The 57,671-nt window shown below is 45.5% G+C and carries 50 protein-coding genes (1 of these 50 running past the window's edge); 17 read left to right on the top strand and 33 right to left on the bottom strand.

Features of this window, described 5'->3' with window-relative positions; translation table 11 throughout:
- From Nant_RS08885 to Nant_RS08850, 8 genes are all read right to left on the bottom strand, one after another.
- Nucleotides 1–477, bottom strand: partial view of an FAD:protein FMN transferase gene (locus Nant_RS08885; RefSeq protein WP_054341290.1) — the 5' end (the start) only. 558 nt of this gene lie to the left of the window's left edge; only the first 477 of its 1,035 coding nucleotides appear in the window; it begins with the start codon at nucleotides 475–477; its stop codon lies beyond the left edge, outside the window.
- 6 nt (nucleotides 478–483) lie between these two features.
- A complete protein-coding gene (nqrF, locus tag Nant_RS08880) occupies nucleotides 484–1,713 on the bottom strand; it encodes an NADH:ubiquinone reductase (Na(+)-transporting) subunit F (protein WP_054341289.1) in 1,230 nt (409 codons plus the stop codon).
- A 39-nt stretch (nucleotides 1,714–1,752) separates the two neighbouring features.
- Entirely contained in the window at nucleotides 1,753–2,361 is a 609-nt protein-coding gene (nqrE, locus tag Nant_RS08875) for an NADH:ubiquinone reductase (Na(+)-transporting) subunit E (protein ID WP_054341288.1), read from the bottom strand.
- The gene (locus tag Nant_RS08870) at nucleotides 2,361–3,020 is read right to left on the bottom strand and encodes an NADH:ubiquinone reductase (Na(+)-transporting) subunit D (protein WP_054341287.1); all 660 of its coding nucleotides are present in this window, start codon (nucleotides 3,018–3,020) and stop codon (nucleotides 2,361–2,363) included. The genes nqrE and Nant_RS08870 overlap by 1 nt, the downstream gene beginning before the upstream one ends.
- Nucleotides 3,021–3,023: 3 nt before the next feature.
- A complete protein-coding gene (locus Nant_RS08865) occupies nucleotides 3,024–3,803 on the bottom strand; it encodes a Na(+)-translocating NADH-quinone reductase subunit C (protein WP_054341286.1) in 780 nt (259 codons plus the stop codon).
- A complete protein-coding gene (locus tag Nant_RS08860; protein ID WP_054341285.1) occupies nucleotides 3,793–5,001 on the bottom strand; it encodes an NADH:ubiquinone reductase (Na(+)-transporting) subunit B in 1,209 nt (402 codons plus the stop codon). The genes Nant_RS08865 and Nant_RS08860 overlap by 11 nt, the downstream gene beginning before the upstream one ends.
- Nucleotides 5,002–5,013: 12 nt before the next feature.
- Nucleotides 5,014–6,357 carry a Na(+)-translocating NADH-quinone reductase subunit A gene (locus tag Nant_RS08855; protein WP_054341284.1) on the bottom strand — a complete coding sequence of 448 codons (1,344 nt, stop codon included), beginning with the start codon at nucleotides 6,355–6,357 and terminating at the stop codon, nucleotides 5,014–5,016.
- A gap of 321 nt (nucleotides 6,358–6,678) precedes the next feature.
- Nucleotides 6,679–8,121: a glyceraldehyde-3-phosphate dehydrogenase gene (locus tag Nant_RS08850; protein WP_054341283.1), complete on the bottom strand. Its 1,443-nt coding sequence runs from the start codon at nucleotides 8,119–8,121 to the stop codon at nucleotides 6,679–6,681.
- A 179-nt stretch (nucleotides 8,122–8,300) separates the two neighbouring features.
- On the opposite strand from Nant_RS08850, the gene mfd reads away from it, so the two are divergent.
- Both mfd and Nant_RS08840 read left to right on the top strand, forming a co-directional pair.
- On the top strand, nucleotides 8,301–11,753 hold the full coding sequence (mfd, locus tag Nant_RS08845) for a transcription-repair coupling factor (protein ID WP_054341282.1): 3,453 nt from the start codon (nucleotides 8,301–8,303) through the stop codon (nucleotides 11,751–11,753).
- A complete protein-coding gene (locus Nant_RS08840) occupies nucleotides 11,750–12,316 on the top strand; it encodes a CsiV family protein (RefSeq protein ID WP_054341281.1) in 567 nt (188 codons plus the stop codon). Before mfd ends, Nant_RS08840 begins: the two co-directional genes overlap by 4 nt.
- A gap of 155 nt (nucleotides 12,317–12,471) precedes the next feature.
- Here the strand turns inward: Nant_RS08840 and acnA are convergent, their stop codons facing one another.
- The 9 genes from acnA to sohB form a co-directional block, all read right to left on the bottom strand.
- On the bottom strand, nucleotides 12,472–15,183 hold the full coding sequence (gene acnA / locus Nant_RS08835; protein ID WP_054341280.1) for an aconitate hydratase AcnA: 2,712 nt from the start codon (nucleotides 15,181–15,183) through the stop codon (nucleotides 12,472–12,474).
- A gap of 67 nt (nucleotides 15,184–15,250) precedes the next feature.
- On the bottom strand, nucleotides 15,251–16,930 hold the full coding sequence (gene ilvD, locus Nant_RS08830) for a dihydroxy-acid dehydratase (RefSeq protein WP_054341357.1): 1,680 nt from the start codon (nucleotides 16,928–16,930) through the stop codon (nucleotides 15,251–15,253).
- Between the two features lie 63 nt (nucleotides 16,931–16,993).
- Nucleotides 16,994–17,884, bottom strand: coding sequence for a homocysteine S-methyltransferase family protein (locus tag Nant_RS08825; protein ID WP_054341279.1), 891 nt, complete (start codon nucleotides 17,882–17,884; stop codon nucleotides 16,994–16,996).
- A 73-nt stretch (nucleotides 17,885–17,957) separates the two neighbouring features.
- Nucleotides 17,958–19,442, bottom strand: a complete 1,485-nt coding sequence (locus Nant_RS08820; protein ID WP_054341278.1) for a bifunctional 2-methylcitrate dehydratase/aconitate hydratase — start codon at nucleotides 19,440–19,442, stop codon at nucleotides 17,958–17,960.
- A gap of 401 nt (nucleotides 19,443–19,843) precedes the next feature.
- Nucleotides 19,844–20,977 (bottom strand): mechanosensitive ion channel family protein, encoded by a 1,134-nt coding sequence (locus Nant_RS08815; protein ID WP_082400156.1) that lies wholly within the window; start codon nucleotides 20,975–20,977, stop codon nucleotides 19,844–19,846.
- 6 nt (nucleotides 20,978–20,983) lie between these two features.
- Nucleotides 20,984–21,985: a beta-N-acetylhexosaminidase gene (nagZ, locus tag Nant_RS08810; RefSeq protein WP_054341277.1), complete on the bottom strand. Its 1,002-nt coding sequence runs from the start codon at nucleotides 21,983–21,985 to the stop codon at nucleotides 20,984–20,986.
- Entirely contained in the window at nucleotides 21,985–22,461 is a 477-nt protein-coding gene (locus Nant_RS08805; protein WP_054341276.1) for a L,D-transpeptidase, read from the bottom strand. The genes nagZ and Nant_RS08805 overlap by 1 nt, the downstream gene beginning before the upstream one ends.
- 49 nt (nucleotides 22,462–22,510) lie before the next feature.
- On the bottom strand, nucleotides 22,511–23,170 hold the full coding sequence (locus Nant_RS08800) for a TetR/AcrR family transcriptional regulator (RefSeq protein ID WP_054341275.1): 660 nt from the start codon (nucleotides 23,168–23,170) through the stop codon (nucleotides 22,511–22,513).
- A 54-nt stretch (nucleotides 23,171–23,224) separates the two neighbouring features.
- Nucleotides 23,225–24,295 carry a protease SohB gene (gene sohB / locus Nant_RS08795; RefSeq protein WP_054341274.1) on the bottom strand — a complete coding sequence of 357 codons (1,071 nt, stop codon included), beginning with the start codon at nucleotides 24,293–24,295 and terminating at the stop codon, nucleotides 23,225–23,227.
- A gap of 108 nt (nucleotides 24,296–24,403) precedes the next feature.
- Here sohB and Nant_RS08790 point away from each other — a divergent pair, with 108 nt between their 5' ends.
- A complete protein-coding gene (locus Nant_RS08790) occupies nucleotides 24,404–24,739 on the top strand; it encodes an SCP2 sterol-binding domain-containing protein (protein WP_143773530.1) in 336 nt (111 codons plus the stop codon).
- 3 nt (nucleotides 24,740–24,742) lie between these two features.
- Here Nant_RS08790 and nudC read toward each other — a convergent pair whose 3' ends face one another.
- Nucleotides 24,743–25,504 carry an NAD(+) diphosphatase gene (gene nudC / locus Nant_RS08785; protein ID WP_238377099.1) on the bottom strand — a complete coding sequence of 254 codons (762 nt, stop codon included), beginning with the start codon at nucleotides 25,502–25,504 and terminating at the stop codon, nucleotides 24,743–24,745.
- A gap of 240 nt (nucleotides 25,505–25,744) precedes the next feature.
- Between nudC and nhaB the strand changes: the two genes are divergently transcribed.
- Nucleotides 25,745–27,250, top strand: a complete 1,506-nt coding sequence (nhaB, locus tag Nant_RS08780; RefSeq protein ID WP_054341272.1) for a sodium/proton antiporter NhaB — start codon at nucleotides 25,745–25,747, stop codon at nucleotides 27,248–27,250.
- A gap of 67 nt (nucleotides 27,251–27,317) precedes the next feature.
- Here nhaB and dnaQ read toward each other — a convergent pair whose 3' ends face one another.
- From dnaQ to Nant_RS08765, 3 genes are read right to left on the bottom strand one after another with little or no spacing between them, the layout of a single operon-like run.
- The gene (dnaQ, locus tag Nant_RS08775; protein ID WP_054341271.1) at nucleotides 27,318–28,037 is read right to left on the bottom strand and encodes a DNA polymerase III subunit epsilon; all 720 of its coding nucleotides are present in this window, start codon (nucleotides 28,035–28,037) and stop codon (nucleotides 27,318–27,320) included.
- A 5-nt stretch (nucleotides 28,038–28,042) separates the two neighbouring features.
- On the bottom strand, nucleotides 28,043–28,486 hold the full coding sequence (gene rnhA, locus Nant_RS08770; RefSeq protein WP_054341270.1) for a ribonuclease HI: 444 nt from the start codon (nucleotides 28,484–28,486) through the stop codon (nucleotides 28,043–28,045).
- Nucleotides 28,473–29,249: a class I SAM-dependent methyltransferase gene (locus tag Nant_RS08765; RefSeq protein WP_054341269.1), complete on the bottom strand. Its 777-nt coding sequence runs from the start codon at nucleotides 29,247–29,249 to the stop codon at nucleotides 28,473–28,475. Before Nant_RS08765 ends, rnhA begins: the two co-directional genes overlap by 14 nt.
- Nucleotides 29,250–29,493: 244 nt before the next feature.
- On the opposite strand from Nant_RS08765, the gene gloB reads away from it, so the two are divergent.
- The 7 genes from gloB to Nant_RS08730 all read left to right on the top strand — a co-directional run bounded on the left by gloB (nucleotide 29,494) and on the right by Nant_RS08730 (nucleotide 37,916).
- Nucleotides 29,494–30,267, top strand: coding sequence for a hydroxyacylglutathione hydrolase (gene gloB / locus Nant_RS08760; RefSeq protein WP_054341268.1), 774 nt, complete (start codon nucleotides 29,494–29,496; stop codon nucleotides 30,265–30,267).
- Nucleotides 30,268–30,339: 72 nt separating this feature from the next.
- Nucleotides 30,340–31,941 (top strand): LysM peptidoglycan-binding domain-containing protein, encoded by a 1,602-nt coding sequence (locus tag Nant_RS08755; RefSeq protein ID WP_054341267.1) that lies wholly within the window; start codon nucleotides 30,340–30,342, stop codon nucleotides 31,939–31,941.
- Between the two features lie 24 nt (nucleotides 31,942–31,965).
- Complete coding sequence (locus Nant_RS08750; RefSeq protein ID WP_054341266.1) at nucleotides 31,966–32,217, top strand: hypothetical protein; 252 nt, start codon at nucleotides 31,966–31,968, stop codon at nucleotides 32,215–32,217.
- A 113-nt stretch (nucleotides 32,218–32,330) separates the two neighbouring features.
- Entirely contained in the window at nucleotides 32,331–34,127 is a 1,797-nt protein-coding gene (locus Nant_RS08745) for an extracellular solute-binding protein (RefSeq protein WP_054341265.1), read from the top strand.
- On the top strand, nucleotides 34,127–35,212 hold the full coding sequence (locus Nant_RS08740; protein ID WP_054341264.1) for a microcin C ABC transporter permease YejB: 1,086 nt from the start codon (nucleotides 34,127–34,129) through the stop codon (nucleotides 35,210–35,212). Before Nant_RS08745 ends, Nant_RS08740 begins: the two co-directional genes overlap by 1 nt.
- Before the next feature lie 26 nt (nucleotides 35,213–35,238).
- On the top strand, nucleotides 35,239–36,285 hold the full coding sequence (locus Nant_RS08735) for an ABC transporter permease (protein ID WP_179078927.1): 1,047 nt from the start codon (nucleotides 35,239–35,241) through the stop codon (nucleotides 36,283–36,285).
- Nucleotides 36,282–37,916, top strand: a complete 1,635-nt coding sequence (locus tag Nant_RS08730; protein ID WP_054341263.1) for an ABC transporter ATP-binding protein — start codon at nucleotides 36,282–36,284, stop codon at nucleotides 37,914–37,916. Before Nant_RS08735 ends, Nant_RS08730 begins: the two co-directional genes overlap by 4 nt.
- A gap of 103 nt (nucleotides 37,917–38,019) precedes the next feature.
- Here Nant_RS08730 and Nant_RS08725 read toward each other — a convergent pair whose 3' ends face one another.
- The gene (locus tag Nant_RS08725) at nucleotides 38,020–38,976 is read right to left on the bottom strand and encodes a PEP-CTERM sorting domain-containing protein (RefSeq protein ID WP_054341262.1); all 957 of its coding nucleotides are present in this window, start codon (nucleotides 38,974–38,976) and stop codon (nucleotides 38,020–38,022) included.
- 817 nt (nucleotides 38,977–39,793) lie between these two features.
- The gene (locus Nant_RS08720) at nucleotides 39,794–40,480 is read right to left on the bottom strand and encodes a PEP-CTERM sorting domain-containing protein (protein WP_054341261.1); all 687 of its coding nucleotides are present in this window, start codon (nucleotides 40,478–40,480) and stop codon (nucleotides 39,794–39,796) included.
- A gap of 962 nt (nucleotides 40,481–41,442) precedes the next feature.
- On the opposite strand from Nant_RS08720, the gene Nant_RS08715 reads away from it, so the two are divergent.
- Both Nant_RS08715 and Nant_RS21525 read left to right on the top strand, forming a co-directional pair.
- Nucleotides 41,443–42,129, top strand: coding sequence for a PEP-CTERM sorting domain-containing protein (locus tag Nant_RS08715; RefSeq protein ID WP_054341260.1), 687 nt, complete (start codon nucleotides 41,443–41,445; stop codon nucleotides 42,127–42,129).
- A 399-nt stretch (nucleotides 42,130–42,528) separates the two neighbouring features.
- On the top strand, nucleotides 42,529–43,041 hold the full coding sequence (locus Nant_RS21525) for a PEP-CTERM sorting domain-containing protein (RefSeq protein WP_202904973.1): 513 nt from the start codon (nucleotides 42,529–42,531) through the stop codon (nucleotides 43,039–43,041).
- A 486-nt stretch (nucleotides 43,042–43,527) separates the two neighbouring features.
- Here the strand turns inward: Nant_RS21525 and oadA are convergent, their stop codons facing one another.
- Entirely contained in the window at nucleotides 43,528–45,345 is a 1,818-nt protein-coding gene (gene oadA / locus Nant_RS08705) for a sodium-extruding oxaloacetate decarboxylase subunit alpha (RefSeq protein ID WP_054341258.1), read from the bottom strand.
- Between the two features lie 22 nt (nucleotides 45,346–45,367).
- Nucleotides 45,368–46,783 (bottom strand): acetyl-CoA carboxylase biotin carboxylase subunit, encoded by a 1,416-nt coding sequence (locus tag Nant_RS08700; protein ID WP_054341353.1) that lies wholly within the window; start codon nucleotides 46,781–46,783, stop codon nucleotides 45,368–45,370.
- Nucleotides 46,784–47,002: 219 nt separating this feature from the next.
- Here Nant_RS08700 and Nant_RS08695 point away from each other — a divergent pair, with 219 nt between their 5' ends.
- Complete coding sequence (locus Nant_RS08695; protein WP_054341257.1) at nucleotides 47,003–47,953, top strand: LysR family transcriptional regulator; 951 nt, start codon at nucleotides 47,003–47,005, stop codon at nucleotides 47,951–47,953.
- Nucleotides 47,954–48,007: 54 nt separating this feature from the next.
- Here the strand turns inward: Nant_RS08695 and Nant_RS08690 are convergent, their stop codons facing one another.
- From Nant_RS08690 to Nant_RS08670, 5 genes are all read right to left on the bottom strand, one after another.
- Entirely contained in the window at nucleotides 48,008–48,667 is a 660-nt protein-coding gene (locus Nant_RS08690; protein WP_054341256.1) for a trimeric intracellular cation channel family protein, read from the bottom strand.
- A 1-nt stretch (nucleotide 48,668) separates the two neighbouring features.
- Nucleotides 48,669–49,184, bottom strand: a complete 516-nt coding sequence (gene ruvC, locus Nant_RS08685; protein ID WP_054341255.1) for a crossover junction endodeoxyribonuclease RuvC — start codon at nucleotides 49,182–49,184, stop codon at nucleotides 48,669–48,671.
- 142 nt (nucleotides 49,185–49,326) lie between these two features.
- Nucleotides 49,327–50,067, bottom strand: coding sequence for a YebC/PmpR family DNA-binding transcriptional regulator (locus tag Nant_RS08680; RefSeq protein WP_054341254.1), 741 nt, complete (start codon nucleotides 50,065–50,067; stop codon nucleotides 49,327–49,329).
- Between the two features lie 105 nt (nucleotides 50,068–50,172).
- On the bottom strand, nucleotides 50,173–51,936 hold the full coding sequence (aspS, locus tag Nant_RS08675; RefSeq protein WP_054341253.1) for an aspartate--tRNA ligase: 1,764 nt from the start codon (nucleotides 51,934–51,936) through the stop codon (nucleotides 50,173–50,175).
- A gap of 128 nt (nucleotides 51,937–52,064) precedes the next feature.
- Nucleotides 52,065–52,514, bottom strand: coding sequence for an HIT family protein (locus Nant_RS08670; protein WP_054341252.1), 450 nt, complete (start codon nucleotides 52,512–52,514; stop codon nucleotides 52,065–52,067).
- 101 nt (nucleotides 52,515–52,615) lie between these two features.
- Here Nant_RS08670 and Nant_RS08665 point away from each other — a divergent pair, with 101 nt between their 5' ends.
- Nucleotides 52,616–53,746, top strand: a complete 1,131-nt coding sequence (locus tag Nant_RS08665; protein WP_054341251.1) for a GNAT family N-acetyltransferase — start codon at nucleotides 52,616–52,618, stop codon at nucleotides 53,744–53,746.
- Between the two features lie 185 nt (nucleotides 53,747–53,931).
- Here Nant_RS08665 and Nant_RS08660 read toward each other — a convergent pair whose 3' ends face one another.
- Nucleotides 53,932–54,546: a flavin reductase family protein gene (locus tag Nant_RS08660; RefSeq protein ID WP_054341250.1), complete on the bottom strand. Its 615-nt coding sequence runs from the start codon at nucleotides 54,544–54,546 to the stop codon at nucleotides 53,932–53,934.
- Between the two features lie 243 nt (nucleotides 54,547–54,789).
- Here Nant_RS08660 and Nant_RS08655 point away from each other — a divergent pair, with 243 nt between their 5' ends.
- Nucleotides 54,790–55,065 (top strand): hypothetical protein, encoded by a 276-nt coding sequence (locus Nant_RS08655; protein ID WP_054341249.1) that lies wholly within the window; start codon nucleotides 54,790–54,792, stop codon nucleotides 55,063–55,065.
- A 317-nt stretch (nucleotides 55,066–55,382) separates the two neighbouring features.
- Here Nant_RS08655 and Nant_RS08650 read toward each other — a convergent pair whose 3' ends face one another.
- Nucleotides 55,383–56,312 carry an electron transfer flavoprotein subunit alpha/FixB family protein gene (locus tag Nant_RS08650; RefSeq protein WP_054341248.1) on the bottom strand — a complete coding sequence of 310 codons (930 nt, stop codon included), beginning with the start codon at nucleotides 56,310–56,312 and terminating at the stop codon, nucleotides 55,383–55,385.
- Entirely contained in the window at nucleotides 56,312–57,061 is a 750-nt protein-coding gene (locus Nant_RS08645) for an electron transfer flavoprotein subunit beta/FixA family protein (protein ID WP_054341247.1), read from the bottom strand. The genes Nant_RS08650 and Nant_RS08645 overlap by 1 nt, the downstream gene beginning before the upstream one ends.
- Nucleotides 57,062–57,319: 258 nt before the next feature.
- Between Nant_RS08645 and Nant_RS08640 the strand changes: the two genes are divergently transcribed.
- Nucleotides 57,320–57,671, top strand: a 352-nt coding sequence (locus Nant_RS08640) for an NAD(P)/FAD-dependent oxidoreductase (protein ID WP_202904981.1), incomplete at its 3' end; no start/stop codon positions are given.

Here is a 57,671-nt window from a genome sequence, read left to right as displayed (position 1 = left end):
TTTTTGAAAACCAATACGTTGTTGAAGTAATAAGATTTCGTCATCTTTGGGTGCTTTTATAACGCGCCCATCGGGGCCAAACCCCCACAGATTAACCAAAGGCCCAACGGTGACATCAAATGCCCCTGCCGTTTTCTGACTAATATCCTGGGCAAGACTGAGTACAAAAAACAATGCTTCACTGGCGTCAACCTCACCACCTGCCGGTAATTTATTAAACAGCGATAACTCAGAATCAGGTATATAAGTCGACATAGACTGATTAACATCAAGCAACGCCTGATGCACCTCATCTTCTAACGCCGCAACACGCCCGGTATTCTGGTCCACCCACTTTACGGTGAAGCTAGTCCCCATTGTCATCCCGCTAAAAGAGACAATACCGCTATCTTGCTTTTGCTCACTACAAGCCGACAAAAACAAAATGGCCAGCAGCAATGCTGCCGGCCATTTAGGGATACGAAAAATAGCATCCATCAGTGTCTAACCACCAAAGTCATCTAAGAAGATATTATCCTGCTCTACACCCAGATCCAGCAGCATCTGAACAACAGCGGCATTCATCATGGGCGGCCCACACATGTAATATTCACAATCTTCAGGCGCTTCATGATCCTTAAGATAATTCTCTAATAACACGTTATGAATAAAGCCCGTCTTACCCTCCCAGTGATCATCCGGTTGCGGATCAGACAAGGCTAAGTGCCACTGGAAGTTTTCATTCTCAGCCTGCAGCTGATCATATTCTTCATTGTAGAAACACTCACGCAGTGACCGTGCACCGTACCAGAAAGAGATCTTACGTTTTGATTTCAGTCGTTTAAGCTGATCAAATATATGCGAACGCATCGGCGCCATGCCCGCACCGCCACCGATAAAGACCATTTCATTGTCAGTATCTTTAGCAAAGAACTCACCAAACGGACCATATACTGTGATTTTATCACCAGGTTTTAAACTGAACACATAAGAAGACATTATTCCCGGAGGAAGCGTATCTTTTCCAGGTGGTGGCGAAGCTATACGGATATTGAATTTAACAATACCTTCTTCTTCAGGGTAGTTCGCCATAGAATAGGCACGGATAACAGGCTCAGTCACCTTAGAAACATACTTCCATTGGTTAAACTTATCCCAGTCACCGCGATATTCCTCATCAATATCGAAGTCTTTATAATAAACTTCGTGAGCAGGTGCTTCCAACTGCACATAACCACCCGCACGGAAGTCTACATTTTGTCCTTCAGGCAAACGTAGCGTCAACTCTTTGATGAAAGTAGCAACGTTAGGGTTAGACTCAACCGTACATTCCCATTTTTTAACACCAAAAATTTCTTCCTCAAGCTCAATTTTCATGTCCTGCTTTACAGCAACCTGACATGATAAACGCCAGCCATCTTTGGCTTCACGCATAGTGAAATGTGATTCTTCTGTTGGCAGCATAGCGCCACCGCCTTCAAGAACCTGACATTTACACTGAGCACAGGTACCACCACCACCACACGCCGACGGAACAAAAATGCCAACATTGGATAATGTTTGCAGTAATTTTCCACCTGCCGCCACAGTGATAGATTTTTCCGGATCATTATTAATGTTAATAACGACATCACCGGAACTTACTAACTTTGAACGCGCTGCCAGAATTACCGCCACTAGTGCAAGCACTACGACGGTAAACATGACAACACCGAGAACGATTTCAGCATTCATGGGCTTACTCCATCCTTTTGTTGAACATGCCTAGCAGAATTACAGCTGAACACCAGAGAAAGACATGAAACCCAGAGACATCAAACCGACAGTAATGAAGGTAATGCCCAGGCCACGCAATCCATCTGGAACGTCGCTGTATCTCAATTTTTCACGAATACCGGCTAACGCAGCAATCGCTAACGCCCAACCAACACCCGCACCCACACCATATACAATACTTTCACCAAAATTATAATCGCGCTCTACCATAAAGAGAGCGGCACCCATAATGGCGCAGTTAACGGTAATTAGTGGCAGAAAGACGCCCAGCGCGCTATAGAGCGCAGGGAAAAACTTATCCAGTACCATTTCAAGGATCTGAACGATCGCCGCGATCACGCCTATATAGGAGATATAACCCAGGAAGCTAAGATCCACTTCAGGATAACCCGCCCATGCCAGCGCGCCTTCACGCAACAGACCATTGTATAGCAAGTTATTAAGCGGTGTTGTTATCGCCAACACCACGATAACCGCAATACCCAGACCAATCGCCGTACTGACTTTCTTAGAGATTGCCAGGAATGTACACATCCCCAGGAAAAAAGCTAATGCCATGTTCTCAACGAAAATAGCCCGAATCGCTAAGCTGATATATTGTTCCATCACACAGCCCCTCTTTTGCTATTAGGCGCCATTATGAACTCAGGTGCTTCCACTTGTTTCTTATCAATCGTACGCAGAATCCAGATGAATCCACCGATGATAAAGAAAGCACTTGGCGGTAGTAGGAACAAGCCATTGGCCTGATACCAGCCACCATTGGTCGCTAATGGCAAAATTTCTATTCCAAACAGGCTTCCAGAACCGAACAATTCGCGAATGAAACCAACAAACATCAGCACTGCACCATAGCCCAGACCATTACCGATACCGTCCATGAAGGAAATCCCTGGCGGGTTCTTCATAGCAAAAGCTTCAGCACGCCCCATAACGATACAGTTCGTGATAATAAGACCCACGAAAACCGACAACTGTTTAGAAACATCATAGGCAACTGCTTTCAAAATCTGATCCACAACAATTACCAAGGACGCGATAATAATCATCTGACAGATAATACGAATGCTGCTCGGCATATGATTACGAATCATAGAAATAAACATATTTGAGAAGGCAGTAACAACAGTTACCGCCAACGCCATTACGAACGCCGTATTCAGATTAGTGGTAACCGCCAATGCAGAACATATACCCAGAATTTGCAAAGCAATTGGGTTATTTCTGACAATGGGACTTAACAAAACGTCTTTAGTTTCAGACATAATTTAAACCTCCCCTGCTTTCAGATTAGCCAGGAACGGTGCATAACCATTCTTGCCCATCCAGAATTGAACCAGGTTGGTCACGCCCTTACTGGTCAGGCTTGCACCTGACAGGCCATCAATCTGGTACTCAGCATTGGCGGCGGCGGGATCAACCTTACCTTTAATCAAGGCTATTTTAGGGTCTGAAAAATCACCATCATAAACTTTCTTACCCGGCCAAAGCGCTTTCCATGAAGGATTGTCAACTTCACCGCCTAAACCCGGCGTCTCAGCATGAGAATAAAAACCCAAACCTACCACGGTATTCAAATCACCCTCTATCGCTAAAAAGCCGTAAAGAGTTGACCACAGACCATAACCATGAATTGGCAGAATAACAGTTTTGACCTCACCTTCTTTCTCAACAAGGTAAACCGTCTGATATTGTGACTGACGCTTGATAGAGGCGATGTCTACGCCTCTGCTGAGCGCTTTAGACAGTTCAGGATCTCTGGACGCCTTACGCACATCAAAGGTGGCAGGATCTACCGCTTCTGAAAATTTGCCGGTTTCCAGATCGATCACTTTACTGGTGATCGTCGCAAAGAGTTCATTGACTGTTTTAGACGGATCCAATAAACCCGCCGCTGCTAGAATATTGGTTCTTCTATCCAGCTCTTTGTTGGCGAGTTGCTGCGGCTTCAACAGTACCGCAGCAGCAGATACGATCACAGAACAGACTACGCAGAGCAGTACTGTCACGGTAATCGTTTTACCGATAGTATCGTTTTTAGCTGACATTACGTGACATCCTCCGCTTAATGTTCGCCTGAATAACAAAGTTATCAATCAGGGGCGCGAACAAGTTACCGAACAAAATCGCCAACATCATACCTTCAGGAAACGCGGGGTTAACGACACGAATTAACACCACCATGATTCCAATCAGCGCACCGAAATACAACTTACCCGTATTCGTCATTGATGCGGAAACAGGGTCTGTAGCCATAAAGAACATACCGAAGGCAAAACCACCCAACACCAGATGCCAATAAAACGGCATGGCGAACAACGGGTTAGTATCGGAACCGATAATATTCAGTAAAATAGTCATGCCGACCATGCCGCCAAATACACCAGCAACGATTCGCCACGAGGCCACTTTCGCGACCAGCAAAACAGCCCCCCCCAGCATAATCGCCAGCGTTGATGTTTCACCAACAGAGCCCTGAAGCTGGCCTAAGAAAGCATCCATCCAGGTGACATTATTCGCTAGAATATTATCAACACCGCCTGCTGCGGCCAACCCTAGGGGCGTCGCACCAGAAAAGCCATCAACGGCTGTCCAGATTGCATCACCCGACATTTGAGCGGGATATGCGAAAAACAAGAAGGCTCGACCAGCCAATGCAGGGTTCAGGAAATTTTTTCCTGTGCCACCAAACACCTCTTTACCGATGACTACCCCGAAGCTAATACCTAAAGCAACCTGCCACAAAGGCACAGACGGAGGCAAAATCAACGCGAACAGAATAGAAGTAACAAAGAAGCCTTCGTTAACTTCATGACCACGTTTCATCGCGAACAGGACTTCCCAGAAGCCGCCCACAACAAAAGTTACCGCATAGATAGGTAGCCAATACACAGCACCATGGATCATATTATCCCAGATACTGCTTGCATCGAAGCCTGTTAATGCGCCTGCAATTGCACCGCGCCAGCCTTCAGCTTCGGTCAGGCCCATACCAGCCATAGCCGTATTTGCCTGATAGCCGACATTATACAAACCCGCAAATATTGCCGGGAACGTACAAAGCCAAACCAGAATCATGATACGTTTAAGGTCAACACCATCGCGCACATGCGATGCTGTTTTAGTAACAGATCCCGGTGTATAGAAAATGGTATCGGCTGCTTCAAACAACGCATACCAACTTTCGTACTTACCGCCTTTATGGAAATGCGGCTCCATTTTATCAAGTATATTTCTGATACTCATTCGTTGCCTCTCTTAGGCTTCTTTCTCTATGCGCGTCAGATTGTCGCGAAGGATTGGACCGTATTCATACTTACCAGGGCAAGCAAAAGTACAAAGTGCCAGATCTTCTTCGTCGAGCTCCAGGCATCCTAACTGCATAGCAGTTACGATATCACCGGTGACTAGCGCACGTAGCAATTGAGTTGGCAAAATATCAAGCGGCATCAGTTCTTCAAACTGTCCCACAGGAAGCATTGCTCGTTCAGAACCATTACTAGTGGTCGTGAAATCGAACTTTTTGCCAGACGAGAGGAACGATGTAAAGACATTCAGAACCGAAAATTTATTGGCACCAGGCATAGCCCATCCAAAGAACTCTCGTTTATTTCCTTCAGTCAAAACGGTTACCTGATTAGCATAACGCCCCAGATACCTCATAGATCCTTTAGCGGTTCGCCCATGCCAGACAGAACCATTAATCCATCGATTCTCACCGGTCGACAACAACCCCACCATCAACTCATCCAAATTAGCGCCCACGCGCGTCCTAAGAATAGAAGACTTGTTAACATTCGGCCCCGCAATGGAGATGAAACGCTCGACAAACAGACGACCCTCAGTAAATAACTTACCAAAAGCGACAACGTCCTGATAACCAATAGTCCAGACAGTTTTCGTACGGGACACAGGATCCAGAAAATGGATATGTGTTCCTGCATTGCCTGCAGGATGCGGCCCTTCAAACTCTTCGACGGTCACGCCATCAACGCTGGGAACTTTAGCACCCGGGGCCTTGCACAAATAAACTGCTTTGTCAGTTAGCTTAGTCAGTACCGTTAAACCATTGGCAAAATCTTCAGAATATTCATTAATGAATAGCTCTGGATTAGCGGCCAGCGGATTGGTATCCATTGCTGTTACGAAAATAGACACAGGCTGGGAAGGAACGGCAGGCACTCGACTAAATGGACGAGTACGTAACGACGCCCAAAGACCTGAAGCCTGTAGGTTTTCAACCACCTGTTCACGCGTCAGGCTCATTAGCTGAGCAGCATCATAACGTGCGAATTCTATTGCATCTTCTTCAGCGTCCAGTTCAATAACAACCGTTTCAAGAACCCGACGTTCTCCCCGGTTGATCTCTGTTACCACACCAGCACCTGGTGCAGTTATCTGAACACCTTCAGTTTTCTTATCGGAAAAGATCACTTGACCGAGTTTTACTCGATCACCCACCTTGACGGCCATTGTTGGTTTACAACCAATATAGTCTGGACCGCTCACGGCGACCGATCGAATTACCGGCACAGCACTTTTAACTGCTTGCTCCGGCGCACCCGTTATCGGTAGATCCAGACCTTTGATGATCTTGATCATACACCTCACCCAATCACGATTAAATTTTTCGAGACTTAGCTTCCGTTTTATCAGATTAAATATACAAATACAGAATCGCCTGCATATGTTCTTATCTGATTTTATTATTCGGAAAACTAACAACCCCACCTAAAAACTTTTTAAGTATACCTGAGCGTTACACTCTATATCTACAAAGACCCTCGGCAAAACCGCTGCTACCTTGGCCTTACATTGGCTAAATGCCTAGACGTATTAAGTCTTAGCTTATAACTTTATCGAATATAAGCCAGCTATCCAAAAAAAAACCGCTTTTGACGGTTTTTTTATGACAAATATCAACTATTTATTAACGTTAGGAAATGCAGGCAAAGTGACATTAGCCATCTTCTGAGCCATACGAATAACCTGACAGCTATAACCAAACTCGTTATCGTACCAAACATACAACACGCAACGCTTACCCGTAGCAATCGTAGCCAACGCATCAACAATACCGGCCGCGCGCGAACCGACAAAATCAGATGAAACAGCTTCAGGAGAGTTACTGTAATCTATCTGTTTCTGTAAAGGTGAATGCAATGCTGCGTCACGCAGATAAACATTCAAACCATCACGATCGACTTCTTTCTCAAGATTCAGGTTCAGAATCGCCATTGAAACATTAGGGGTAGGCACACGGATAGCGTTACCGGTCAACTTGCCTTCCATTTCAGGCAACGCTTTAGAAACAGCCTTAGCCGCACCCGTCTCAGTGAGAACCATGTTGAGCCCGGCAGCACGACCACGACGATCACCTTTGTGGTAATTATCAATCAGATTCTGGTCGTTAGTATAAGAATGAACCGTCTCTACGTGACCATTTTCAATGCCGTAAGCATCGTTAACTGCCTTCAGTACAGGCGTAATCGCATTGGTGGTACAAGAGGCGGCGGATAAGACCAGATCTTCATCCGTAATATCATCATGGTTAACACCCATCACAATATTTTTGATACCTTTACCCGGCGCTGTTAACAGCACACGCGCAACACCTTTGGATTTCAAATGCAGAGATAAGCCTTCTTTATCACGCCACATACCCGTGTTATCAATAACGATCGCATTATTGATGCCGTATTCTGTGTAATCAATCTGGTCAGGCGCATTAGAGAAGATAACTTTGATCTCGTTACCATTCGCGATCAACGTATTGTTTTCTTCATCAATCTGGATCGTGCCTTTGAACGATCCATGTACAGAATCACGACGTAGCAAACTCGCACGTTTTTCCAGATCATTATCAGCATTGCCTTTACGTACAACAATCGCACGCAGACGTAATGACTGCCCTCCACCCGTACGTTCAATCAACAAACGCGCCAGCAAACGACCAATACGACCGAAACCGTACAACACGACATCAGTCCCCTGGCGATCTTCTACACCGATAACCGTCGACAACTGCTCTTCCAGGAATTCTTTCATGGTACGACCATTACCAGATTCACGGAATTTCACAGCCATCTTGCCGATATCAACATGCGCACCACTAACATCCAGAGCTTCTAAAGCCTCTAATATAGGATAAGTCTCGATAACGGTTAACTCATCGACGTCCATTTGACGCGCAAAACGGTGCGCCTTCAGAATATCAATCACCGAGCGCTTAACAATCAGACGGCCGTACACAGAAGTCTCAACATTACGATCACGGTATAAACGACCGATCACCGGAATCATTGCTTCTGCAGTCGCTTCCCGCTCTTTCCATTCAGTGAATACTTGATCTTGGCTCACGGACATCTCCAACTTCACATCAACTTACATTAAAAATTGATCGACATTATCCATTTTTATAGCGCTTCGGGCAAATATGATATCTCTATACTTTAGCCGGACGTTTTTTCAAGGGCTTATATCGCTTTTTTCATCCTACCTGTATTATAAGGCACTTCTCATCATACTGTTGCAGGAGAAGTTTCGTGACAAATTTGGTATTTCCGATACCGACAAAACCAGGTGATATCAAATGGATTGGCCAGGCACATCAAAGCGCTGCCGGATTATTGATTGCACAGGCCGCCTTAAAGCACCAACAACTCACACTGGTTATTACCCGTAACAGCGACACGGCAAGCCTCCTTGAGAATGAAATTCATTTTTATTCAGCCGCGCAGAACCTGCAAATATTACCGTTTCCTGATTGGGAAACACTGCCGTATGACTCTTTTTCACCGCATCAGGATATTACCTCAACACGCGTCAGCACATTAAAACAGCTGTCTCAGCTAAAACACGGCGTTGTTATTGTTCCGATCAGTACGTTAATGCATCGCATAGCCCCGGCCAGCTTTTTACACGCACACTCATTGTTATTAAACACCGGCCAGTCGCTTAATATTGATAAACTCAGACAGCAACTAACTGATTCAGGCTACCGCGCCGTAGAAACCGTTCATGAGCATGGCGAATACGCAGTCAGAGGCTCAATTATTGATCTCTTCCCCATGGGATCTGATACGCCTTACCGAATTGATTTATTTGACGATGAAATCGATTCGTTACGTACTTTTGATCCTGAGTCGCAGCGATCCATTGATAAAATCGAACAGATTCGCCTGCTTCCCGCCAGAGAAGTCCCATTAACTGATCAAGCGATAACCCGCTTCAAACAAAAATGGCGTGAAAACTTTGATGTTGATCACCGTCGTTGCCCAACATATCAGGATGTTAGCAACGGCTTTGCACCGCCTGGCATCGAGTATTACTTACCCCTGTTTTTTGAAGAGACAGCAACGCTCTTCGACTATCTCCCCAAAGAAACACTAATAATCACAGATGGATCACTGGAAGCACCCTGCCAGAATTTTTGGCAAGATGTTAACAACCGTTACGAAGATCGCAGGCATGACATTGAACGCCCTATTCTGCAACCTCGCGCTATCTTCACATCCAAAGATGAATTTTTTGGCGCACTGAAATCATTCCGGCGGATACAGTTCAGCGATTCTTCGCTCGAAGACTCTGCAGGGAAAACTAATTTACCGTGCAAGCAAACTAATGAGCTCACAGTAAACGCGCAATCATCGACACCGCTTGCGCTGCTCACCAGCTTCCTCGACGCTCACCCTAATGAAAAAATTCTTTTTTGTGCTGAATCAGCCGGTCGCAGAGAAGCGCTTCAGGAATTACTCGCAAGAGCACAGATTAAACCTACGATTGTCGAAAACTGGGGTAGTTTTCTTAAAGGCAAACATACCTGCGCATTAACAGTTTATCCGATTAATCGCGGACTCAGCATCCCTGGCTCCCTGCATGTTATTTCGGAATCCCAATTATTCGGGCATAGGGTTTTCCAGCGTCGCCGCCGTGCCAGAGAAAAAGATCAATCCGATCTGATCGTACGCAACCTCGCTGAATTAGCACCCAATGCTCCCGTTGTCCATATAGACCACGGGATCGGACGTTATCTCGGCCTGGAAACTATCGACCTTGACGGCCAGACTAATGAATTTGTAGCGCTGTCATATGCCAACAATGCCAAGCTTTATGTACCGGTTGCATCGTTACATCTCATCAGTCGCTATAGCGGCAGCAGCGACGAACTCGCGCCACTACACCGACTCGGCACAGAACAGTGGACCAAAACGCGCCAAAAAGCAGCGGAAAAGGTACGCGATACCGCCGCAGAACTGCTCGACATTTATGCCCGACGTGCCGCCCGCATAGGTTTTGCTTTTAGCGATCCAGATCAGGATTATCAGCAGTTTGTGTCCGGCTTCCCTTTCGAAGAAACACCAGATCAGGAACTCGCCATTGATTCGGTGATTCACGACATGACATCGCCACAGCCGATGGATCGACTGGTGTGCGGCGATGTAGGCTTTGGTAAAACAGAAGTTGCAATGCGAGCTGCTTTTATTGCTGCCCATTCAGGCAAACAAGTGGCCATCCTGGTGCCCACTACACTACTCGCACAACAACACTTTGATAACTTCAAAGACCGCTTTGCTGACTGGCCTGTCACGATTGATCTCATTTCACGCTTTCGTACCAGCAAACAGCAGAACGAGACCATTGCAAAAATCAAGGACGGCCAGATTGATATCATTATAGGCACACACAAATTACTGCAGGGTGATATTGTTTTCAAGAATCTTGGACTGGTGATTATTGATGAGGAACACCGCTTTGGTGTGCAGCAAAAAGAACGCCTGAAATCACTTCGTTCCGAAGTCGACATTCTGACGATGACTGCCACGCCGATTCCTCGCACATTAAATATGGCCATGTCAGGTATGCGAGATTTATCTATCATCGCAACGCCACCTGCTCGCCGACTCGCCGTGAAAACCTTCGTACAACAATCAGATACACCGCTTATTAAAGAAGCAATTCTGCGCGAGCTTTTACGTGGCGGACAAGTGTATTATTTACACAATGAAGTTAAAACTATTGAAAAAGTAGCCGAAGAGCTGTCGGCACTGGTGCCTGAAGCGCGTATCGGCATCGGTCATGGCCAAATGCGTGAACGTGAACTTGAACAGGTGATGGCCGACTTTTACCACAAACGCCATAACGTCTTACTCTGTACCACCATTATAGAAAACGGAATTGATATTCCTAACGCCAATACCATCATCATTGATCGTGCCGACAAGTTCGGCCTGGCACAGCTGCATCAATTACGCGGACGCGTAGGACGCTCGCATCATCAAGCCTATGCCTACCTGCTCACTCCGCCCCCGAAGAACATCAGCGCGGATGCCAGCAAACGCCTTGAAGCGATTGCGTTAGCCGAGGATCTTGGTGCAGGATTTACACTGGCAACTCATGACTTAGAGATTCGTGGTGCGGGTGAATTATTAGGTGATGATCAAAGCGGGCAAATTCAGGGTATAGGCTTCAATCTCTATATGGAAATGCTTGAAGAAGCCATTCAATCCATTAAAGAGGGAAAAACTCCCAATATGGATAAACCCTTACATCATGGCGCTGAGATCAACCTGCATATTCCAGCGCTCATCAAAGATGACTATCTTCCTGATGTACATAATCGCCTGATCATGTATAAACGTATTTCCAGCGCGAAGGATGAAACCGAACTTAAAGAACTGCAGATCGAGATGATTGACCGTTTCGGCTTACTGCCTGAAGCAACCAAGAACTTGTTCCGGTTAACATCACTCAAATTAATAGCTGAACATATGGGTATCGTTAAATTAGATGCTGGCAGCCAAAGTGGTCGCCTTGAGTTTGACCCAGCGACTAAAGTGGATCCATTCACATTAGTGTCACTGGTACAAAAACAGTCACTAAAATATAAGTTAGAGGGCGCCAGCCATCTCCGCTTTTCTCTGGAAATGGATGATACAGAACAACGATTCAGCGCTGTCGAAAACTTACTGAAAGAACTAGGTAAAGTAAATTCATGAAAAAACTAATCCCTTTCTGCTTAGCTCTATTTTCGCTTGTCTTGCACAATCCACTGCAAGCAGCCTCAAGTTATGGCATCGAAGTACTGATCTTCAGCCGTGACAATGCATCCGCTAACAGCGAATACTGGCCTACACCAGACACACCGCCTGCTACTGGCATTAGTCTGGGCAATAGCTACAGAGAACGCTCACCTACAAGCTTCATGATGAAAAGCACTGATCAGAGAATCCGCAATGCTGGCGGTTTACGAGTGCTCTATCACAAAGCCTGGAACCAGCCCGTAAGCAAGGGACGGAACTCGCAACCCGTCGCTATTCGCGGAGGAGCAATGATGGATGATGGGTATTATGAGCTAGAAGGCGCGATTACTGTTGATCGGGGACACTACCTGCACTTTAAACCGGATTTACAGTTACGCCGTACGGTATCGCTGGACGATGGATCAGTAAGAACGATTACTGCAGTTCTGAATGAGCCCCGCCCGATGAAATCGAAGGATGCTCATTATATTGACCACCCTCTCTTTGGCATTTTAGTTTACGCAACGCCTTTAGACTAATAAAAAGTCTGACCCACGCCATTCAAAGATTTGCTTAACTATGAAGCTCTGACATCTCCCATTTTCAGAGCCGCTGATAAAGGCCAGTTCATCACCAAAGTGACGACCTGGCCTTATAGATAATTTAACGTTATAGATAGTTGAACGTTACTGCTTTAATTTTTGCTTACGAGGGTTCGTAAAACATAGTGCAAAATACCGCCGTGCTGGTAATAACCCCACTCACTTTCAGTATCTATTCTTACGTTAAGCTCAAAATTAACAACCTTACCGTCGGTTTTCTTTGCTTCAGCTTTAATCTGTTCAGGCTTATCATCTAAGCTACTGAAACTAAAAATTTCAGTCCCCTCTAAGCCTAAAGATTCAGCACTGTCGCCCGGCATATACTCCAGTGGAAGCACGCCAAAACCGACTAAATTGGAACGGTGAATTCGCTCGTAACTTTGCGCAATGACGGCTTCAATGCCGAGTAATTTTGTGCCTTTAGCCGCCCAGTCCCGGCTTGAACCCGTGCCATATTCTTTGCCCGCCAACACTACCAGTGATGTTTTATTTTCTTGATAGCGCATAGCGGCGTCGTAAATACTGGTCACTTCGTCATTAGGGAAGTAACAAGTAAAACCCCCTTCCGTTTCCGGGGCTAACTGATTCCGCAGGCGGGTATTAGCGAAGGTACCGCGCATCATCACTTCATGGTTACCGCGCCGTGAGCCCAAGCTGTTAAAGTCTTTAACGGCAACACCCTGGTCTTGCAAATAATGGCCTACAGGACTGTCGGCTTGAATAGCACCTGCCGGCGAAATATGGTCAGTGGTAATTGAGTCACCCACTTTAACAATACAACGGGCGTTTTTAATCGTCGGCAACTCAGGCACATCACGCGTAATACCCTCAAAAAACGGAGGATTTTTAACGTAAGACGATTCAGGCCAGCTATACGTTTTACCCTCTGGCACAGGTAATTCCCGCCATTGATCGGTGCCTTCAAATACGTCTTGATAGCGCGACTTAAACATTTCAGCAGACACCGAACTGGCTATCAAATTACTGACTTCCTGAGCGGTAGGCCAAATATCTTTTAAGAATACTGGCTTGCCCTCATTGTCATGACCCAGAGGCTCCTTGGTTAAATCTTTTGTCATAGTGCCTGCTATGGCATAAGCAACCACTAACGGTGGTGATGCCAGGTAGTTAGCACGCGTATCCTGATGAATTCTGCCTTCAAAATTTCGGTTACCGGACAGCACCGAACTGACTGTGAGTTTACCTTTATGGATGGCATCGCTAACCACCTTCGGGAGAGGGCCTGAGTTACCAATACAGGTGGTGCAACCAAAACCCACTACATCGAAGCGCAGTGCCTGAAGATCACCTAACACACCCGCTTTTTCTAAATAAGCAGGAACAACCTGAGAGCCTGGTGCGAGCGACGTTTTAACCCATGGCTTAGTGGTCAACCCGCGTGCTCTGGCTTTTTGTGCAACTAACCCAGCAGCAATCATCACGGCCGGGTTCGACGTGTTGGTGCACGACGTTATAGCGGCAATGACCACGTCACCATGTTGTAGGTAGTGAGTGCTGCCATCAATATCTATTTCTACGGCACCTAACGGAGGTGCATTACGGCTGAGAGTATCGTTATCAAGTTCAATGCCTTGTAATTGCATATGCCCAAGGAAGGCACTTTTTGCATCAGTCAGCGCAATTTTATCCTGAGGGCGTTTAGGACCCGCAATGCTAGGCACAACCTCGGCTAAATCAAGTTGTAAGCTATCAGAATAGTGTGCGGGTGTAGCACCCTCTTCGCGCCAAAAGCCTTGCGCTTTGGCATAGGCTTCAACAATTCTAATCTGGTCTTCTTCGCGACCACTTAAGCGCAGGTAGGTCAGTGTTTCATCGTCAATCGGGAATATGCCGCAAGTAGCGCCATATTCAGGTGCCATATTGGCGATGGTAGCGCGGTCAGCGACTGGAAGATTGGCAAGACCATCACCATAAAACTCAACGAATTTACCGACGACGCCTTTCTCGCGTAATATTTTGGTTACCGTTAATACGAGGTCAGTGGCTGTGGCACCTTCATTTAAAGACCCTTTGAGTTCAAAGCCTATCACCTCGGGCAGCAACATGCTGACGGGTTGTCCTAACATGGCAGCTTCGGCTTCAATACCACCAACGCCCCAGCCAAGCACGCCAAGACCATTAATCATGGTCGTATGTGAGTCAGTACCGACCAAGGTGTCTGGTAGCAATAGAGTCTCGTCAGGTTTGGTTTTGTGCATGACAATTTTTTGCATAACAACATGGGCGAGATATTCAAGGTTAACCTGATGCACGATACCCGTACCCGGTGGCACGACACGAAAATCAGAGAATGCTTTTTGCCCCCAGCGTAAAAACTGATAACGCTCTTTATTGCGTTCAAACTCGATAGCGGTGTTCTTGCTCAAGGCGTCTTCTGAGCCAAAGAAGTCGACCATAACCGAGTGGTCGATGACGAGATCTACTGGCACTAAGGGATTGATTTGGTCTGGATCGCCTTCGAGTTTAATCATCGCATCGCGCATGGCTGCTAAATCGACAATAGCGGGTACACCGGTGAAATCCTGTAATACGACGCGTGCGGGTGTGAAGGCAATTTGTTGCTGGGACGGCGTTTTAGCATCCCAGGCACATAAGGCTTCAATATCGTGCTTGTGAGTATGATGACCATCCTCATTTCGCAACAAGTTTTCGAGTAAAATTTTCATGCTATAGGGAAGCTTTTGTACAGCATCTTGATTGGGCAGGCGGGTAATGTCATACATTGAAAAGGTTGACTGGTTAACATCTATGTCGCGCTTAGTATCAAAGCTATTGTTGCTCATGTATTGAACCCCTTACTTGTCTACATTAAATCCTCCACCAGACTTTTGATCTAGTGGAGGAAAACTGTCAATCAGGCTTATCAGTCACGGCTCCGGTAGAAGCAGAGCTTACTGTTCTCGCATATTTTGCTAGCAGCCCTCTGGTATATTTTGGTGCAGGCTGTTGCCAGTTCTGCTTTCTCCTGGCCATTTCTTCATCGTTGATATTGAGCGTGATCTCACGTTTTTGCGCATCAATGGTAATACTATCACCATTTTCTACCAGCGCGATGGCACCGCCCTCGTAGGCTTCAGGCGTGATATGGCCCACCACAAAACCCCTGCTGCCGCCTGAAAAGCGACCATCGGTGATAAGCGCGACATCGTTACCTAAGCCTTTGCCCATAATTGCCGAGGTGGGGCTCAACATTTCCCGCATGCCAGGACCGCCTCTGGGGCCTTCGTAACGAATCACAACTACGTCACCGGCAACCACCTGGCCATCAATGATAGCGGCAAAACCTTGCTCTTCTGAGTCATACACTTTAGCCGTGCCAGTAAAACACAAACCCTCTTTGCCTGTGATTTTTGAAACCGCGCCTTCAGGTGCTAAATTACCGCTGAGTATCACCAAATGACTGTCTTTTTTGATGGGTTTATCAAAAGGTAAAATAATAGTCTGCCCTTCAGGATAATCAGCTACCCCGGCCAAATTTTCGGCCATGGTTTTGCCGGTAACTGTCATGCAATCACCGTGCAGCATGCCAGCATCTAACAAACGCTTCATCAGGGGCTGAATGCCACCGATTTCAATTAATTCAGACATCAAATATTGGCCACTTGGACGCAAGTCGGCAATTACCGGAGTTTTTTCACCAATGCGCACAAAATCATCTAATGTCACTTCCACGCCTACGGCGTCGGCCATCGCAATTAAATGCAGCACGGCATTGGTAGATCCACCTAGCGTAATGGTCAGCGTAATCGCATTCTCAAATGCCTTTTTTGTCATTATGTCAGAGGGTTTAATGTCATGTTCGAGCAAGTAAACAATGGCTTTTCCTGCATCGATACAGTCTTGTTTCTTATTTTCTGAAACCGCATTTTGCGCAGAGCTGTTCGGCATACTCATGCCCAACGCTTCAATCGCCGAGGCTAAGGTATTTGCCGTATACATGCCGCCGCAAGAGCCGGGCCCGGGGATCGCGGTTTTTTCAATATGCTCCAACTGAGTAATGGGAATATTGCCGCTGGCATAACCGCCCACCGCTTCGAATACTGACACAATATCTGTGTGGTTTTCGCCCGGCAAAATTGTCCCGCCATAAACGAAGATCGAAGGCCGATTCAGGCGTGCCAGACCCATCAGACATCCGGGCATATTTTTATCGCAGCCGCCAATAGCAATAATGCCATCATGCCCCATACCGGCCGATACGGCCTCTATAGAGTCACAAATAACTTCACGCGATACCAAAGAATACTTCATGCCTTCGGTGCCCATGGAGATACCGTCAGATATGGTAATGGTGTTATAAATCACGCTTTTAGCACCGGCGCTATCGACACCCTTACCCACCTCTTCTGCAAGGGTATTAATGTGCATGTTGCATGGCGTCACCATTGACCATGTTGAGGCAATACCCACCTGCGGTTTTTTGAAATCTGCGTCGCCAAATCCTACCGCCCTTAACATAGCGCGACTAGGAGCCTGAGCTGCACCATCTACGATTTTTTTTGAATATTTGCGCAGTTTATCCGTACTCATATTTTTATCTTCTTTGTCAGCTTCAGAAAATGCACAATAAAATTGTACAAGCAAATAAACAATCTAGAGAAAGCCTTCTTGGCACAATCTTTCGTGTAACACTTTTATATGTGCCGGGCCAATTTCGCAGCAGCCACCAATAATCGAGGCCCCCTCTCTTACCCAGCCCATGGCATATTCTGCGTATTGTGCTGGACTCAAGTCTTGACGAACCTCTAGCTGCTCAACAGTACCGCCCGGCTGCAAAGGTCCTACCGAAACAAAACCATTGGCATAAGCACCCATCTTCTTACCTATGCCCCGCAACTGCGGCAAGCACCCATTAATAGCCTCGGGGTGGCTACAATTTAACAGTATAGCCTCAGCCCCCAAAGAGGCGAGTACGGGCAGTGCTTCATCTAGCCGCTCGCCACTGCGTAATAGTCCCGGATGAAAGTCACTAATAGTGAGCGCCACCCAGACGGGCTTGCCACTTTCCATTGCCGCTGTGCAGGCGGCACGTGCCTCATTGATTGAGGCCATCGTTTCGCACAAGAAAATATCACTGACGGGCGATTGCAACTCAACCAAACGACGATAAGCGTCCAGTGAAGCTTCGTACGGTAGCGATACATCTGGGCGGTAACTGGCAACTAGCGGCGGCAAACACCCCGCTATGGCAACATCAGTGCGTTCGGACAGCTCAATGGCATCTAAGGCAGCCTCCATAGCAGACCTGTGAAGCGTCTCCAATTGAGCCAACTCATTTTCCCGTGCCAGACGCTGTGGTGTCGCGGTATAGGTATTGAGCGTGATAACACGCGCACCACTCTCAATAAAATCGAGATGCAAGTCTCGCACTATCATTGGCTCATTCAACATAATGTCGGCAGACCAAAGAGAGGTAGTTTTACGCGAGCTTCTGCGTAAAAGCTCCTGTCCCATGCCTCCATCAAGTAGTGTGATGTGATTCAATCTTTTTTACTCCAATCTGTGTCTGTTGCCAACGCAAGCATGCCTTGATTTGCGCCAAGCAGAAATTGTTTAATCAGATGACGAACATCGCCATGAATTCGTGAACCGGCGTTGCTGCTAGTTTTGCCTGAGCCTTGCAAAGTGCGAAGATCTGATCGCAGCGAAAAGCAGGAAAACGGGTCGCCAAGTTACGCTTGAACTTGTTTTCAAGCAGAGGAATACCTTCCGCACGGCGGCGGCGATGGCCGATAGGATACTCAACCACCACGTCTTCGGTACTGGTGCCGTCCTTGAAAAACACCTGAATAGCGTTAGCGATTGAACGTTTCTCAGGGTCATAGTAATCGGCACTGAACTCGTCGACCTCTACAATTTCCATTTTATCGCGCAGTTCATCGATCAGCGGGTGAGCCGCGTGGAAGTCATTCTCGTAGTGCTCGGCCACCAGATCGCCGAAGATCAGCGGCACGGCAACCATGTATTGAATGCAATGGTCGCGGTCAGCAGGATTGGCCAGCGGGCCGCTCTTGGAGATAATACGGATGGCCGAATCATGGGTGCGGATGATAATTGTGTCGATCTGGTCCATCTTATCCTTAACCTCAGGGTGCAGCGTTACGGCACACTCACAAGCGGTCTGAGCGTGGAACTCCGCAGGAAAGGAAATTTTGAACAGCACGTTCTCCATGACATAGGTACCGTAAGGACGCTGGAAGCTGAATGTGCGCTGTTCTTCAGGTTTCAGCGCCAGATCCTTATTGGTGTGGCTAAAGGACACATCGTAGAAGCCCCACTGCGGTGTGCTCAACACACTCGGGATACCCATTTCTCCACGCATGGTAATGTCGGCCAAACGAACCGCACGTGAAGTCGCATCACCGGCCGCCCAAGACTTACGAGAACCGGCATTAGGCGCGTGCCGATAGGTACGCAGAGCAGAGCCGTCAACCCAGGATTGCGAAATAGCAGCCATAATCTGCTCACGGTTACCGCCCATCATCTTAGTAACAACCGCGGTAGACGCCAGCCGCACCAGCAGTACATGGCACAGACCCACACGATTAAAGGAGTTATCCAGCGCCATCACGCCCTGGATCTCATGAGCCAGAATCATTCCTTCTAGTACTTCGCGCATGGTCAGAGGCGCTTTACCGTTGGCCACATTCACCTGAGACAGGTAGTCGGCAACTGCCAGAATACCCCCCAGATTATCGGAAGGGTGCCCCCACTCTGCCGCCAGCCACGTATCGTTGAAGTCCAGCCAACGAATCATACAACCGATATCCCACGCCGCTTTAACGGGATCCAGCCGGTAACTGGTACCCGGTACGCGGGCCCCGTTAGGGACTACGGTACCTTCAACAATGGGGCCAAGATGCTTAGTACACTCAGGGAAGCGCAGGGCCAGCAAGCCACAGCCCAACGTGTCCATCAGGCAGTTGCGGGCAGTATTCAGAGCTTCACTGGATTCGATCTTGAAGTTCAGCACATAATCGGCGATATCTTGAATTTCCTGATCGTAATCAGGTCGGTCGTTAATGTCGGAAGTTGCGTTCATTGAGTTCACCTATTCCTTTAAGAGTACGTTAAACCTTAGATGTTCAACATAAACGACACCGGCATTTAATAATCGATCCCGCAGCTTACGTACAGATTGCTTTTTCAGCTCCAGGCTACGCTGGACTAGCGCTTTAATCAGCTGTATAGCTTTGACATTATTGTTACAGATAGTTGCGTCTTCCTTCAATCCAGTCAAGAATGTCACTGTAGGGGTATGAATTTGATAGCCGACGGCGCAGGCTGTCGCTGCCTGACAAGGGCGAAGGCACCCGCTGGTTGGATGCTTGAACTAGTAGTTCAAAAGAAGGAGCAGAGGGAGGACATAAACCTACACTAATGGCCAAATTTTACCAGATTAAAGCTTGCCCGCTGAGCGGGCAAGCGTAATGTTTAATCAATCTAATGATCAGGCGAAGCGGGTAACTGAAAGGCGCCCTCAGGTACCAAATGAACCGTACTGGTCGGAAAGGCCACTTCCGCTCCATTATTTTCAACAATAGCCATTATCTTCAATAACACATCTTCTTTAACCTGATGAAAATATATCCAGTTAGTCGTTTTTGTGAAGGTATACACAAAAAAGTCGAGCGATGAGGGTGCAAATTTATTCAAATTTACGATCAGCGTCTGAGTATGATCAATTTCAGGATGATTTATCAGCATCTCACGCACTTGATTGACGATGTTTTGAACAGTATTTACATCACAATAGCGCACTCCGATCGTTTCATAAATTCTGCGATGGGTCATTCTAGAAGGGTTTTCGACTGATATACTGGCAAATACGCCATTAGGCACGTACAAGGGGCGCTTATCGAAGGTTTGTATACGCGTCAGCCGCCAACCAATATCCTCAACCGTGCCTTCAATATCTTTATCAGGTGAACGTACCCAATCACCTACTTTAAAGGGTCGATCCATGTAGATCATGAGTCCACCAAAAAAATTAGCCAACAGATCTTTGGCCGCAAACCCCACCGCCAAGCCACCAATACCGCCGAATGCCAGTACACCGGAAACACTATAACCAAAAGTTTGCAGTACCACTAATGACACAGTAATGATTAGCGATAAGCGCAGTAGCTTGCCTATCGCACTGACCGTAGTAGCATCCAGGGTCGTATTTATTCCCTGCGGGTCTATCAGTGCTTTTTCGGCAGAACTAATGAAACGAATAAGAAACCAGCTTAGTAAAACGATGACGGCAACTTTGCGCACGGGATCGATCACATCGAGTAAAAGAGTCCCCGTACTTCCATCAATAACATCAGCAACCCAACTTCCACCGAGCACCCAGACCAGCATAACCGCAGGACGCTGCGCCGCTTCAAGGAGAATATCATCCCAAATATTTGTGGTGCGTGCTAATTGCGCAGCCGTATGAGTAAATATTTTACGTACAACAAAAACCGCTATCAGCGTCACTAATACAATAAAAAAAACACTCAGTATCCAGCTATTCTCTTGTCCTAATGACAGGTTTAACATCAACCAGTCATAGAGCCCTTCAATAATTTTTTGACCTTCTTGCATGCCGCTCTAAGCCTCTAAGCATTTAATTGATTCTGTTACACGCTCAAACCGCGCATCGTTAGCGGGTATGTTTTTATGTTTCATGTTTTGAATGGATACTGTTTGTGCTACCGGAACCGTCTCCAAATAGGATAATACCTGCATAGCGCCTTCAGGATGATTACACACCAGCGCCATATCGCATCCGGCACGCAAGGCCGCTTGTGTTCGCTCTACAAATCCACCAACCGCCGATGCTCCCGCCATACTCAAATCATCACTGAAAATCACACCGGCAAAACCTAGCTGCTTTCTCAACACATCTCTCAGCCAAAAATCACAGAACCCTGCCGTTTGCGCATTAACCTGCTGATAAATAATATGCGCGGGCATAATCGCTTCCAGCCCACCCTCAATCAACGCCTTAAAGGGTTTAATATCGGCTGCACAAAGCGCCTCGAAGGTGCGTTCATCACAAGGAATATCTAAATGGGAATCGGCTGTCACCCACCCATGACCCGGAAAATGCTTACCCGTAGCCGCCATACCCGCCGCATGCATCCCCTGCATAAAACGACTGGCGAGCGCTATGATCTGATCAGTTACCTGACCAAATGCCCGATCACCAATAATTTCACTACGTGACCAGTTAATGTCCAGTACGGGCGCAAAACTAATATCGATATCTAACGCGACTAATTCTGCAGCCATCAACCAACCAATATCTTCAGACAACGCTTCAGCCTGATCAGGATCGCTTCCCCATAACCGCGCCAGTGATTTCATCGGAGGAATTCGAACGAACTCATTACGAAAACGCTGAACGCGTCCGCCTTCATGATCTACGGCTAACAAAATATCTGAATTTTGTTCACGAATATCCGCAATAAGGTCCCGCAACTGCGCTTTACACTCGTAGTTGCGGCTAAACAGTATTAAGCCCCCTGCTTCCGGATGACTAATCATCTCCCGCTCCATGGGCGTTAATAATAATCCCTGTACATCCAGCATTACGCGCCCGGAAGCCATTAATATTCCTCTATTAACAATTCAGATCCTACCGGAATAAGATTATAAAGTTCTAACACATCAGCATTACGCATCCGAATACATCCATGTGACACAGGAATGCCCATCGGTTCAGTGTCAGGCGTACCATGGATATAGATATAACGTCGCATGCTGTCTACTGCGCTCAAACGATTTCTTCCTGGCTCTTTACCACTGAGCCACAGAATACGCGTCAGAATCCAGTCTCGTTGAGGGTAACGTTCAGCTAATTGAGAAGAATAGATTTCACCGGTAAAGCGACGCCCGACAAAAACAGCATTGAGCGGTAGATTTTCACCAATTTTTGCACGTACCGTATGCAGACCGCGAGGAGTACACCCTGACCCGAAGGCCTCCCCCACGCCATTCAGAGCGGTAGATACCGGATACGTTATTACTTTTTCAGGCAAATACACGCTCAGAACCTGCTCGGAAATGTTCAAATGCAGATACATAAGCGTTAACTGTTACCCTCTAAGTCAATAAGCATCAGAACCAAGACCATCATAGTCGACAAAAATAGTTTTGTTCGGAGCGAGCCTGAAAGCCTGCAGAAATAACAGGAATCATCCGATGAAGAATTTTTTCTATTTCGGATGTTTTCTCCAACTCCTGCTGCTCAAGGGCAATCAAAGTATGGTAATTAGACAATGTAAAAATCATTGAGCCCAGAAGAAAATGCAGACGCCAGAAAAACTCATCACTATCCATCGGAGAAGCATCTTTTCGAAGAAGCGCCAAAAAACCTTCCAACTTCGCATGGTACTGATTAACCATATATTGGCGTAACGCTTCCTGGTTCTTCATATAAGACAGATCCAGCAATCGCATGAACATGGATAAAGCATGTTCATTATCCTGACGCACATGCAATAGCGCCCTCATCACCATCTCAATCAACTCATTGATTGAGACAGTTCTGTCAGGCAAGCTAATTAACCTCTCTGCCACAACTGTTTCAATATACTCACAAAATGGATGCATATACTTTTCAGTAACCGCCTGAATAAGTCCCTGCTTTGATCCAAAATGATAATTTACAGCGGCAAGATTCACATCAGCTTTTGCTGTAATCTGGCGCATAGTCGTTTCTGAGAAACCCTGTTCGGAAAACAAAGCCTCAGCAGCTTTTAGTATTTGAATTGCTGTTTTTGACTGCTGCAAGATCTGCTCTCCTTATCAGACATACCATAGTAAATATATTATAAATAACCGTATTTAGCGCGTTAAAAAACGACTATTCGAAACACGTGTCCATATTTTCGAAACGATACCATCACTGGTTTTTATTGCCATTTCACTCAACCGTTCCTGAAACGACTTTTTAACCTCATAACGTACGCGAAATACATCGGCGGTATCGCAGGCGGTCATCAGATAATCATCACTCGTTGACAATTCATCCACCAGCTTTTCTGCCAGAGCACGCTTACCAAACCACACCTCACCCGTGGCGACTTTTTCCATGTCCATCTGAGGACGGTATTCAGAGACAAATTCTTTGAAGAGTAGATGAGTATCTTCTAATTCTTCTGTGAATTTCTGCTTACCTTTTTCAGTATTTTCACCAAACATAGTAACCGTACGCTTATATTCACCCGCCGTGAACATTTCATAATCCACATCGTATTTTTTCAGAACACGATTAAAATTAGGCACCTGAGCGATAACACCAATCGAGCCGACTAAAGCAAAGGGGGCCGCAATCAGCTTATCAGCTAAACACGCCATCAAATAACCGCCACTGGCAGCCACCTGATCAACACACACCGTTAAAGGAATACCACTGGCTTTTATTCGCTCCAGTTGAGAGGCAGCCAGACCGTAAGTATGCACAAGCCCACCCGCACTTTCCAGACGAATAACCACCTCATCAATCGGACGAGCGAATGTTAGTACGGCGGAAATTTCTTCTCGTAACGGTTCAACTTCGCTGGCTTTTATATCACCATCAAAATCAAGCACAAAAACCCGTTTCTTTTCTTCCGGTGCTTGCTCAGCACCCTGTTTTACCTCTTTCTTACGTTGCTTACTCTCGAGTTTATCCTGTTTTTTCTGCTCTTTAAGCAGTTGTTTGTAAGCTTCCTTATCTAATACTGCAGCTTCAACAGTATCTTTCATATCTTCGTAGAAATCGTTGATAGAGGTTACATCAACTTCTCCCATGCTATCATCTCGGCGATTACGCACACTGATCAAGAAGATCCCGGCCACCAACAGAAGAAAAACAACCAATCCGGTAAAGGCTTTGGCAGCAAACAGACCATATTCAAAGAAAAATTCAGACAACAGGTTTCTCCAGAAAAAGAGTTATCAGTATTAAGAGGCGTAATGTACCATAAAAGCCAATTAACGAATCCACCGTTTGCCACTTTTCCTTCCAGGAATATCTATATAATGAGTTCAGATATCACAGTAGCCCGCGTCATCGAGAAATTGCCTTCACGTTTTCAGGCGGAAGCCGCTGGCAGCCTTGATGCTATCTTTCAGTTTATTCTTGATGATGCCGAAGATTTTTATATCAGCATAAAAGAACAAGCCTGCAGCACGGCACCCGGTGAGCACGCTGATCCGTCCATCACGCTACTGATGGATTCAGACACCTTCATTAACGTGGTGACAGGTCAACAAGATGGTATGAGTGCTTTTCTTAAAGGCCAGTTACGTGCCGAAGGCAATGTTATGCTGGCGACACAACTAGGAAAATTATTTAAAGGCCAGGCATCCTCATAAAAATTATTCCTCTCCTTTAAGAAAGCGTTCAATTAACGTATAGGAGATGGCAAACGAGGGAGGCAAATCTGGCATTGCATCACGCTGATACCAATGTGCCTCTTCAATTTCCACACCATCAGGTAACAACTCGCCTGCTGCATAGTCTGCAACAAAACCCAACATTAACGCATGAGGAAAAGGCCAGGATTGGCTTTGTATATAACGAACATTCTTTATTTCTATGCCCACTTCTTCACGCACTTCACGATGTACAGCCGCTTCTGCGGTTTCACCTGCTTCAATAAAGCCAGCCAAAGTACTGAAGCGCCCGGGAGGAAAACGCGGAGAGCGCGCCAATAGACAACGATCACCATCAACCACTAAAACAATAATACACGGAGAAATACGCGGATACTGAACCAGATCGCAATGACTACAATGCTTTGCCAGATCAACTTTGTGGTGTGTCATCTCATGGCCACAACGACCACAAAAACGATGTTCATTATGCCAAACAATCAATTGCGCAGCGCGTGACAGAAGTACGTACTCATGTTCATCCTGAGAAACTGATAGCAAGTTTCTCAGGTTAGCCTTCTCAGCTGAGATCTGACTTCCCCTTGCCAGAATAATAAGTTGAACGTCAATCCCTTGTAATACGCCCACAGGGTAAATAGCTTCAATATCAGATGCAGAAAAAGTATTCTCAACAGGGTACAAATACACCCCTGGTTCATGTAAATACATACTTCCTGATGACCCTACAATATAGCGACCGTCCACGAACATCCCCTCCATTCATTCTGTCTGTAATAACTCATCAATATTGGGAATTTACTTATCCCATTGATAAGCAAGTACTAAATTTTGCATGATATATGTCAAAAGTTGAGCCCGAATCCGCATTATTTTTTAATATTAACGCTATTCTATTCAGGTTTTGACAATCTACTGCTAGTCTACACGAACATTTGAACATCCGTTTGTGGTAAACGGTGTGTTTTGCAATTAGGAAAATAATCAATGACCATAACTTTTCTTCAGGCTTTATTGCGTAACTTCTTAGGAAACTCGCCGGTCTGGTACAAGCAGGCCATTATTGGCTTTCTGATTCTTAACCCCCTCTTATTGATGACAGTAGGACCCGTTATTACTGGCTGGGCCTTGATATTCGAATTTATTTTCACATTAGCACTGGCACTAAAATGCTATCCATTACAACCGGGCGGCCTACTGGCCCTTGAGGCGATCATCATAGGCTTGGCTACACCCGAATCCGTCTACCATGAGGTCAGCGGTAATCTGGAAGTCATCCTGCTATTAATGTTCATGGTTGCTGGCATCTACTTTATGAAAAGTATGCTGCTCTGGATTTTTACGATTATTCTGCTAAAAGTAAAATCCAAAGCCATACTGTCATTACTCTTCTCTCTGTCTGCGGCGCTTCTTTCTGCTTTTCTCGATGCACTAACGGTAACCGCCGTACTCATCAGCGTGGGGGTTGGTTTTTTCTCTGTTTATCATAAAGTGGCTTCAGGCAAGCACTATGATCATGAACACGACCATGCAGATGATGGCTCTGTTGAAGAGAGTAATAAAAATGATCTTGAAGATTTCCGTGGTTTTTTAAGAAGTTTACTTATGCACGGGGCAGTTGGTACTGCATTGGGTGGAGTTTGTACGCTGGTAGGCGAACCTCAGAACCTACTGATTGCCCAGAAAGCGGGATGGGATTTCATTGAGTTTTTCGTTCTAATGGCTCCTATCACTATGCCCGTTCTTGCTGCAGGCTTAATCACCTGTGTTGTGCTGGAGAAAACCCGTACATTCGGATACGGTGTCGAACTGCCATTACGGGTTCGTCATATCCTTGAAGACTTCGCTGCAGCAGAAGATAAAAAACGTACCATTCGCGATAAAGCGGCCTTACTGATTCAAGTTCTCGTCTCAATTTTTCTGGTGGTAGCGCTGGCATTGCACATGGCAGAAGTCGGATTGATTGGCCTGACTGTTATTGTTCTGCTGACGGCACTTAATGGTATAACGGAAGAACATCAGATAGGGAAAGCATTTGAAGAGGCGCTTCCGTTCACCTCTCTGTTGGTGGTCTTCTTTGCGATCGTGTCGGTGATTCATGACCAGCATCTGTTTCAACCAATCATCCATGCCGTATTGGAAATGGATACTGCCTCCCAGCCCGCTTTATTCTTTGCTGCCAACGGCTTACTTTCTGCTATCAGTGACAACGTCTTTGTTGCTACGGTATATATCAATGAAGTCACTGCCGCACTTGAAGCAGGTGAAATTACGCGTGATCATTTCAATTCCTTAGCTATTGCTATTAATACGGGAACCAACATTCCAAGCGTGGCAACACCGAACGGTCAGGCTGCCTTTTTATTCCTGTTAACATCAGCATTAGCACCACTTATCCGACTATCATACGGACGCATGGTTATGATGGCCCTACCCTATACCATTGTTATGAGTTTAGTCGGCTACACAGCGGTCAGTCTTGTCCTAGGCTAATCTTTATTCTGAGTTTTATTTAGCATAAAAAAAACGGGCAATGGCCCGTTTTTTTATGCACTCTCGATCAGGAAGGGGCGGTTGTATTGACTCGCCACAAACATTGACCACCTGCATTTTTATCAAGCTTATTCAAAAATACTTCATGTTCCACGAGCTCATTTGCTGTCGCCTCAAGCACCGGCAACCCTAACGATTCAGGACCCACTCGTTTAACCGTAACGCCGTCGTCTTCATCTGCGCCATCCAGATCACTTAACAATAGCGAGGTCTGGCCACCCGTCAGCGCTAAATAGACATCAGCAAGGATTTCTGCATCTAATAACGCGCCGTGTAGCTCCCGATGAGAGTTATCAATACCATAACGTTTACACAACGCATTCAAATTATTTTTCTGGCCTGGATGCTTTTTCCTGGCCATACGAAGTGTATCTGTAATCGTACAGATATCCTTGATCCGGACATCATAGCCATTGCGCGCCAGCTCGGCATCAATAAAGCCTATATCGAATATCGCATTATGGATAATTAATTCAGCGCCACTGATAAACTCCAAAAACTCATCGACCAGTGCTTTAAAGGGCGGCTTATCATCAAGAAATTCATGCGTAATCCCATGAACGGCCATAGCCCCTTGGTCAATCTCATGGTCTGGCTTTAGATAACGATGGTAATGATTACCCGTTAAGCGCCGGCGCTGCATTTCGACACAGCCGATTTCTATAATGTTGTGCCCTTCCGACCATTCAAGACCAGTGGTTTCAGTATCGAGAATTATCTGACGCATTCTGTTTAAGCCCTTTTCAAAATCTGATCTACACCGCGATTAGCCAGCTCATCTGCCAACTCGTTCTCAGGATGGCCACTATGCCCTTTCACCCAGCGCCATTCAATTTTATACCGCGCGGATAACTCATCCAGCCGCTGCCAAAGATCGGCATTTTTAACAGGATTTTTAGCCGCGGTTTTCCAACCATTCTTACGCCAGCTGCCAATCCATTCAGTGATGCCTTTACGGACATATTGAGAATCAGTTGTTAGCACAACATCACATGAGCGCGTTAATGCAGAAAGCGCCTCAATAGCGGCAAGCAACTCCATGCGATTATTAGTGGTGTCTTTATCTCCACCCCACAGATGCTTTACCGTGTCGCCGCATCTGAGTACAGCACCCCAGCCACCCGGACCCGGATTCCCTTTGCAAGCACCATCAGTAAAGATCTCAACGGATTTCACGTGCATGCCCTCTTGTAGCCGGCTCAGCAACCGGTAGTCTAATAAAACGTTTAGCTGATTTTTCAGGATTTATCACTGTCATTCCACCGATATCTTTGCGCGCTAAAATAACATTAAAAGCACCGAAACGAGGCAATGACTTTCGCCCGAACGCCTGCAACCAATTAAACCGCCGTCTCACCCCGGAGGATTCATACGATGGCAAAAAATAATCACTTACCGTTTGCAGCTCTGTCAGCTCTAACAGATTTATCCAATCGATAAGCCTATGATGACTAAGAAAGTGAGCTTTTTGCCAGATTGGTTCATTTTTCTTGCATGTCCAGAGACGGGAAATCCCCCACCACGACACAGGATTGAAGTTAACAATCAATAGATGCCCACCTGGCCGAAGAATTCGTGCCGCTTCCCGTACAACCTGATGGGGGCTGGAGGTAAAATCCAAGGCGTGATGCAGCAACACAACATCAACACTATTATGTTCCAGCGGCAATTCTGTGCTTTGAGCAATGATACTGTTTTTTTGCATCCCAAGCTCAAGCTTATGATAAATGACAAACGTATGAGCAACTGAACTCTGTGCTACCAGGTTTACAGTGGGATCCACGCCAATCTGCGCAAGATGCACTCCATACAAGCCTGGCAATAATCGATCCAGCACTTGCTGCTCTGTCTGGAGAAATTCTTTACCCAAATCAGTAGAAAACCAGCGCTTTAAGGATTCTGAAAGTGCTTCAACAGGTTGTTGATTTTTAAAAGTCATATTAAAACGCTATAACCTAATACATAAACTGAACCTACATGTTAACAGTCATGGTCATATAGGGTAATCTCAGATTCATAAAAAATGAGGCCACTCTTCTATGTTTACTGTGGCACCATTACCCGCGTTTAGTGACAACCAGATCTGAATTGATAAACTAAACCTATCTGTTAACAATCCTGCTGTTAACAATCATGTCCGTTTAGGATAATCTCAGACGAATAATAAATGAGGCTGCTCTTCTATGTTTACTGTGACACCATTACCCGCGTTTAGTGACAACTACATCTGGATGCTTACTAAAAGTAATGCTTCAGGAATGATAGTCGTCGATCCCGGCGATGCAGATGTCGTCATAAAGGCAATAGATACGTATCAGCAGCCGTTAAAAGCGATTCTCCTGACACATCATCATCCTGATCACACCGGTGGCGTAAAAGAGTTGGTAGATCGGTATAACATCCCCGTTTATGGGCCGAAGAATTCTCCTTTTACAGGCATATCTTATCCACTGGGTGATTCAGATCAGATCGACATTCTTGGCGAACAATTAATAATCAAAGAGATTCCAGGCCATACACTCGATCACATCTCCTACTACCTGAAGGCAAGCCAACCGCAGATTTTTTGTGGCGACACGCTTTTTCTTGCAGGCTGTGGTCGTTTATTTGAAGGCACTCCGGAACAAATGCTGCAAAGCATGAGTTATTTCAAAACACTCCCCGCTAATACCGCTGTGTATTGCACTCATGAATACTCACTCGCCAACCTGAATTTTGCGCAAGCAGTTGAGCCAAACAACCCTGATATTCAAGCGACTATTGAGCAATGCAAAGCCTTACGTGCACAAAATTTGCCGACATTACCTACACGCCTTTCACAAGAACTCACTATCAATCCTTTTATGCGTTCACAATGCGAGGACGTACGCAAGGCAGCAGAAATGCACACGGGTAAGGCAATGATGAGTGAATTAGAGACATTTACTGCTATTAGAGAATGGAAAAACGTATTCTAGTGACTATCATAGATTGACCATCATTCTCAGCCTGCTAGAATTAGCCGCACAAAAATTTGACGGTATTTTTTTATGCGACGTTGTTTTATTCTCTCAGCCATCATTGCCTCAAGCCTTTTAGCGGGCTGCCAGACGATACAGCAACATGACAGCGGATCCGCCAATCCCAAACTCACTAAAACGGTATGGGACAAGATATTTTCTGCCGAACCGCTATCTGGTAAATCTCGTAAGAAGCCTGTAAACGGCGACACTGCCACAGAATCTCCTGATGATCTTTGGGAATTAACCCGTCAAAACTTACAATTAACAGACGAATCCCAGCATGAAGACGTTAATACCCAAATCGTCTGGTATAGCAATTACCCGACACATATGCAGCACATTACTGAAAATGCAGCACCTTATTATCATTACGTTTTGAATGAAGTACTCAAACGTGGTCTTCCTGCTGAATTAGCCCTGCTGCCCGCCGTAGAAAGTAGCTATAACCCAGAAGCCTATTCTTCTGGTCATGCCGCCGGCCTATGGCAATTTATTCCCAGCACTGCAAAGTACAAGGGCCTAAAAAAAAGCCGCTGGTATGATGGCCGTAAAGATATTATCGACTCCACCAGCGCCGCTCTGGATTACCTTGAACATCTGAATAATCGCTTTAACGGTGATTGGCTATTAACGATGGCGGCCTATAATGCTGGCGGTGGCACGGTTTCCAGAGCCATCAGAAAAAATCGTGAAGCGGGCAAACCTATAGACTTCTGGTCACTCTCACTGCCTCGAGAAACACGCCTTTATGTTCCGCGTATTCTGGCCATCGCGTCATTTGTACGTCAGCCTGATCGCTACCATATGAACCTGCCTATCATCAAAAACGAACCCTACTTTGAAGTGATCGCCACAGGCGGACAGGTTAACCTCGCTCAGGCAGCACTTATGTCGGGTACACGACTAGCAGAAGTACAACAATTAAATCCAGGCATGTTACGTCTCGCGACTGATCCCGCCGGGCCTCATCGTCTTCTTGTACCGGAAGACAACGCGCAACAATTACGTTCAGCCCTTAACGACCTAACTCAACAGGCACGCACCCAATGGGCTGAATATAAGATTCAACCGGGCGACTCGCTTAGCGAAATAGCGGAAATGTTTGACTCCTCTATTGCGACCATAAAAACCGCCAATCAATTACCATCAAACCGACTTCGTGCCGGTAAAACACTGATCATTCCACAAGACACTACTATTGCAGCCCTATCAGGAAAAACCCCAACCAACGCATCAACAGCAACCTCAACACCCGCAAAGAAAACCGTCCACAGTGCCTTATCGATCTACCAATACACAGTTAAAACAGGCGACACTCTCTGGGGAATAGCGCAAAATCATCATGTAAATGTTGAACTGCTTTCACAATGGAACAACATCAGCGCGGGTGACACGCTCAACGCCGGTAAAGAATTACGTATTGGTGCGCTACCAAGCAGCGTTATAAAAGACGAGGCAGAGGCATTACAGCAAATTGGCTATGAGGTGCGTAGTGGCGATTCACTCTGGACTATCGCTGGTCGTTACAACATACATGTGGATGATATTAAAGAATGGAACAATTTAAACAGCAGTTCTCTTATCATCCAACCAGGGCAACAACTCACTCTTTTTGTAAATGAAAGTTAATATACCAATGTGCGGATACTAGAAATGGACATGCTTGCCATTATTATTATAGTCATCGCTACTATTAGCGCTATTGGCTTCAAAATCTACCTTTTCAAACGTATACGGCGCTGGATGGATCAGGATCTGATTAAAGTTTTGGCAGAAGGTGATGCTGATAAAAAAATCTTCTTAACCCAAATGCATCTCCAATTAATATCCGCGAAAACACCTCGTAACAAGTTACATGAAGCACTAACAGAACACGCGAAGCACTACTCTACTACCTTAAAATAACACCCAACCTGGCCGACTTATAACTGACGTACCGTTAAAAAGTAGCATTCTATTTACGCCACTGATATAACACCCTATTCGCACGTACTGTACACCCCGGTGGATTTTAGCTTATGTCTGTATTGTCTTATAAAAACATAGTGATTAGTTTACTCCTATTAAGCTTATCATCCTTTAGCTCGGCCACGACACAGCATGGTCTATCTATGCATGGCGACCTTAAATACCCCGCTGACTTTACCCATTTTGACTATACCAACCCTGATGCAAACAAAGGCGGCGACATCAAAGAATGGGCGCTGGGTACTTTTGACAGCTTTAACGGGTTTATTATCAAAGGGACATCCGCTGATGGATTGGGACTGATATACGACTCGCTAATGAGTAAATCGCTGGACGAACCTTTTTCCCAATATGGCTTATTAGCTAAAACAGTCGATATGCCGGAGTCTCGTGAATTCGTCACCTTTACTTTGCATCCTGAAGCCATGTTTTCTGACGGCGTGCCCGTAACAGCAAGCGATGTGGTTTTCACATTCGACCTTCTCCTTAATAAAGGCAGCCCTTTTTATAAAGCCTACCTAGGAGACATTGATAAAGTTGAAGCTATTAATGAGCATATCGTTAAGTTTCACTTCAAACCCACCGGTAATAGAGAACTACCCTTAATCGTAGGCGAGATCCCGATACTCCCTGCTCATTACTGGAAAAATCACGATTTCAGCTCACCCTCATTAGACATCCCGGTTGGCTCAGGCCCTTACGTGTTAGCTAGCTACGATGCCGGCCGCGCTGTTACCTTTAAGCGCAATCCTGACTACTGGGGTAAAGACCTTGCCGTTAATAAAGGTCGTTATAATTTTGGCTCCATAACTTATGATTATTACCGTGACACCACCGTATCACTAGAAGCCTTTAAAGCGGGGGAATACGACTTCAGACAAGAAACATCGTCTAAGCAATGGGCGACCGGCTATACCGGCCCACAATTTGACAGTGGCGACATTATTAAACAAGAAATAAAGCATAGCCGCCCAACGGGCATGCAGGCCTTTGTTTTCAACACCCGTCGAGACATCTTTAAAGATCCTCGCGTGCGTAAAGCATTAAGCTACGCTTTCGATTTTGAATGGACGAATCAGAACCTCTTTTACAACGCCTACACCCGTACCCACAGTTATTTTTCTAATTCAGATATGGCGGCGACGGCACTCCCCAGTGCAGACGAGCTCGCTATTTTAGAACCGTTGCGAGGCACAATACCGGATGAAGTATTTACCCGCGTCTATAACGCCCCGACTTACAACGGTTCAGGACACCTCCGTAAAGAACAGCGTGAGGCGCTTCGAACCCTCAAAGCGGCGGGCTGGAATCTGATCAATGGCAAACTACTCAATGCTAAATCCGGACAGCCAATGACTTTTGAAATACTGCTGGTTCAAAAAGAGTTCGAACGTGTAGTATCCCCTATGATAAAAAATCTTAACCGCATAGGAGTCGATGTCAGCATCCGGATTATTGATGTGTCGCAGTACATTAATCGAATCCGCGCTTTTGATTTTGATATGGTGGTCGGCTCTTTTGGACAATCCTCCTCTCCGGGTAATGAACAACGTGAATTCTGGGGCTCTGAAAACGCTGACAAACCCGGCAGCCGCAATATTATTGGCATTCAAAACCCTGCGGTCGACCAGTTAATTGAGCAGATCATTCAGGCAAAAGACAGACACTCATTAGTACTGTCCAGCCGAGCATTGGATCGCGTATTACAATGGAATTATTACGTTATCCCTCAATTTCATAGTAGTAGTTATCGAATAGCTTACAAAAACATCTTTAGCTTTCCTGAGATTAAACCCCTATTTGATCTCGGTTTTGATACCTGGTGGGTTAAGGACTTAAATCCATAATGGCAGCGTATATTTTCCGCCGGTTACTGTTAATCATTCCCACACTTATTGGCATTCTGACGATCAATTTCCTGATTATCCAGGCAGCCCCAGGTGGACCGGTAGAGCAAACACTGGCGCAACTTGAAGGCCTGAGTAACAGCGCTATACCCGGCAGCGCCGGCGGCGGTGAAATCCAAAGCAGCAGTAATAGTAATGACAGCAACTACAGAGGCGCACGCGGCCTTGACCCTAGCTTAGTAGCAGAGATAGAAGCCTTGTATGGCTTTGATAAACCCGTGCATGAGCGCTACTTTCAAATGCTTGGGAACTACCTGACGTTTGATTTCGGTAAAAGTTTTTACAGTGATAAATCGGTTATTGACCTGATCATCGAAAAGTTGCCCGTGTCTATTTCACTCGGCCTCTGGACGACATTACTGACCTACTTAATCTCTGTTCCATTGGGCATCCGAAAAGCCATTAAAGATGGTTCTTCGTTTGATGTGTGGAGCAGCACCGTCATCATTATCGGCTATGCGATTCCTAATTTTCTATTTGCTATCCTGCTTATTGTCTTGTTTGCCGGTGGTAGCTACTTTGACTGGTTCCCTCTGCGCGGCTTAACCTCATCAAACTTTGATGAGCTGTCTTTGGGCGGTAAAATAGCCGATTATTTCTGGCATATTACGCTACCGGTGTTTGCCTCGGTGATCAGCAGTTTTGCCACATTAACCATGCTGACTAAAAACTCCTTTCTGGACGAAATCAACAAACAATACGTACTCACCGCTCGCGCTAAAGGACTCACTGAACGCGGCGTGCTTTATGGACATGTTTTTCGTAATGCCATGCTGTTAATTATTGCCGGCATGCCTGCTGCTTTGATAGGTATTTTCTTTACCGGTTCAATGCTGATCGAAGTGATATTTTCCCTTGATGGCCTTGGACTTCTGGGCTACGAAGCCGTTATTAACCGAGACTATCCTGTGATATTCGGAACGCTTTATATCTTTACGCTGATCGGCCTGTTGATGAAACTGGTCAGTGATATTACTTACGTGATGGTCGATCCCCGTATTGATTTTGAAAGCAGGGAGCAATGAATAACTATGGATATCAATAAGTAAATATGGGTATCAACAAAAAAGCTATGAGCCCGATCAACCAGCGCCGGCTTGAAAATTTCAAAGCGAATAAGCGTGGATACTGGTCTTTATGGGCATTTCTATTACTGTTTATCCTCAGTTTATTAGCGAACGTTATCGCCAATGACCAGCCACTTGCCGTCAAATTCAAGGGTAGTTATTACTTCCCTGTTGTAAAACAGTATTTAGAAACTGACTTTGATGGTGAATTTCAATCGGCGGCAGATTATAAAGATCCTTACATTCAGGAACTCATCATCGAAGAAGGTCATGGCTGGATTATCTGGCCACTGATTCGATATAACCATCAAACTATTAATTATGATCTGCCAGTACCAGCCCCTTCTCCACCCAGCTCAGAGAACTGGCTAGGGACCGACGATCAGGGCCGTGATGTACTGGCCCGGGTTATTTACGGTTTCAGAATTTCCATTTTGTTCGCCTTAGTATTAACCCTGACAAGTTCCGTGCTGGGAGTGATGGCAGGTGCAGTACAAGGTTATTATGGCGGAAAAATTGATCTTTTCTTCCAGCGCTTTATCGAAATATGGTCAGGCCTGCCAGTTTTATTTTTACTGATTATTCTTGCCAGCTTAGTAGAACCTAACTTCTGGTGGCTACTGGGTATTATGCTGCTTTTTTCTTGGATGAATCTGGTAGATGTTGTGCGTGCAGAGTTTCTTCGTGGCAGGAATCTGGAATATGTCAGAGCCGCCAGAGCGTTGGGCGTATCAAATCAACAAATCATGTTTAAACACATACTGCCCAATGCCATGGTAGCCACGCTGACATTTATGCCTTTTATTTTCAATGGAGGCATCGTTACTCTTACCGCGTTGGATTTTTTAGGTTTTGGCCTACCCCCGGGTTCTGCATCATTAGGTGAGCTGATTGCTCAGGGGAAAGATAATCTTCACGCTCCCTGGCTGGGTCTGTCCGCCTTCATGACGCTGTCTATTATGCTCACCTTACTGATTTTTATTGGTGAAGCCATACGCGACGCTTTCGACCCTCGGAAAACCCTATTATGACGGAGCATATTACGGAGGAGCAGAACATCAAACCTGAAATCGCACAATGCTTGCTCAAGGTGGAAAACCTTAGCGTAAGATTTGGTGAAGGAGCAACAGCGGTTAATGCTGTAAAGTCGGTTAGCTTTGAATTAAATAAAGGTGAAACACTGGCACTAGTCGGCGAATCAGGATCCGGAAAATCAGTCACCGCGCTGTCTGTTTTACGTTTACTTCCCTACCCTAAAGCCAGCCACCCAACAGGCCGTATTCTTTATCAGGGTGAAGATGTTTTAAAAGCAGATGAGCCGAACTTAAGAAAAATCAGAGGGGACCGTATAAGTATTATCTTCCAGGAACCCATGACCTCTCTCAACCCACTGCATAGCATAGAAAAACAGATTGGTGAGAGCCTCTGGTTACACAAGTTACTCAAAGGCGAAGCTGCACGTGAGCGAATTCTGGAATTACTCAACCTGGTGGGCATAAGAGATCCTCAAAGCCGCTTAAATAGCTACCCACATGAACTTTCCGGCGGGCAGCGGCAGCGTGTCATGATAGCGATGGCCCTTGCCAATGAACCTGAGTTACTTATCGCTGATGAGCCCACAACAGCACTGGACGTTACCGTACAGAAACAGATACTAGAGTTATTGCAACAACTGCAGAAAAAACTGGGTATGGCAATTCTACTGATCACCCATGATCTGAATATCGTTAAGCGCTATGCAAAAAACGTGTGTGTGATGTATCAGGGTGAAATAGTCGAACATGGCACAACAGATAAGATATTTAATCAGCCACAGGCAAGCTACACGCAACAACTGATTTCAGCAGAGCCTACGGGTAACCCACTACCGATCAAAGAAAACAGTGAGCTGATTTTAGAAACACAGCAACTGAAAATCTGGTTTCCGATCAAGCGGGGTTTTTTAGGTAAAACCGTCGACCATATTAAAGCGGTTAATGATGTTAGCTTAACGCTCAAGCGCGGAGAAACACTCGGCATAGTCGGCGAGTCAGGTTCTGGAAAAACCACACTGGGACTGGCGATACTTCGTCTTATCCGCAGTGAAGGGATAATAAATTTTCAGGGCAATAGAATCGACAACCTGAACCAGAAAGCCGTAAAACCGCTGCGCAGGCAATTGCAAGTTGTATTCCAGGATCCATTCGGCAGCCTCAGCCCTCGCATGTCAGTGGAAGAGTGTATTGCTGAAGGGTTAACCGTTCACAACATTGGCAATGCTTCTGAACGCGAATCAATGATAAGACAAGCACTTATCGAAGTAGGGCTTGATCCGGAAGTACGCCACCGCTACCCGCATGAATTCTCAGGAGGGCAGCGACAACGTATATCCATTGCCCGGGCACTCATCCTTAAGCCTGACGTTATCATTCTGGATGAGCCAACATCAGCACTGGACAGAACCGTACAAGTGCAAATTGTAGAACTACTCAAAGATCTACAGAAAAAATATGGCCTCAGTTACCTATTCATCAGCCATGACTTAACGGTTATCAAAGCGCTTAGCCATAAAGTGCTGGTTATGAAGCAGGGAGAAGTTGTGGAGCAGGGAGAAGCGAAGGCGCTCTTCACATCACCCACACATACCTATACTCAGGAACTGCTGAAAGCGGCTTTTGAATAAATATTAATTATGTATCGATACAGCTAATTGGTAGCTGCGCAATAAAAAGCCACCCTTTTTCAAAGGTGGCTATATTCAATAAAATATACTGTTTAATGGAAAATCAAACCGCTTTGCGTTTTCTTATTCCGGCAAGCCCCAACAAGCCTAGCCCAAACAAAGCAATAGTGGCAGGTTCCGGTACTTCATTTGTAGGTGCGGCAGGATCACGCGCCCAGAAATTTGCATGAGAAAAACGCTGAGCTTGATGCTGACCATTCGTCGCTAACAAGTCATCTGTATTCCACGTGCCCATAAAGGTATATGGTGTCATAAAATCAATAACATCAGGCCCTGAAAATGCGTATGCGGATGGGTCTGCTAATTCAGAAAAGTCGAAATCATATATGCCTACACCACTATTACCGCCTTTAAGTACAAGTGCAAAATGATCAAAAGACCCTACCCCTAATATGGACTGTACTTTACTAATAATATCGGTGGTTGTGGCTATAGACCATGTCCCAGCCTTACAATCAGCACCAGTATCACAGTTAAATGTGATGTCTAATACATCATTGAGATTAAGGCTATTCGCTCCGCTACCGATGGATGAATAGCTCGGACTTGAACTATCATTACCGCCATCCTGAAAACTAGCTAGATGAATCCAGCCGGGGTCATTAAATATTCCATCCGAGTCCAAAGCTTGAAGGTCGGAGGTTTCAATAAACGTCATAGGATCCAACTCACCAGTTGCCCCTCCATTTCCGCTTTTAACTGTCTGACCGTTCAGAAAACCATTTCCTAGCTGACCAATATTCGGGGTAGGTGAACTAGCATCATGGCTATCATCATTTGCACCGAGAAACATGCCTGCACAACTTGTTGCATTAATACCTGAACCACTATGAACCGTACCGGTACCATCACTCTTAGTGACAGTATCAAGTGTTACCGAATCAGTGCTGCATTGTCCATTTGATACAATATACGCAGCTTGTGCGGAGGTATTATATAACAAGCCCGTTGTAAGCATTGCGGCCGCTGACAGTGGAATAATGTGCCATTTAATATTCATAACATCACCTCAAAATACTGTAATAGACTCTGTGATAAAGAAGTCCGTCATTATTTATTCATCTAGAATATATATAGCAAAAACAATACCAAAATTACAACTAATTGAAATATAACAATAAAATAATATATTTTATTTTAGCTTGTAAAATTTACTGACAAATAAAATTAAAACGACTGTTTAAAAACCCTGTGATATCAAGGTGTTATAACTATTTATTGTTGGATATCAATAATCATATACTGAATTATTCTAACCTACCCCTCGATTTTTTAGAGATTCAAGGACTATTAGCTAAATAACACTTCAAATGCCGCAAAACATAAGTATTTTAAATACCTAGAAATATAAATAACTCAAATTTTAAGTGTAAAATTTTCTGACAAGCAATATATAAACATCTGTTTTAAAATAGATGCAATATCAACGTATCAGACCCCTTCACCTTTAATATTGATCGATAAATACTGTCAAATCTTATTTAGAGTGAAATGGCTTCTCATATATCATCATTGACGACATTGGCTATGTGAAAAAGCGGATGCCGAACCCCACGTATTGATTGAGTTCATCCCCACCATCGCAAAGCATTAGAGTCAGCATTACACTGCACTTAACGGGGCTGCAAACATAGCTGAAGCAGGGCTAAGACCTATCCTGATGATGGGCAAGGATCGTCAGGCAAAGCATATGTTGTATTGGTAGCTTTATAAGAACGCATACAAGCAGATGTGTGGCGTGAAAAGAACCCAGTAAACCATTAAATGGTAGGCACAAAAAACCCCGCACTGGGCGGGGTTTGATGTAATCAGAAAGCTTAGGCCTTCTTACGCCTTACGAAGCCAAGTGCAGCAAGACTCAGGCCGAAGAGCGCGATTGTTCCGGGTGCAGATACGGGCACAGCTGACCCTTCTAACTCCATACGAAAAGCAACGCCACCGCTGTCACCTCCGTCGAGGTTGCGAACAGCAAGAACAACGTCGTTCTCACCCTCATTCCATGATGAGAAAGCGAACGTCGAGTCGAACTTGACGATGTTTGCGATAGAGCCATCAGAAAGAATATCGAATGACGGCAATATACTCGTCCAGTTGTCGCCCGATAAGCTAATCTCGCGTGCTACCTCATGACCATTAATGAAAATCTGGATATTATTATCGACCGCTACATCTACTAATGCAGATTGGATATCAAATAGTTCAAAAGTGGTACGGAAAAAGCTCACCCCGGATCCAGCATTCAACCCTGTTACTCCGAGTGCAGCAGCTCCCGGGGAAGCAACGCCACCGCCGCTTGTTGGCGTTATCGTGTAAGTACTTAACCCAGGTAAAGCGCCTTCGGCGATAAGAGTTGTCCAATTGCCGCCCGCGCCACCTGATTCTACCACTGTGGAAAGACGCCAATCGCTTGCATTGGTGCCGACGATAAGTCCCGCATTAGCACTGAGATGAAAAGCAGATAAAAACAAACCAGTTAAAACTATTTTTAAAAATTTATGTCTCATTATGCTTCCTCTTTAATTCCCACCTTTTAACAATGTAAGAGGAAGGGATACAACTAAAAAAATAGTAGTTAATAAGAGACAGTCAGCAAATATTACGCCATAACTTAAAATACATATAATAAACAAAAGCTTAAGACTTATTGGAAATTTTCAATTTACAACATTGTAAAAACACTGACATAATATGTAGAGAATGATGCAAGCGAAGTTCTGCTACAGAAAGAATAAAACCCTTCCCCTCCCCCTGTAATTTCAAGCCAATCAGGCAGCTCTTATCGTCCGGTTTTGTGAACTATTTATGCTCAATTCTATGCCAAAAGCCCGAGCAGCAAGCCGTTGACGTTTGGGCGGCGAGATTTCCACTCGATACATGCTGTTCGGAGCAAGGATACACCGGAATCGCATCAGGTTGACGCGAGATTTAAGCCGGCTTATTCGTAGTCTTCGTTTGCATGTCTCGCTCTCGCCTGACAGCTACAATGTCAGCTGTAACTATGAGCTCAGCGAACGTGATGGAATAACTATATAGGGCCGTGAAGCGCCAGCCACTTGCAGCTAGAGCATTGTCCGCTTCAAGAAATTTATTGATTCTGGATAACCTTAGTCGGTCGATCCTAAATGCTGGCTTTGGGTCGTGAGTGACTTAAAGGGCTTAGTCGAGGTCGATCAATCGTTTAGGCAGGCGGGTGCAAGAAAGTGACATTGAATGATCAGAGAACCACGACAGGTGTTGCTACAAAGAAGCCATCACCAGCTACAACCAAAGAGATTTGCTACGCGATCAAAACAAAGTTAAAAGATGTCAGAATTTTTTACACGGCATAAGCGGAATGTTCGTTTGGTAATGACGGAAGATTACCAACTCGTTCAATTTGTTTGATTAAAGCATAACAGGTATGAATATTGCTAATTATCAACAAAGAGTATTAATCATAACATCATTGTAAGAAGGCCATCATATTATGAAATCACCATTTTTTACGGCAGCTGCGGGCTTGATTGCTCTGTTAATCAGCGGATCGGTATCGGCTACCCTTATAAATGTGGACTTTCAGGGCGGTAGTAACACCTATAGTGGACAAGGCGTCCTTGGTGGTGTTTTCGATACAGTTTGGAATCCTGTTAGCAGCGCTAACCCGAATCTGCTCTTTGCCGACGGATCGGGCGCGAGTGGTGTCAGCGTATCCGTTACAGGGTTTGTCGGGAATGCTGCGAACAATTCTCAAACCAACCCAATTCTCAATGATTGGCTCTATGGATTTAGCAATTTAATGACGATATCCATCGAAGGGCTTGCTGCCAATTCGTTCTTTGACCTTGCATTTTACAACGGTTTTTATTGGCAGGACTTCACTGTCTCTAGTCAGGCCGGTTTGCTCGCGTCGACTAGGCCTAATACGTCGTCCAGCGCAGGCGCCCCGCCGTTCACGACAGATAAATACGCAGTTTTACAAGACGTGATGTCTGATGCTACCGGTGTAATAACGATTCTGGACACACCAGTGAGCGGTGGTCCATACGGTTTAAGCAGCTCAATTGCCGGCCTGCAGATTCAGCAGGTAGCATCAGTCCCTGAACCATCTACACTTGCACTTTTTACATTAGGTATTATGGGATTTTCATTACGTCGATTTAAGAAACAAGCTTGATTTAGTTTTTAAATATTTGATTTTAGAAAGCACCATTCGTTAGTTTGGTGCTTTTTTTGTGTCTTACTATTGGTATTTAAGGCGTCTATGATCAAGTCTGTTTTAGTCGAAAGGCTTATGTGTAAACTTCTGATAGTAAAAATTAAGTATCCATGACAGGTTCGTGCCAAATATAGCGGTGGCTCGACAAAACTGGTTTTGATAGCCCTGTGAGCTACCAAAACAGCCTCACTAGATGATAATAACACTATATAATTTATGGTGATTAATGTCAGGATTCTTTACACTTTTCAGTCATATGACAAGCCCGAACTGCTGGAGGCCCTGATTTTTCGGGGTTGGTATGAACTATGCGTAACAGTTCGGTATTTATATTAAATGGGTAAAAGAAGGTATGTCATGATGAAGTTCGTAAGCACAGTAGTATTTTTGTTGGTAGCCACATCCGCTAATGCCGGGATTATTGGATATGATTTCAAGTGGGCAGGGACTGATGGCTATACAATGACCGGTATGTTTACTTTCGACGAAACGGACGCCTTGGATGGCGCGATTCGTGATAGCGAAGTCGCCTCCTTAATGTTCGATGGGTTTTTAAATAGTGTTTTGTTTGCCTCAAATAGTACTGCTCATCTTCAGGCTAGCTTCAATTTCAACTTCGATGCGGTGGCTGGCCAGTTCTTATTGGGCGGGGTAAGTACCGGAGATGCAGGCCAAGACTGGAATGCTAGAGGGCCTGGGTTGGGTTTCGGTGCGGGAAGCGCCCGTTCATCTTTGACTTTGAACAATAGCGATTTTTTGGGAACTGCAGAAGGACCAGTTCCTCTGACGACTGTCCCCGTCCCAGCCACCCTCGCTCTATTCGGCCTTGGCCTCGCTGGCCTAGGATGGTCACGCCGCAAGAAAGCGTAAACAGGACTCCTAGTGACTAGCCCGCTTCGGTGGGCTTTTTATTGCCTGTAATTTGAGAATGCTAACGACTGCTTCTAGCTGCTGGAACAATATTGTGTGGTCAATCTAGACAACAGGGGCAGGTCTTGCGTTTTGCACTTTCCGGTATCAATGCCTCATGACCGCTCTGTCGCAACATCTGCCATGACCTTCCGTCCGTTTTGTAATGAGCGGCTTAGGCTAGAAAGACCGGTTAGGGTTGAAAGCTGACCTTCGAGGTCATTTCATTTATATGAGAATTCCTGCCAAATATTTCATGCTATATGAGATTCAGACCCTTCTCCCCCGTTCTCACTTAGAGTGAAATAGCAGATGTTTTGGGATTTTCTATTTCAAGCCAAGTCAGATTAGGCAAATACGATATTATTTTAACTTTTCCTTAGTTTCTTGGTATTTCAGCAACAGCCCTCGTATTTTTTTAATGACACAAGGGCTGTTAGTTAATGACTATTCAATTTCAATCAGAATATCACCAGGAGTTACCCTATCACCTTTCACCACATTAACAGCGGTTACCGTGCCGGCTAATGGCGCTTGTATTTCTGTTTCCATCTTCATCGCCTCCGTTACCAGCACTGCTTGTCCGGCCGTCACTTGCTGCCCGACAGTCACCAGCACATCCACGATATTTCCTGGCATAGACGTAGTTACGTGCCCCGGTAAACTAGCGACACGACCGCCCCGCTCACTACTTGCTCCTGCCACAAAACTATTCAGCGGCTTGAAGGCGACTTCTTCGGGCACACCATCGAGTGTCAGATACACACTACGCTTGCCTGCTCCCAGCGCGCCAATACCCGTAATACTGACCTGATAAGATTCACCATGTACATCAATAGTGAACTCAGTCGGCACGCCTTCATCGGCAGGACGATCATTGCTGCCAATGGGTAATAACACTTCAGGTGTCAGCGTGCCGCTATTGCGCTCTTCAAGAAACTTACGACCGATATCCTGAAACATAGCATACGTCAGCACATCTTCTTCACTGAGTGCAGCCTCGCCAATTTCCGCACGTAACTGCGGTAATTCAGCTTTCAGCAGATCAGCGGGGCGTACATCTATCACCTCGCCATTACCAATTGCTTGTTTTTGAATCTGTGGATCGACCGGTGCTGGCGGCTGACCATAACCACCTGCCAGGTAACGTTTAACTTCATTCGTAATGGTTTTATAACGCTCACCAGAAAGCACGTTTAATACAGCCTGAGTACCCACAATCTGCGAGGTTGGCGTCACTAAAGGCGGGTAACCTAGATCTTTACGTACACGAGGGATCTCATCAAAGACTTCACGAATCCGGCCCAGTGCATGCTGCTCTTTTAGCTGATTAGCCAAGTTAGACATCATGCCACCCGGTACCTGACTAATCTGCACTGACACATCTTCGCGGGTAAATTCACTTTCGAATTGATGGTATTTTTTTCGTACCTCACGAAAATAATCAGCAATTTCCTGCAACAACTCAAGATCTAACCCTGTATCCCACTGCGTACCTTTTAATGCCGCAACTTGAGATTCTGTAGCAGGATGGCTGGTTCCTCCGGCAAAAGAGGAGATGGCAGTATCAATATGCTCAGCACCCGCTTCTATTGCTTTTAACTGACATAGCGCGGCTAATCCAGCCGTGCTATGCGAGTGAATAAAGATCGGCAGATCCACTGCTTCTTTTAATGCTTTAACCAGATCATAGGTTGCGTAAGGCGTTAGTAAACCAGCCATATCTTTCAGGGCAATCGAGTCAGCTCCCATATCACGCAGTGCTTTCGCCTGTTTGATATACAGCGCCGTGGTATGCACAGGGCTCGTGGTATAACAGATCGTAGCCTGCGCGTGTTTGCCGGTTTTTTTAACCGCACGAATCGCTGTTTCGAGGTTACGTAAATCGTTTAATGCATCAAAAACACGGAATACATCAATACCATTAGCTGCCGCACGTTCAACGAAGGCTTCAACCACATCATCAGCATAATGACGGTAACCCAGCAGATTCTGGCCCCGTAATAGCATCTGTAAACGCGTGTTAGGTAAGGCTGCACGTAATTGTCGCAACCGCTCCCACGGGTCTTCTTTCAAGAAACGTACGCACGCATCAAAGGTTGCACCGCCCCATACTTCAAGCGACCAATAACCCACTTGATCCAGCTTTTCACAAACAGGCAACATATCTTCGGTACGCATGCGGGTAGCAATCAGCGACTGATGAGCATCGCGTAAAATAACATCAGTAACATAAATCGGTTTTGCAGCATTGTCAGCGTTCATAATTATCTCCAATCAGGTCTGCTTACAGACCGGCATGCGCAGCAATAGCAGTGGCAATCGCCAATGCAATATCGTTAGGATGGCGTTTTTCTGAGTAATTCAGCAGCTCCGGATGGTTTGGCACAAAGCTGGTATTAAACTGGCCACTACGAAACTCCGGACAGTGCAAAATCTCCTGATAATAACTTGCGGTGGTTTTCACGCCCTGCAAACGCATATCTTCGAGCGCACGCGAACCCCTATCCAGCACATCTTCCCAATCCATCGCCCACACAATCAGCTTCAAGCACATTGAGTCAAAATACGGTGGAATCGTATAACCGGTATAAATCGCCGTATCGGTACGTACACCAGGGCCACCTGGCGCGTAATAGCGTGAAATCTTACCGAAACTCGGCAAAAAATTGTTTTTCGGATCTTCAGCATTGATACGAAATTGTAACGCATAACCGCGATAACGAATCTCTGACTGCTCATAACGCAATGTTAAACCTGCCGCAATCCTAATCTGCTCACGTACAATATCAACGCCGGTAATCGCCTCAGTGATGGTATGCTCTACCTGTACACGCGTATTCATCTCCATAAAGTAGAAATCTTCGCCGGTTAGCAAAAACTCCACCGTGCCTGCGTTTTCATAATTAACGGCTTTCGCAGCGCGCACCGCTAAATCACCGATATATTCGCGTTGCGCATCACTCAGTTGTGGACTGGGCGCAATTTCTATCAATTTCTGATTACGCCGCTGAATAGAGCAATCACGCTCAAACAGATGAATCGCGTTACCGTGCTTATCTGCCAGTATCTGCACTTCTATATGTTTCGGATCGACAATACATTTTTCAAGAAAGACTTCAGCCGAACCAAACGCTTTGGTCGCCTCGGATATAACACGCGGATATTGCTGCTGTAACTCCTGGGGCGTATCACAACGACGAATACCTCGCCCGCCGCCACCAGAGGTAGCTTTAAGCATAACGGGATAGCCGAGTGATTCAGCAACGGTCAGCGCTTCGTTGATATCAACCAGGTTGCCATTTGAACCCGGCGTCACGGGAATACCCGCCGCAATCATGGCGGCACGTGCTTCGGTTTTATCACCCATACGCGAGATCACATCGCCTGATGGACCGATAAACGCAATTCCGCGTGCGTTACAAATACGCGAGAACTCAGCATTTTCTGATAAAAATCCATAGCCAGGATGAATAGCATCGCAGCCGGTTTCAGCAGCAAGGTTAACGAGGCGGCGCGCATCCAGATAACCGGCTAATGGATCATCTCCTATAAAATGCGCTTCATCCGCGCGCTTTACGTGGAGCCCATAACGATCGGGTTCGGTATAAACAGCAACCGAACGAATATCCATTTCCGCACAACAACGTACGATCCTCAAAGCAATCTCGCCACGGTTGGCGATTAGTATTTTCTTGAACACATTGTTAGTAGAGATATTTTCCGTAATCATATTTTCCGTAATCATAGTTACCTCCGTTAATACAGAGTGCACCCCCACTGTAGAGCGGAGATGTATAAATGAGTTCTTAAAAAATACTACAGAAGTGCTTCGAATATAAAATTGATATTTTCTTACCTCGCTATAAGGTAAAACTTATAGTTGATAAGCAAACGGTGTCTGACTTCATAAGGATCAACAGTGGCCTACTCATTCTCGCAACTACTTAATCGTTTGTCTTTTAGACAATTACAAGTTTTTATTACAGTTTATCAACTAAGAGGCTACAGCAAAGCCGCTGAAAAACTTGGATTAACACAACCAGCAGTAAGCTCTCAAATAAGGCACCTTGAGCAAGTGCTGGAACAACCGCTGTTTGAATATATAGGGAAAAAACTCTACGTCACTTCTGCTGGCGAACAAGTAGCCGGGTTTGTGAAGTCGATGTTTGCCGATCTGGAGGATATGCAGTCAACGTTATCGGAAATGACAGGCTCTGTATCAGGAATACTTGATCTGGCCGCTGTGAGTACGGCGCAGTATGTTGTGCCTCATTTATTGGTCGGTTTTCTGAGGCAATATCCACGCGTGCGGGTAAAACTCACCGTCGTAAATCGTTCTAAAGCAATCGCTATACTCGATGAAAACCTAAATGATCTGGTCATTATGGGAATGGTACCTGAAGATCGTTTACTGTCTGTTATGCCTTTTCTTGATAATGAACTGATTCCAGTGGTACACGCCGGACATGTTTTAGCAGGCCAGCCAATAGTCAAACATGAGGACTTTTTCTTGTTACCTATGCTGGTAAGAGAGCCGGGATCGGGTACCCGTCATGCTGTGGAGGCATTTTGCAGTGAGCAAAAGATTTCAATTAATCCACTTATGGAATTAGGCTCAAACGCTGCCGTTAAACATGGCGTTCTCGCCGGACTAGGCGTGGCTGTTATGCCTCGACTTAGCGTACAGCTTGAACTCGAAAAAGGGATTTTGCATCAACTGTCGATGGATGGATTTCCATTAAGGCGTTCATGGAACACTGTTTACCCTCGCAATAAACACCTCTCACCTGCCGCCGAAGCATTTCTATCCTATATTGAGCTGAATATACCCAGCATCAAAGAGCACTTTGAAAACCTTTATAAGATCTGATACTCAACTTAGATAGTTAGCTTCGGTAGTTAGCGGGCTTGAATGATGGCTATTCTATCTGTCCCTTGCTTCCTCTGGCGATTCCAATTTATGACCGGCAACAATGAATTCAGGCAAACAAAGATTACCAAATATAGCCATTAGGCGGGTCATGAATATGAGCAGCATGGATGAAATAGCGAGTAATCTGTCTTCAATCAAATCATAAAAAACAACATAAAAAATAGCGCCTAAAATAGCGCAGGTGGCATAAAGCTCGCCCTCTTTATGCAAAATCAAGGGACGTTCCCGGACAAGAATATCCCGAATCATACCGCCGGCACACCCGGTAATACAGGCCATCATCACAACAATGACCGAACCGACACCCAGCGACATCGCTTTCTCTGCTCCCAATATAGCGAACAGTGATAAACCCGCCGCATCTAACACCAGCATGGTTCTTCGCGGGTATAAAAAATACCGGCATACAATAAACGCAACAACCGCAGAGATGATAGCCGTCCAAAGATAGGTATTGTTAATTACCCAGCCAATCGGATAGGCGTTTAACGTAATATCACGAATGCTTCCGCCTCCGAGTGCAGTGACGATACCTAATACCACGACACCCAGTATATCCATGCGTTTACCCTGTGCAGCCAGTGCTCCGGTAATAGCAAAAACAGAAACGCCGATCAACTCAGCGGCAAATATTAATGTTGCGTAATCCATGTTATCTCCAACGCCCCTGACGACGCCCTGTGGCTCCCGCCATTTTTATCATACCAATCCGCGTATGTGCATGGCACAACGCAATCGCCAAGGCATCCGCCGCATCAGCCTGCGGCAAACCCGGCAATTTTAGTATCTGCGCTACCATGTGCTGCACTTGCACCTTATCAGCGGAACCTTTACCGACAACCGCTTGCTTTATGGTCCGCGCCGCATACTCAAACACCGGCAACTCCTGCTGTGTTCCCGCGACAATGGCGACCCCCCGCGCCTGGCCTAGCTTCAGTGCAGAATCGGCATTACGTGACATAAAGACCTGCTCAATAGCCATCTCTTGCGGCGAAAACATCCGAATCACTTCAGTCACGCCCGCGAACACCTGATTAAGACGCTCAGGTAACTCGTCACCTTTAATCCGAATACAGCCACTGGCTATATATTCATTTCGGGCACCTACTACATTTATCAAACCATAGCCGGTAATACGCGACCCTGGATCAATTCCCAAAATTATCATCTGCTAACCTTCATTATTACCCAACGAAACACTGCGCGGCTTTATGCTTTTATCTGGGTTGATTTTCGATGCCCACCATCAAAAAAGCCGAAACACTGTGTTATTCAGCGCTTCGGCTTTTTATCAAAAATAGCAAGCAATGCTAATCTTGCATAGATTCTTCCGGAATCTCTGCATTATGATATACGTTTTGTACATCATCCAGATCTTCCAATACATCCAGTAAACGCAGAATTTTACGCCCACCTTCCACATCTAATTCAGCGGTGGTCGCAGGAATCATTGATACTTCTGCATGAACAGGTTCAAGACCCGCCGCGATCAAACCTTCTTTAACATCAAGAAACTCAGCCGGGGTTGTAAACACGTCGATCGAACCGTCATCGTTAGTCACCACATCTTCAGCACTTAACTCCAATGCCGCTTCCATGATCGCATCTTCATCCGCACCCGCTTCAAACACAAGCTGGCCTTTCTTTTCAAACAGGTACGCAACAGAGCCGCTAGTACCCAGGTTCCCCCCCGCTTTAGAAAAAGCAGCACGTACCTGAGAGACGGTTCGGTTGACATTATCCGTCATTGTTTCAACCAGAATGGCAACACCACCGGAACCGTAGCCCTCGTATGTCAGCTCATCGTAGTTATCGCCTTCCGCACCACCAACACCGCGCTGGATCGCTTTTTCGACGGTGTCTTTTTTCATATTGGAGCCAAGCGCTTTATCGACAGCAGCCCGCAGCCTGGGGTTATCATCGGAGTTGCCGCCGCCTTCTTTTGCTGCCACTACCAACTCGCGAATCAGTTTAGTGAAGACCTTGCCTCGCTTTGCATCCTGCGCTGCTTTACGGTGTTTAATGTTAGCAAATTTAGAGTGACCTGCCATGGGGATACCTCACTGTCAAAACCGATAGATCTATATAAGCATAAAGCCTGCTACCACTTATCGTGATGGCAGGCTTCATTCAGCGCGTCAGTTAACCCTGATTAATCAGGGTGTTCTGCGAAGCTTGATGTTCAGCTCACGCAACTGCGCAGCACTGACTTCACCGGGTGCATTCGTCAATAGACAAGCAGCACTCTGTGTTTTAGGGAAGGCAATCACTTCGCGAATCGAATCAGTACCGGTCATCAGCATGATCAGACGATCAAGGCCAAACGCCAGACCACCATGCGGTGGCGCACCATACTTCAATGCGTTCAACAGGAAGCCAAATTTCTCTTCTGCTTCTTCATCACCGATACCCAGAATACGGAAAACTGAACGTTGCATGTCCTGAGCATGAATACGAATAGAACCTCCACCCAGCTCAGTACCGTTCAGAACCATATCGTAAGCGCGAGACAAAGCAGTTGTCGGATCTGACTCTAACTCTTCCGGAGTGCAGCTTGGCGCGGTAAACGGATGATGCAGCGCTGATAAGCTACCATCACTGTTGGCTTCAAACATGGGGAAATCAACGACCCATAACGGAGCCCATTCACACACCAGCATGTTCAGATCCTGGCCCACTTTAATACGTAGAGCACCAATCGCTTCGCTGACGATTTTTTCAGAGTCCGCACCAAAGAAGATCAGGTCTCCATCTTTAGCTTCCAGACGCGCAACGATTTGCATCGCTACTTCTTCGCCAAGGAATTTAACGATAGGTGATTGCAGACCTTCTGCACCTTTGGCAACGTCGTTAACCTTGATGTATGCCAAGCCTTTAGCACCGTAGATGCCAACAAACTTAGTATATTCATCAATCTGCTTACGCGTTAATGAAGCACCACCCGGTACGTTAAGTGCAGCAACACGACCTTTAGGGTCATTTGCAGGACCTGCAAACACCTTAAATTCAATGTTAGCTAACAAATCAGCTACGTCTACCAACTCCATAGGAATACGCAGATCCGGCTTATCTGAACCAAAACGCTTCATCGCTTCTGAATAAGGCATCTGCGGAAACTTGCCCAGCTCTACACCCATTAATTCGCTGAATAGCTTGCGAATCATGGTTTCAGCGATATCCATAATTTCAACTTCATTCATGAATGAAGTTTCAATGTCTATCTGGGTAAATTCTGGTTGGCGATCAGCACGCAAATCTTCATCACGGAAACATTTTGCAACCTGATAGTAACGGTCAAAACCAGAGACCATCAGCAGCTGTTTAAATAGCTGCGGTGATTGCGGCAACGCAAAAAAAGATCCTTCATGCGTACGGCTAGGCACCAAGTAGTCACGCGCGCCTTCTGGCGTAGCACGTGTCAAAATAGGTGTTTCAATATCTAAAAATCCATTGCCATCAAGATAGCTGCGGATTTCAGATGTCACTTTAGAACGAAAACGCAGTTTTTCCTGCATTTCAGGACGGCGTAAATCGATGAAACGATTGCGTAAACGCACATCTTCACCGACTTTCTGATGATCATCCAGCGGGAAAGGAGGCGTCTCAGCTTTATTGAGAATGGTCAATTCTAGGCCGACCACTTCAATGTCACCCGTAGGCATGTCACTATTGACCGTACCTTCAGGGCGATGACGCACCAAGCCTTTAATTTCAATCACGTATTCACTACGAACACTGTTGGCTACAGCAAAACTTTCTTCCCGTTCAGGATCAAACACGACCTGAGCGATACCTTGACGATCACGGACATCAAGAAAGATAACTCCACCGTGGTCACGGCGGCGATGCACCCACCCCATCAACGTGATTTCTTCGCCAATTTGTTCTTTTCTCAGATCGCCGCAATAATGGCTGCGCATACTTTACTATTCCTATCAATTACTGCTATCTATTACCGGATGCTGTCTGACAGCATCACCAAAATTCTGTCTACACAAAGCCGAAAATTATACCTGATTTAGCGCAGCGTTACAGTGACTACAGGCGTCTATTTTTTATCGACGATAAAGGACACCTCGCCCGTAAGCATCGATTCTATACGCGAACGGATCTGATCAATCTTCTCTTTTGTATAAGGAATCGTGGGGTGCTTACCCCAAACAGGGCCTGGCCATGCAGGATCACCTTCTCGTCTGGCAATGTGGTGTATATGCAACTGAGGAACCATATTACCAAGATTAGCAATATTCATTTTTTGCGCTGAAAAACTATCGGCCATTGTTTCGGCCAGTTCTGAAGACTCATCCATTAACTGATGCTGATCTTCACACGAGAGATGGTAAATTTCGGTAGCACCTGCGCGTCGTGGTACTAAAATAAACCAAGGGTATTGCGCATCATTCATTAATAAAAGTCGACTGAGTGGAAAGTCTCCCAGTACAATGCAATCATTAGCCAAACGGGTATCAAGCTCAAATTCCAACTCTAATTCGTCCATTGTCATCTCCTTAAGCCTAAAACGTACACATCTGAAATGTATACCTGATTTTAGTTAGCCAAATACATTGAAAGCAACCTCTATAAATAACAGTATATGACATGACTTATCGATTTGATCTATCTGAGAGTATTTCTCACATTGGGAAAGACGCCTGGAATGCAGTAGCCGGGACATCAAACCCCTTTATACGCTATGAATTTCTTGAGTCACTGGAAACCAGCGGCGCTGTATCCACGGCTACCGGCTGGCAACCACAGCACCTGCGCTTATATAAAGACGATACCTGCATTGCTCTGGTTCCTATGTACCTGAAACAACATTCATATGGCGAGTATGTGTTTGATTGGGCATGGGCCGATGCTTACCAGCGCCATGGTGTAAGTTACTATCCTAAGTTGCTGACAGCCATCCCTTTTTCGCCCGTATCCGGTCCAAAAATTGCTTCCAACGTTCCTCTTGAAGAGATACTTCCGGTATTGGCTCAGATATTCAAACAACTATGCCATGAAAAGCACCTCTCTTCATGGCACGGCCTGTTTCTGGATAATAACCAACATACGCTTCTTGAAAACGCAGGTTTCCTTAGCCGGCTAGGTTCTCAATACCACTGGTTTAATAGAGACTATCAGAATTTTGATCATTTTCTGGAAAGTTTCACTTCTCGCAAAAGAAAAACTGTTAAACGTGAACGGCGCAAGGTTGCTGAACAAAATGTCACTATCCATCGCTTTGAAGGTGCAGAAATTAACGAATCTCTACTCAATACCTTCTATCACTGCTATCAACTAACGTACGCAAAACGAGGCAGGCAAGGCTATCTCAATCAGGATTTCTTCGAGCGTCTGATTAAAACCATGCCAGAACAACTGGTTTTGTTTGCTGCAGAATATAAGTCAGAATTTGTAGCGACAGCTCTCTGCTTTAAAGATGAAAAAACATTATATGGCCGCTACTGGGGATGCCTCGAAGAATTTGACAGCTTACATTTTGAAACCTGTTTCTATACTGGAATCGACTATTGCATTCAACATAGCCTACAGCACTTTGATCCGGGCGCCCAGGGGGAACATAAGATTCAACGCGGCTTTGAACCAATTGAAACCTGGTCGTCGCACTATATAGCAGAACCGGGTTTTCTGCGGGCGATAGATCAGTTCGTTCAGGAAGAAAGTAAGCTGGTCAGAACGCAAATGTCCGAATTATCTGAGGGCTTACCTTTTAAGAAATAATACCAACTTTCATGCCAGATGAGACTGTGCCCTATCGCACCGACTCATCTCAAGCATGAAACTGCAGTAAAAACATAGCAGGCTTATTAAGCAACGCATCATCATTTAAGGGCTATAACTAACATTTAATGCTATGAAGTTAGAATGCAGGATAAAGGTAAACACCACTTTTCTATTATCACCTCTTAATCAGGCCTGGAAATATCCAATATTTCACCAAAGGTTGTGTATTCATTACCACCTAACCGCCCCAAAGGATCGACTATAGAAGCATTTACTTTTATTCGTCCATTTTCATCTATACTGACAATTCCATCATCCAGCCATACTTTTTCAACCTGCCCAAACAACAGGTGCTGCCCGCTTGATCCTATCTGCTTTTCTTCGTAGAAACGGCATGACATAGCAATTTTAGGGCCGATAATACGAGGAAGAGGAAAGCCTTCAACCGGCGTCGTATGCAGATCACACAACTCTATTTCAGAGACTCCGGCATCTAATACAGCAGAGCTTTTTGTTACTGATTCAGCAAGCTCTGAGCCTGCAATATGAATAATAAATTGTTCACGCTCAATAATATTTCGATACGTGTCTTTTTCAGAACCGTCCGGTTTTTTTCCGACCGATATCATCATAATCGGAGGATCACTACAGACAGCCGAAAAATACGAAAATGGCGCTAAATTATACTGCCCATTCTGATGTTCACTTAACACCCACGCTACTGGTCTGGGTATTATGACTTGGGTCAATGTATGGTATACCGCGTTCCTACTTATTAAGTCTAAATCTAATAACACTTAGTACTCCTGTAATATTTTTATAACATAGTAAAATCAATAGATTATATATAATAAAGAATAATCACATATGATTGCAGCATGAGTTTATAGACATAGAATATAAATTCCCCTGAAAAAAATTCAAATGCTCCATATGGATTACCTCAAGAGAACTGCCATATACTTATATTGATCTTAATATTGGTGCGTGAGCTTTTATATTAAGCCCGCTACCTGCTAATTCATAATGGAGGATACCCTATGTTAACTTATGAAGAATGCTTAGACATGTGCGATCTCACTCAGGACGAAGTATCTGCAATTGCTGAACATGAGCACGTAGATCCGATGATTGCGCTGGCAGTTGGTCAGTATTTGTGTTGCCATAATGGAGACCAGAAAATTAAAAAGATTATTCTGGATGATATATCACACGCAGAGCGCACAGGTAATGAAAAACATGCAATTGTTCTGAGACGAGTTTTAGAGCACTTCATTGCTACCCACCCGGAAAGGTCTGCAACAGACGCAGCCTAATCGAGATTTACTACACGATAATATAAAGCTGGTCGCCTGCATGACGACCAGCCGTATTATGACTAATAGTGAATTGAACATAAAAAAACCCGGACGAACCGGGCACAAGCAAAAAAAGAAAAAAGGTGCGCTGTCGCGCACCAAAAGGTAAGGCCATGTCAGGCATTAACCAGAGTGAAACTTAGATAGTCAACTTAAACAGTCAACACTGGATATTAAAAACCAGATACTTCATATTAAAAACCAGATACTTCGCATTAGACATCAAACCCTGAATATTCAACTTCAGTGAAATCAGAGTGATTTTAAATACTAACTCAAAGTAGTTGTTCTAGTTTCGGAACTACGTCAAATAAATCAGCGACCAAGCCATAATCAGCTACTTGAAAAATAGGGGCTTCTTCATCCTTATTGATCGCGACAATAACTTTAGAATCTTTCATACCCGCTAAATGCTGAATGGCACCCGATATTCCGACGGCAATATAAAGATCAGGCGCAACAATCTTACCTGTCTGCCCTACCTGCATATCGTTTGGCACAAAGCCGGCATCAACGGCGGCGCGAGACGCACCTACGGCAGCACCTAACTTATCAGCTACTTTTTCAATCAACGCGAAATTTTCACCATTACCCATACCTCGTCCGCCGGAGATAACAACACGGGCAGAGGTTAGTTCGGGACGATCAGATTTGACTATTTGGGCACCGACATACGCTGAAGTACCCGCATTATGTGATACGCTAACCGACTGAATTGACGCGTTTCCACCTTCAGCACTAGCTGCATCAAAACCTGTGGTGCGAACAGTAATCACTTTGATTGCATCCAAAGATTGCACGGTTGCAATAGCATTACCTGCATAAATAGGCCGGTCAAAAGTATCAGCACTGTCGACACGCACTATTTCGGATATCTGAGCAACATCCAGTAACGCGGCGACCCGCGGCATAAAGTTTTTACCCGATGTGGTCGCAGGAACAACAATATGGCTATAATCCTTACCCAATTCAGCTATCAACAAAGAGATATTCTCTGCTAGCTGATGCTCATAGGTTGCATCATCCGCTAATAAAACCTGAGAGACACCCTGTACGTTAGCGGCTTGCTCTGCGACAGCTAAGCACCCAGCGCCAGCAACCAACACATGTACATCACTTCCCATCTGAGTCGCCGCAGTCACCGCATTTAACGTTGCCGCTTTTAAGGTGCTGTTATCATGCTCAGCAATAACCAAAATAGCCATTAGATCACCTTCGCTTCATTCTTCAGTTTATCGACCAGCTCTTCTACACAAGCCACCTTTATACCTGCTTTGCGCTCTGCCGGAGGCGTCACTTTAACAACACGTGTATGTGCTTTAACCTCCACTCCGAGATCTGCTGGTGTTTTTACCTCTAATGGTTTTCTCTTAGCCTTCATGATATTTGGCAATGACGCATACCGCGGCTCGTTAAGACGCAAGTCAGTGGTAACGATGGCAGGCAAAGTCAGTGATACAGTTTGTAATCCACCGTCTACTTCGCGGATAACCTGTACATTATCACCCTCAATGGTAACTTTAGATGCAAATGTGCCCTGAGGATAACCGGTCAACGCAGCCAGCATTTGCCCTGTCTGATTGTTATCCGTATCGATAGCCTGCTTACCCATGATGATCAGCCCTGGCTGTTCATCAGCAACCACTTTTTGCAGTAACTTAGCCACCGTCAATGACTCAAGCACCTCATCTGACTCGATATGAATAGCGCGATCAGCACCTAATGCCAACGCGGTACGCAACTGTTCCTGACAGGATTTACTACCTAAAGAAACGACCACTACCTCAGTAGCCACCCCGGCTTCTTTCAAGCGAACAGCTTCTTCTACAGCAATTTCACAAAAAGGATTCATTGCCATTTTGACATTGTTTAGATCAACATCGCTGTTATCCGACTTCACACGCACTTTGACGTTGTAGTCGATGACACGCTTGACAGTCACCAGAACTTTCATTGCGTCTACCTTTTCTTATTCGAAATAGAGAAACACCTGCAAAAAATCGCAAATGAATAAGTAATTACCCGTATATTACTCATCTTTTCTAACTATTCAACCTATTCAGATTAACCTAAGGTCTAAATCTGATAAAAATAGGTTCAAATACATACGGGTTTTTACTTATAATAATGCTTAATAAAAAAGACGGTATCTATCTCAAAACCGGATACAGTTAAGTGATTTAAGGAGAGAAAAGCCGTGGAACGCGAATCGATGGAATTTGATGTTGTTATCGTAGGGGCAGGCCCAGCAGGATTCTCCGCTGCCTGTCGCCTGATGCAGATGGCAAACGAGCAAGAACAAGAACTGACCGTGTGTGTTGTAGAGAAAGGCTCAGAAGTGGGCGCGCATATTCTTTCCGGCGCCGTGGTGGAATCGCGTGCCCTGGATGAGCTGTTTCCTGACTGGAAAGAGCGCGGTGCGCCGCTGGATACACCGGTCACCGACGATGAGCTTTACCTGTTAAAGAACAGTGAAAAAGCCACTAAGCTGCCGAATGCGTTTATTCCTAAAACCATGCATAACCACGGCAACTATATTGTCAGCGTGGCTAACCTGAGCCGCT

The organism is Neptunomonas antarctica (assembly GCF_001305295.1).
Lineage (GTDB): Bacteria > Pseudomonadota > Gammaproteobacteria > Pseudomonadales > Balneatricaceae > Neptunomonas > Neptunomonas antarctica.
Note: the sequence above shows the minus strand (reverse complement) of the source record. Positions and strands in the feature narration are given on the sequence as shown.

Coding starts and splice junctions, on each gene's coding strand:
- nqrF (WP_054341289.1), bottom strand. CDS start 1,713: ATGAATGCTGAAATCGTTCTCGGTGTTGTCATGTTTACCGTCGTAGTG.
- nqrE (WP_054341288.1), bottom strand. CDS start 2,361: ATGGAACAATATATCAGCTTAGCGATTCGGGCTATTTTCGTTGAGAAC.
- Nant_RS08870 (WP_054341287.1), bottom strand. CDS start 3,020: ATGTCTGAAACTAAAGACGTTTTGTTAAGTCCCATTGTCAGAAATAAC.
- Nant_RS08865 (WP_054341286.1), bottom strand. CDS start 3,803: ATGTCAGCTAAAAACGATACTATCGGTAAAACGATTACCGTGACAGTA.
- Nant_RS08860 (WP_054341285.1), bottom strand. CDS start 5,001: ATGAGTATCAGAAATATACTTGATAAAATGGAGCCGCATTTCCATAAA.
- Nant_RS08855 (WP_054341284.1), bottom strand. CDS start 6,357: ATGATCAAGATCATCAAAGGTCTGGATCTACCGATAACGGGTGCGCCG.
- Nant_RS08850 (WP_054341283.1), bottom strand. CDS start 8,121: ATGTCCGTGAGCCAAGATCAAGTATTCACTGAATGGAAAGAGCGGGAA.
- Nant_RS08840 (WP_054341281.1), top strand. CDS start 11,750: ATGAAAAAACTAATCCCTTTCTGCTTAGCTCTATTTTCGCTTGTCTTG.
- acnA (WP_054341280.1), bottom strand. CDS start 15,183: ATGAGCAACAATAGCTTTGATACTAAGCGCGACATAGATGTTAACCAG.
- ilvD (WP_054341357.1), bottom strand. CDS start 16,930: ATGAGTACGGATAAACTGCGCAAATATTCAAAAAAAATCGTAGATGGT.
- Nant_RS08820 (WP_054341278.1), bottom strand. CDS start 19,442: ATGAACGCAACTTCCGACATTAACGACCGACCTGATTACGATCAGGAA.
- Nant_RS08815 (WP_082400156.1), bottom strand. CDS start 20,977: ATGCAAGAAGGTCAAAAAATTATTGAAGGGCTCTATGACTGGTTGATG.
- nagZ (WP_054341277.1), bottom strand. CDS start 21,985: ATGGCTTCCGGGCGCGTAATGCTGGATGTACAGGGATTATTATTAACG.
- Nant_RS08805 (WP_054341276.1), bottom strand. CDS start 22,461: ATGTATCTGCATTTGAACATTTCCGAGCAGGTTCTGAGCGTGTATTTG.
- Nant_RS08790 (WP_143773530.1), top strand. CDS start 24,404: ATGAGTTCAGATATCACAGTAGCCCGCGTCATCGAGAAATTGCCTTCA.
- nhaB (WP_054341272.1), top strand. CDS start 25,745: ATGACCATAACTTTTCTTCAGGCTTTATTGCGTAACTTCTTAGGAAAC.
- dnaQ (WP_054341271.1), bottom strand. CDS start 28,037: ATGCGTCAGATAATTCTCGATACTGAAACCACTGGTCTTGAATGGTCG.
- Nant_RS08765 (WP_054341269.1), bottom strand. CDS start 29,249: ATGACTTTTAAAAATCAACAACCTGTTGAAGCACTTTCAGAATCCTTA.
- gloB (WP_054341268.1), top strand. CDS start 29,494: ATGTTTACTGTGACACCATTACCCGCGTTTAGTGACAACTACATCTGG.
- Nant_RS08755 (WP_054341267.1), top strand. CDS start 30,340: ATGCGACGTTGTTTTATTCTCTCAGCCATCATTGCCTCAAGCCTTTTA.
- Nant_RS08750 (WP_054341266.1), top strand. CDS start 31,966: ATGGACATGCTTGCCATTATTATTATAGTCATCGCTACTATTAGCGCT.
- Nant_RS08745 (WP_054341265.1), top strand. CDS start 32,331: ATGTCTGTATTGTCTTATAAAAACATAGTGATTAGTTTACTCCTATTA.
- Nant_RS08740 (WP_054341264.1), top strand. CDS start 34,127: ATGGCAGCGTATATTTTCCGCCGGTTACTGTTAATCATTCCCACACTT.
- Nant_RS08735 (WP_179078927.1), top strand. CDS start 35,239: ATGGGTATCAACAAAAAAGCTATGAGCCCGATCAACCAGCGCCGGCTT.
- Nant_RS08730 (WP_054341263.1), top strand. CDS start 36,282: ATGACGGAGCATATTACGGAGGAGCAGAACATCAAACCTGAAATCGCA.
- Nant_RS08725 (WP_054341262.1), bottom strand. CDS start 38,976: ATGAATATTAAATGGCACATTATTCCACTGTCAGCGGCCGCAATGCTT.
- Nant_RS08720 (WP_054341261.1), bottom strand. CDS start 40,480: ATGAGACATAAATTTTTAAAAATAGTTTTAACTGGTTTGTTTTTATCT.
- Nant_RS08715 (WP_054341260.1), top strand. CDS start 41,443: ATGAAATCACCATTTTTTACGGCAGCTGCGGGCTTGATTGCTCTGTTA.
- Nant_RS21525 (WP_202904973.1), top strand. CDS start 42,529: ATGATGAAGTTCGTAAGCACAGTAGTATTTTTGTTGGTAGCCACATCC.
- oadA (WP_054341258.1), bottom strand. CDS start 45,345: ATGAACGCTGACAATGCTGCAAAACCGATTTATGTTACTGATGTTATT.
- Nant_RS08690 (WP_054341256.1), bottom strand. CDS start 48,667: ATGGATTACGCAACATTAATATTTGCCGCTGAGTTGATCGGCGTTTCT.
- ruvC (WP_054341255.1), bottom strand. CDS start 49,184: ATGATAATTTTGGGAATTGATCCAGGGTCGCGTATTACCGGCTATGGT.
- Nant_RS08680 (WP_054341254.1), bottom strand. CDS start 50,067: ATGGCAGGTCACTCTAAATTTGCTAACATTAAACACCGTAAAGCAGCG.
- aspS (WP_054341253.1), bottom strand. CDS start 51,936: ATGCGCAGCCATTATTGCGGCGATCTGAGAAAAGAACAAATTGGCGAA.
- Nant_RS08670 (WP_054341252.1), bottom strand. CDS start 52,514: ATGGACGAATTAGAGTTGGAATTTGAGCTTGATACCCGTTTGGCTAAT.
- Nant_RS08665 (WP_054341251.1), top strand. CDS start 52,616: ATGACTTATCGATTTGATCTATCTGAGAGTATTTCTCACATTGGGAAA.
- Nant_RS08655 (WP_054341249.1), top strand. CDS start 54,790: ATGTTAACTTATGAAGAATGCTTAGACATGTGCGATCTCACTCAGGAC.
- Nant_RS08650 (WP_054341248.1), bottom strand. CDS start 56,312: ATGGCTATTTTGGTTATTGCTGAGCATGATAACAGCACCTTAAAAGCG.
- Nant_RS08645 (WP_054341247.1), bottom strand. CDS start 57,061: ATGAAAGTTCTGGTGACTGTCAAGCGTGTCATCGACTACAACGTCAAA.